The 56,175-nt window shown below is 69.7% G+C and carries 50 protein-coding genes and 1 riboswitch (1 of these 51 only partly in view); of the genes, 26 read left to right on the plus strand and 24 right to left on the minus strand.

The genetic code is table 11. The annotated features are described in order from the left end of the window. From AC1DVI_RS21430 to AC1DVI_RS21445, 4 genes are all read right to left on the minus strand, one after another. The coding region (locus AC1DVI_RS21430; protein WP_476959687.1) for a branched-chain amino acid ABC transporter permease at nt 1–395 on the minus strand (395 nt) is incomplete at its 3' end. Between the two features lie 157 nt (nt 396–552). Next, entirely contained in the window at nt 553–1,755 is a 1,203-nt protein-coding gene (locus AC1DVI_RS21435; RefSeq protein WP_476959688.1) for an ABC transporter substrate-binding protein, read from the minus strand. Nucleotides 1,756–1,816: 61 nt separating this feature from the next. Further along, on the minus strand, nt 1,817–2,539 hold the full coding sequence (locus tag AC1DVI_RS21440; RefSeq protein ID WP_476959689.1) for an ABC transporter ATP-binding protein: 723 nt from the start codon (nt 2,537–2,539) through the stop codon (nt 1,817–1,819). Further along, nucleotides 2,532–3,296: an ABC transporter ATP-binding protein gene (locus tag AC1DVI_RS21445; RefSeq protein WP_040134438.1), complete on the minus strand. Its 765-nt coding sequence runs from the start codon at nt 3,294–3,296 to the stop codon at nt 2,532–2,534. Before AC1DVI_RS21445 ends, AC1DVI_RS21440 begins: the two co-directional genes overlap by 8 nt. Nucleotides 3,297–3,586: 290 nt before the next feature. After that, nucleotides 3,587–3,802: riboswitch (cobalamin riboswitch) on the plus strand. A 39-nt stretch (nt 3,803–3,841) separates the two neighbouring features. Here AC1DVI_RS21445 and cobW point away from each other — a divergent pair. The 6 genes from cobW (at nt 3,842) to cobJ (ending at nt 12,071) form a co-directional block, all read left to right on the plus strand. Continuing rightward, nucleotides 3,842–4,909: a cobalamin biosynthesis protein CobW gene (gene cobW, locus AC1DVI_RS21450; RefSeq protein ID WP_476959690.1), complete on the plus strand. Its 1,068-nt coding sequence runs from the start codon at nt 3,842–3,844 to the stop codon at nt 4,907–4,909. A gap of 240 nt (nt 4,910–5,149) precedes the next feature. After that, nucleotides 5,150–8,536, plus strand: a complete 3,387-nt coding sequence (gene cobN, locus AC1DVI_RS21455) for a cobaltochelatase subunit CobN (RefSeq protein WP_476959691.1) — start codon at nt 5,150–5,152, stop codon at nt 8,534–8,536. After that, on the plus strand, nt 8,533–9,942 hold the full coding sequence (gene cobG / locus AC1DVI_RS21460) for a precorrin-3B synthase (RefSeq protein ID WP_476959692.1): 1,410 nt from the start codon (nt 8,533–8,535) through the stop codon (nt 9,940–9,942). The genes cobN and cobG overlap by 4 nt, the downstream gene beginning before the upstream one ends. Continuing rightward, nucleotides 9,932–10,573: a precorrin-8X methylmutase gene (locus AC1DVI_RS21465; protein ID WP_476959693.1), complete on the plus strand. Its 642-nt coding sequence runs from the start codon at nt 9,932–9,934 to the stop codon at nt 10,571–10,573. The genes cobG and AC1DVI_RS21465 overlap by 11 nt, the downstream gene beginning before the upstream one ends. Next, nucleotides 10,570–11,310, plus strand: coding sequence for a precorrin-2 C(20)-methyltransferase (locus AC1DVI_RS21470; protein ID WP_476959694.1), 741 nt, complete (start codon nt 10,570–10,572; stop codon nt 11,308–11,310). The genes AC1DVI_RS21465 and AC1DVI_RS21470 overlap by 4 nt, the downstream gene beginning before the upstream one ends. Then, nucleotides 11,307–12,071 carry a precorrin-3B C(17)-methyltransferase gene (gene cobJ / locus AC1DVI_RS21475; protein ID WP_476959695.1) on the plus strand — a complete coding sequence of 255 codons (765 nt, stop codon included), beginning with the start codon at nt 11,307–11,309 and terminating at the stop codon, nt 12,069–12,071. The genes AC1DVI_RS21470 and cobJ overlap by 4 nt, the downstream gene beginning before the upstream one ends. 26 nt (nt 12,072–12,097) lie before the next feature. Here cobJ and AC1DVI_RS21480 read toward each other — a convergent pair whose 3' ends face one another. Next, nucleotides 12,098–12,913 (minus strand): cobalt-precorrin-6A reductase, encoded by an 816-nt coding sequence (locus AC1DVI_RS21480; RefSeq protein WP_476959696.1) that lies wholly within the window; start codon nt 12,911–12,913, stop codon nt 12,098–12,100. Nucleotides 12,914–12,935: 22 nt separating this feature from the next. On the opposite strand from AC1DVI_RS21480, the gene cbiE reads away from it, so the two are divergent. From cbiE to cobM, 3 genes are read left to right on the plus strand one after another with little or no spacing between them, the layout of a single operon-like run. After that, nucleotides 12,936–14,162, plus strand: a complete 1,227-nt coding sequence (gene cbiE, locus AC1DVI_RS21485) for a precorrin-6y C5,15-methyltransferase (decarboxylating) subunit CbiE (RefSeq protein WP_476959697.1) — start codon at nt 12,936–12,938, stop codon at nt 14,160–14,162. Next, nucleotides 14,159–14,569, plus strand: coding sequence for a cobalamin biosynthesis protein (locus tag AC1DVI_RS21490; protein WP_476959698.1), 411 nt, complete (start codon nt 14,159–14,161; stop codon nt 14,567–14,569). Before cbiE ends, AC1DVI_RS21490 begins: the two co-directional genes overlap by 4 nt. Continuing rightward, nucleotides 14,566–15,327: a precorrin-4 C(11)-methyltransferase gene (gene cobM, locus AC1DVI_RS21495; RefSeq protein ID WP_476959699.1), complete on the plus strand. Its 762-nt coding sequence runs from the start codon at nt 14,566–14,568 to the stop codon at nt 15,325–15,327. Before AC1DVI_RS21490 ends, cobM begins: the two co-directional genes overlap by 4 nt. Before the next feature lie 5 nt (nt 15,328–15,332). On the opposite strand, the gene AC1DVI_RS21500 is transcribed toward cobM, so the two are convergent. Then, on the minus strand, nt 15,333–16,475 hold the full coding sequence (locus AC1DVI_RS21500) for a cobalt-precorrin-5B (C(1))-methyltransferase (RefSeq protein WP_476959700.1): 1,143 nt from the start codon (nt 16,473–16,475) through the stop codon (nt 15,333–15,335). On the opposite strand from AC1DVI_RS21500, the gene cobA reads away from it, so the two are divergent. Genes cobA through bluB form a run of 3 tightly spaced genes read left to right on the plus strand, consistent with a single transcriptional unit; the run spans nt 16,474 to nt 19,275 of the window. Then, on the plus strand, nt 16,474–17,280 hold the full coding sequence (gene cobA / locus AC1DVI_RS21505) for a uroporphyrinogen-III C-methyltransferase (RefSeq protein ID WP_476959701.1): 807 nt from the start codon (nt 16,474–16,476) through the stop codon (nt 17,278–17,280). The genes AC1DVI_RS21500 and cobA overlap by 2 nt on opposite strands. Beyond that, the gene (locus AC1DVI_RS21510; protein WP_476959702.1) at nt 17,273–18,619 is read left to right on the plus strand and encodes a cobyrinate a,c-diamide synthase; all 1,347 of its coding nucleotides are present in this window, start codon (nt 17,273–17,275) and stop codon (nt 18,617–18,619) included. The genes cobA and AC1DVI_RS21510 overlap by 8 nt, the downstream gene beginning before the upstream one ends. Further along, complete coding sequence (gene bluB / locus AC1DVI_RS21515) at nt 18,616–19,275, plus strand: 5,6-dimethylbenzimidazole synthase (protein WP_476959703.1); 660 nt, start codon at nt 18,616–18,618, stop codon at nt 19,273–19,275. The genes AC1DVI_RS21510 and bluB overlap by 4 nt, the downstream gene beginning before the upstream one ends. Nucleotides 19,276–19,285: 10 nt before the next feature. Here the strand turns inward: bluB and bdcA are convergent, their stop codons facing one another. Then, nucleotides 19,286–19,999: an SDR family oxidoreductase gene (gene bdcA, locus AC1DVI_RS21520; RefSeq protein WP_476959704.1), complete on the minus strand. Its 714-nt coding sequence runs from the start codon at nt 19,997–19,999 to the stop codon at nt 19,286–19,288. Nucleotides 20,000–20,072: 73 nt separating this feature from the next. Here bdcA and AC1DVI_RS21525 point away from each other — a divergent pair, with 73 nt between their 5' ends. After that, complete coding sequence (locus AC1DVI_RS21525; RefSeq protein ID WP_476959705.1) at nt 20,073–20,672, plus strand: TetR/AcrR family transcriptional regulator; 600 nt, start codon at nt 20,073–20,075, stop codon at nt 20,670–20,672. Nucleotides 20,673–20,798: 126 nt separating this feature from the next. Then, nucleotides 20,799–21,248, plus strand: a complete 450-nt coding sequence (locus AC1DVI_RS21530; protein WP_476959706.1) for a carboxymuconolactone decarboxylase family protein — start codon at nt 20,799–20,801, stop codon at nt 21,246–21,248. 29 nt (nt 21,249–21,277) lie between these two features. Here the strand turns inward: AC1DVI_RS21530 and pdxR are convergent, their stop codons facing one another. After that, entirely contained in the window at nt 21,278–22,723 is a 1,446-nt protein-coding gene (pdxR, locus tag AC1DVI_RS21535) for a MocR-like pyridoxine biosynthesis transcription factor PdxR (RefSeq protein WP_476959707.1), read from the minus strand. Between the two features lie 439 nt (nt 22,724–23,162). On the opposite strand from pdxR, the gene AC1DVI_RS21540 reads away from it, so the two are divergent. Together AC1DVI_RS21540 and AC1DVI_RS21545 are read left to right on the plus strand one after the other, a co-directional pair. Further along, nucleotides 23,163–24,683, plus strand: coding sequence for a bifunctional metallophosphatase/5'-nucleotidase (locus AC1DVI_RS21540; protein ID WP_476959708.1), 1,521 nt, complete (start codon nt 23,163–23,165; stop codon nt 24,681–24,683). Between the two features lie 25 nt (nt 24,684–24,708). After that, nucleotides 24,709–27,171, plus strand: coding sequence for an ATP-binding protein (locus AC1DVI_RS21545; RefSeq protein WP_476959709.1), 2,463 nt, complete (start codon nt 24,709–24,711; stop codon nt 27,169–27,171). A gap of 25 nt (nt 27,172–27,196) precedes the next feature. On the opposite strand, the gene AC1DVI_RS21550 is transcribed toward AC1DVI_RS21545, so the two are convergent. Next, nucleotides 27,197–27,529, minus strand: coding sequence for a DUF1491 family protein (locus AC1DVI_RS21550; RefSeq protein ID WP_145627440.1), 333 nt, complete (start codon nt 27,527–27,529; stop codon nt 27,197–27,199). Between the two features lie 66 nt (nt 27,530–27,595). On the opposite strand from AC1DVI_RS21550, the gene AC1DVI_RS21555 reads away from it, so the two are divergent. After that, on the plus strand, nt 27,596–29,050 hold the full coding sequence (locus AC1DVI_RS21555) for a tetratricopeptide repeat protein (protein ID WP_476959710.1): 1,455 nt from the start codon (nt 27,596–27,598) through the stop codon (nt 29,048–29,050). Here AC1DVI_RS21555 and AC1DVI_RS21560 read toward each other — a convergent pair. After that, nucleotides 29,023–29,241, minus strand: coding sequence for a hypothetical protein (locus tag AC1DVI_RS21560; protein WP_476959734.1), 219 nt, complete (start codon nt 29,239–29,241; stop codon nt 29,023–29,025). The genes AC1DVI_RS21555 and AC1DVI_RS21560 overlap by 28 nt on opposite strands. Before the next feature lie 313 nt (nt 29,242–29,554). Between AC1DVI_RS21560 and AC1DVI_RS21565 the strand changes: the two genes are divergently transcribed. The 3 genes from AC1DVI_RS21565 (at nt 29,555) to AC1DVI_RS21575 (ending at nt 36,542) form a co-directional block, all read left to right on the plus strand. Beyond that, the gene (locus tag AC1DVI_RS21565; protein WP_476959711.1) at nt 29,555–32,980 is read left to right on the plus strand and encodes a flagellar hook-basal body complex protein; all 3,426 of its coding nucleotides are present in this window, start codon (nt 29,555–29,557) and stop codon (nt 32,978–32,980) included. 92 nt (nt 32,981–33,072) lie between these two features. Further along, nucleotides 33,073–34,479: a flagellar hook-associated protein FlgK gene (gene flgK, locus AC1DVI_RS21570; RefSeq protein ID WP_476959712.1), complete on the plus strand. Its 1,407-nt coding sequence runs from the start codon at nt 33,073–33,075 to the stop codon at nt 34,477–34,479. Further along, nucleotides 34,476–36,542 (plus strand): flagellin N-terminal helical domain-containing protein, encoded by a 2,067-nt coding sequence (locus AC1DVI_RS21575; RefSeq protein ID WP_476959713.1) that lies wholly within the window; start codon nt 34,476–34,478, stop codon nt 36,540–36,542. The genes flgK and AC1DVI_RS21575 overlap by 4 nt, the downstream gene beginning before the upstream one ends. Nucleotides 36,543–36,645: 103 nt before the next feature. On the opposite strand, the gene AC1DVI_RS21580 is transcribed toward AC1DVI_RS21575, so the two are convergent. The 8 genes from AC1DVI_RS21580 to AC1DVI_RS21615 all read right to left on the minus strand — a co-directional run bounded on the left by AC1DVI_RS21580 (nt 36,646) and on the right by AC1DVI_RS21615 (nt 45,031). Continuing rightward, nucleotides 36,646–37,131, minus strand: coding sequence for a flagellar biosynthesis regulator FlaF (locus AC1DVI_RS21580; RefSeq protein ID WP_476959714.1), 486 nt, complete (start codon nt 37,129–37,131; stop codon nt 36,646–36,648). A gap of 92 nt (nt 37,132–37,223) precedes the next feature. Continuing rightward, on the minus strand, nt 37,224–38,252 hold the full coding sequence (locus tag AC1DVI_RS21585) for a glycosyltransferase family 9 protein (RefSeq protein WP_476959715.1): 1,029 nt from the start codon (nt 38,250–38,252) through the stop codon (nt 37,224–37,226). Nucleotides 38,253–38,268: 16 nt separating this feature from the next. Next, complete coding sequence (gene lptF, locus AC1DVI_RS21590) at nt 38,269–39,390, minus strand: LPS export ABC transporter permease LptF (protein WP_149166999.1); 1,122 nt, start codon at nt 39,388–39,390, stop codon at nt 38,269–38,271. Nucleotides 39,391–39,510: 120 nt separating this feature from the next. Next, nucleotides 39,511–41,223, minus strand: coding sequence for a methyl-accepting chemotaxis protein (locus AC1DVI_RS21595; RefSeq protein WP_476959716.1), 1,713 nt, complete (start codon nt 41,221–41,223; stop codon nt 39,511–39,513). Nucleotides 41,224–41,374: 151 nt separating this feature from the next. Beyond that, entirely contained in the window at nt 41,375–42,100 is a 726-nt protein-coding gene (locus AC1DVI_RS21600; protein WP_476959717.1) for an ABC transporter ATP-binding protein, read from the minus strand. Beyond that, a complete protein-coding gene (locus AC1DVI_RS21605; protein WP_476959718.1) occupies nt 42,100–43,089 on the minus strand; it encodes a branched-chain amino acid ABC transporter permease in 990 nt (329 codons plus the stop codon). Before AC1DVI_RS21605 ends, AC1DVI_RS21600 begins: the two co-directional genes overlap by 1 nt. Next, nucleotides 43,086–43,955, minus strand: coding sequence for a branched-chain amino acid ABC transporter permease (locus AC1DVI_RS21610; protein WP_476959719.1), 870 nt, complete (start codon nt 43,953–43,955; stop codon nt 43,086–43,088). Before AC1DVI_RS21610 ends, AC1DVI_RS21605 begins: the two co-directional genes overlap by 4 nt. 98 nt (nt 43,956–44,053) lie before the next feature. Beyond that, nucleotides 44,054–45,031 carry a L,D-transpeptidase family protein gene (locus AC1DVI_RS21615; RefSeq protein WP_476959720.1) on the minus strand — a complete coding sequence of 326 codons (978 nt, stop codon included), beginning with the start codon at nt 45,029–45,031 and terminating at the stop codon, nt 44,054–44,056. A 74-nt stretch (nt 45,032–45,105) separates the two neighbouring features. Between AC1DVI_RS21615 and AC1DVI_RS21620 the strand changes: the two genes are divergently transcribed. Beyond that, entirely contained in the window at nt 45,106–46,899 is a 1,794-nt protein-coding gene (locus tag AC1DVI_RS21620; RefSeq protein WP_476959721.1) for a tetratricopeptide repeat protein, read from the plus strand. Nucleotides 46,900–46,972: 73 nt separating this feature from the next. Here the strand turns inward: AC1DVI_RS21620 and AC1DVI_RS21625 are convergent, their stop codons facing one another. Together AC1DVI_RS21625 and AC1DVI_RS21630 are read right to left on the minus strand one after the other, a co-directional pair. Further along, nucleotides 46,973–47,770 (minus strand): ankyrin repeat domain-containing protein, encoded by a 798-nt coding sequence (locus AC1DVI_RS21625; protein ID WP_476959722.1) that lies wholly within the window; start codon nt 47,768–47,770, stop codon nt 46,973–46,975. A 229-nt stretch (nt 47,771–47,999) separates the two neighbouring features. Beyond that, nucleotides 48,000–49,241, minus strand: a complete 1,242-nt coding sequence (locus tag AC1DVI_RS21630; RefSeq protein ID WP_476959723.1) for an ABC transporter substrate-binding protein — start codon at nt 49,239–49,241, stop codon at nt 48,000–48,002. A gap of 147 nt (nt 49,242–49,388) precedes the next feature. Between AC1DVI_RS21630 and AC1DVI_RS21635 the strand changes: the two genes are divergently transcribed. Continuing rightward, nucleotides 49,389–50,795, plus strand: a complete 1,407-nt coding sequence (locus AC1DVI_RS21635) for a tetratricopeptide repeat protein (RefSeq protein ID WP_476959724.1) — start codon at nt 49,389–49,391, stop codon at nt 50,793–50,795. A gap of 10 nt (nt 50,796–50,805) precedes the next feature. On the opposite strand, the gene AC1DVI_RS21640 is transcribed toward AC1DVI_RS21635, so the two are convergent. Continuing rightward, complete coding sequence (locus AC1DVI_RS21640; RefSeq protein WP_476959725.1) at nt 50,806–51,159, minus strand: carboxymuconolactone decarboxylase family protein; 354 nt, start codon at nt 51,157–51,159, stop codon at nt 50,806–50,808. Between the two features lie 132 nt (nt 51,160–51,291). On the opposite strand from AC1DVI_RS21640, the gene AC1DVI_RS21645 reads away from it, so the two are divergent. The 3 genes from AC1DVI_RS21645 (at nt 51,292) to AC1DVI_RS21655 (ending at nt 52,937) form a co-directional block, all read left to right on the plus strand. Next, nucleotides 51,292–51,984: an endonuclease III domain-containing protein gene (locus tag AC1DVI_RS21645; RefSeq protein ID WP_476959726.1), complete on the plus strand. Its 693-nt coding sequence runs from the start codon at nt 51,292–51,294 to the stop codon at nt 51,982–51,984. A 169-nt stretch (nt 51,985–52,153) separates the two neighbouring features. Next, nucleotides 52,154–52,582: a cupin domain-containing protein gene (locus AC1DVI_RS21650; protein ID WP_476959727.1), complete on the plus strand. Its 429-nt coding sequence runs from the start codon at nt 52,154–52,156 to the stop codon at nt 52,580–52,582. A gap of 112 nt (nt 52,583–52,694) precedes the next feature. Beyond that, on the plus strand, nt 52,695–52,937 hold the full coding sequence (locus AC1DVI_RS21655; RefSeq protein ID WP_476959728.1) for a DUF1178 family protein: 243 nt from the start codon (nt 52,695–52,697) through the stop codon (nt 52,935–52,937). A gap of 44 nt (nt 52,938–52,981) precedes the next feature. On the opposite strand, the gene AC1DVI_RS21660 is transcribed toward AC1DVI_RS21655, so the two are convergent. Beyond that, complete coding sequence (locus tag AC1DVI_RS21660; protein ID WP_476959729.1) at nt 52,982–53,890, minus strand: peptidoglycan-binding domain-containing protein; 909 nt, start codon at nt 53,888–53,890, stop codon at nt 52,982–52,984. Nucleotides 53,891–54,143: 253 nt separating this feature from the next. On the opposite strand from AC1DVI_RS21660, the gene AC1DVI_RS21665 reads away from it, so the two are divergent. Further along, the gene (locus tag AC1DVI_RS21665) at nt 54,144–54,404 is read left to right on the plus strand and encodes a hypothetical protein (RefSeq protein ID WP_145627474.1); all 261 of its coding nucleotides are present in this window, start codon (nt 54,144–54,146) and stop codon (nt 54,402–54,404) included. Nucleotides 54,405–54,411: 7 nt separating this feature from the next. Here the strand turns inward: AC1DVI_RS21665 and AC1DVI_RS21670 are convergent, their stop codons facing one another. Both AC1DVI_RS21670 and AC1DVI_RS21675 read right to left on the minus strand, forming a co-directional pair. Beyond that, nucleotides 54,412–54,849: a hypothetical protein gene (locus AC1DVI_RS21670; protein ID WP_476959730.1), complete on the minus strand. Its 438-nt coding sequence runs from the start codon at nt 54,847–54,849 to the stop codon at nt 54,412–54,414. 33 nt (nt 54,850–54,882) lie between these two features. Then, nucleotides 54,883–56,175, minus strand: the 3' portion of a protein-coding gene (locus AC1DVI_RS21675) for a GH1 family beta-glucosidase (protein ID WP_476959731.1). Its footprint extends 156 nt past the window's final position; only the last 1,293 of its 1,449 coding nucleotides appear in the window; its start codon lies beyond the right edge, outside the window; the stop codon is at nt 54,883–54,885.

Here is a 56,175-nt window from a genome sequence, read left to right on the forward strand (position 1 = left end):
GGGATCGGATAGGGCTGGCCCGACACGCCGTAGAAATGGCGGAAGGCGCCTTCCATGATCAGGGCGAGGCCGAAGGTCAGCAGCAGGCCGTAGAGATGGTCGAGCTTGTAGAGCCGCGACAGCATGGTCTTTTCCAGAACCACGCCGAGCAGCCCGACGATCAGCGGCGACAGGCCCAGCGCCCACCAGTAGCCGAGGCCGAGCTTGGTCAGCAGCAGCCACGCCACGAAGGCGCCGATCATGTAGAGCGCGCCGTGGGCGAAGTTGATGACGTTCAGCATGCCGAAGATGACCGCCAGCCCAAGGCTGAGCAGCGCGTAGAAGGACCCGTTGATGAGGCCGAGCAGAAGCTGGCCGAACAGGACCTGGGGCGGCACCCCCAGCAAGTCGAACATGACCGTCCCTCCCTGTGTATCGGACTTTTGATTTTTTGATTGATGTCAGAAGAGGCCCCCACCCTAACCCTCCCCCGCTGGGCGGGGGAGGGAATTTGAGCCCTCCCCCACGAAGTGGGGGAGGGTTGGGTGGGGGCCCGTCTCGAAACTCAGACCCTTACTTCACCAGCGAACAACCGCTCTTGGCCGGGTCGAGGAACGCCTGCTCGGCCGGGATCGTCTTCACGATCTTGTAGTAGTCCCAGGGACCCTTGGACTCGGCCGGGGTCTTCACCTGGGCCAGATACATGTCGTGGAACATGCGGCCGTTCGCGGCGATCTTACCGTTCTTGGTGAACATGTCGCTGACCGTGGTCTCGCGCATCTTGGCGGAAACCTTGTCCGGATCGTCGGAGCCGACGGCCTCGACCGCCTTCAGATAGTGGCGGACGGCGGAGTAGACGCCGGCCTGGACCATGGTCGGCTTGCGGCCGGCCTTGGCCTCGAACTTCTTGGTCCACTCGCGGGTCTGCTCGTCGGTGTCCCAATAGAAGCCGGTGGTCAGCAGCAGGCCCTGGGCGGCCTGGAGGCCCAGCGCGTTCACGTCGCTGATGAACAGCAGCAGGCCGGCGAGGCTCTGGCCCGACTGGGTGATGCCGAACTCCGACGCCTGCTTGACGGCGTTGGTGGCGTCGCCGCCGGCGTTGGCGAGGCCGATCACGTCCGCCTTCGAACCCTGGGCCTGGAGCAGGTAGGACGAGAAGTCGGCGGTGCCCAGCGGATGGCGGACGTTGCCCGCGACCTTGCCGTCGAGCTGCTTGACCATCTTCGTGGTCTCATCCTCCAGCGAATGGCCGAAGGCGTAATCCGCGGTGATGAAGAACCAGTTCTTCTTGCCCTGCTCGACCAGCGCGCGGGCGGTGCCGGCGGCCATGGCGTAGTTGTCGTAGGTCCAATGGAAGCCGTAGGGGCTGCAGGACTTGCCGCTGAGGTCGGTCGAACCCGGACCGGACATCAGGAAGATGCGCTTCTTGTCCTTGGTGATGCCCTGGACGGCCAGCGCCGCGGCGGAGTTCGGCACGTCGGCGATGACGTCCACGTTGCCGGCGTCGATCCACTCGCGCGCCGTGTTGGCGGCGATGTCGGCCTTGTTCTGGTGATCGGCGACGACGATTTCGATCGGCGCGCCGGCGATCTTGCCGCCGAACTCCTCGGCCGCCAGACGGGCGGCGATGGCCGAGCCTTCGCCGGCGAGGTCGGCGTAGATTCCGGACCGGTCGTTCATCACGCCGATCTTGATCACGTTGTTGGAGACCTGGGCGTGCGCGGCCCCGGCGGTCAGCGCCAGCAATGCGGTCCCGCAAAGCAACGTCTTGAGCATTTCGAACTCCCTTCGATTGGCTTTGTTTTGAGTGTGTTCAGCAGAGGGGGTGTTGAACTGGTCAGACACCCAGATAGGTGTGCAGCTTGTCCATGTTCTGGGCGAGCTGGTCGTTGGGGATCATGTCCACGACATGGCCTTCCTCCATCACGTAATGGCGGTCGGCGATGGTCGCGGCGAAGCGGAAATTCTGCTCCACCAGCACGATGGTGAAGCCGCGCTGCTTSAGCTTGCGCACCGCCACCCCGATCTGCTCGATGATGACGGGGGCGAGGCCCTCGGTCGGCTCGTCGAGCAGGATCAGGTCGGCGCCGGTGCGCAGGATGCGCGCGATGGCCAGCATCTGCTGCTCGCCGCCCGACAGGCGCGTGCCCTGGGTGGTGCCGCGGCCCTGGAGGTTGGGGAACAGCTCGTAGATCTGCGGGACGGTCATGCCGCCCGACTTCACCACCGGCGGCAGCATCAGGTTCTCGTCCACGCTGAGCGAGGAGAAGATGCCGCGCTCCTCCGGCACATAGCCGATGCCGAGGCGGGGGATCTTGTGCTGCGCCATGCCGATCAGCTCCTTGCCCTGGAAGCGGATCGAGCCGTTGCGCTTGCCGACGATGCCCATGATCGAGCGCATGGTCGTCGTCTTGCCGGCGCCGTTGCGGCCCAGCAAAGTCACCACCTCGCCCTGGCGCACGTCGATGTTGACGCCGTGCAGCACGTGGCTTTCGCCGTAGAAGGCCTGGAGGTCACGGATCTCCAGCATGGTGGTCTTCACGTTGGCACCGTCAGGCATGGCCCACCTCACCCGTACCCATGTAGGCTTCCATGACCTGCGGGTTGCGCGATACGACGTCGTATGCGCCCTCGGCCAGGATCTCGCCGCGGCGGAGCACCGTGATCGTGTCCGACAGGTGGGCGACGACCGACAGATTGTGCTCCACCATCAGGATGGTGCGGTCGGCGGAGACGCGCTTGATGAGCGCGGCGGTGCCCTCGATGTCCTCGTGGCCCATGCCGGCCAGCGGCTCGTCCAGCAGCATCACCTCGGGGTCGAGCGCCAGCGTGGTGGCGATCTCCAGCGCGCGCTTGCGGCCGTAGGGCAGCTCGGCGGCGGTGTGGCCGGCCCAGGGGGTGAGGTTCACCGCCTCGATCAGCTCCTCGGCGCGGTCGTGCAGGTCGTGCAGGCTGGCCTCGGGCTTCCAGAAATGGAAGCTGGTGCCGCGCGGGCGCTGCAGCGCGACGCGGACATTCTCCAGCACGCTGAGGTGCGGGAAGACCGCGGAAATCTGGAAGGAGCGCACCATGCCGAGCAGCGCCACGTCGGCGGGCTTCATGGCGGTGATGTCGCGCCCCTTGTAGAGGATCTGGCCGCGCGTCGGCGTCAGGAATTTGGTCAGCAGGTTGAAGACCGTGCTCTTGCCGGCGCCGTTGGGGCCGATCAGCGCATGGATCGTGCCGCGGCGGACCTGGAGGTTGACCTCCTTTACCGCGATGAAGCCCTTGAACTCCTTCGAGAGTCCGCGCGCTTCCAGAATGATGTCGTCGGCCATGGGTGCCGCTTTTCCCTCCCTGTTCGTCCGCGTCGTCTGCCGGTCCGCGTTTTTGGTTAGGCTGATATAAGCACAGAACATGCCAATTGCGGGAAGATTAATTAATTCATTGAAATTACTGAATTCATCAAAGGCGGCGATGGGTGTCGCACGCGGTCCGGAGTGTCAGCTTTCCAGACAGACTGTACCGATCTTCCGACACACCAACGGCGGGGCGGACGGAGCGTTCCGGGTTCGGCGGCACGGTTTTCGGGCGCCAAATGGCCGCTTGCAAATCGGGGGTCCGCCTGCAATTCTGCGCCTCCGACGGTGCCCCCTCCGCCGTGAAGGCGCGGGGATAATAGGGAATGCGGTGCGGACCCGGATGGGGTCCTACGCCGCGGCTGCCCCCGCAACTGTATGCGGCGAGTCCGCCTCCGGAAATGCCACGGGCCGACAGGCCGGGAAGGCGGGAGGCGCGGCGACGACCCGCGAGCCAGGAAACCTGCCGCCGGACCGACACTCATCCAATCCGCCGGGTGTGGCGGAGACAAGGAAACCAGATCATGACGCATCGCGCCGCCCTCCGTCCGTCCGCCGGGAAGACCCCGGCCACCGTCATCACCGGCTTTCTCGGCGCCGGAAAGACGACGCTGATCCGCAGCCTGCTGGAGCAGGCCGGCGGGCGCCGTCTGGCGCTGATCATCAACGAGTTCGGGGACGTCGGCATCGACGGCGAGATCCTGCGCGCCTGCGGCGATCCCACCTGCACCGAGGACGACGTGATCGAGCTGGCGAACGGCTGCCTGTGCTGCACCGTCGCCGACGATTTCGTCCCGGCCATCGAGAAGCTGCTGTCCCGCCCCCAGCCGCCGGAGCACATCATCATCGAGACGAGCGGCCTCGCCCTGCCAAAGCCGCTCGTCCAGGCCTTCCACTGGCCGGCGATCAAGACGCGGGTGACGGTGGACGGGGTGGTCGCGGTGGTCGACGCCGCCGCCGCCGCGGAGGGCCGCTTCGCCCCCGACCCGGCGGCTCTGGCCGCCCAGGCCGCCGAGGCCGGGCAACTCGACCACGAGACCCCGGTGGAGGAGGTGTTCGAGGACCAGCTCCTCTGCGCCGACCTGATCGTGGTGAACAAGACCGATCTGGTCGGCGCCGCCGATCTGGCGAAGGTCGAGGACCTGATCCGCGCTGCCATGGCTGAGGGCGGCACCGGGCGCGAGGCCAAGATCCTGCGCGCCAGCAACGGCAAGGTCGATCCGGTGGTGCTTCTCGGCGTCGGCGCCGGGGCCGAGGACGACCTCGCCAACCGCCCCAGCCACCATGACGAGGAGGAGGGCCACGATCACGACGACTTCACCAGCTTCGTCGTGGAACTCGGCCCGCAGCCCGATCCGGCGGCGCTGGCGAAGACTCTGGAGCGGGTCGCCGCCGCCCATGGCGTGCTGCGGCTGAAGGGCTTCATCGACGTGCCGGGCAAGCCGATGCGCCTACTGGTGCAGGGTGTGGGGACGCGCATCCAGACCCATTTCGACCGCTTCTGGAAGCCCGACGAGCCGCGCCGCAGCCGTCTGGTGGTGATCGGCGAGACGGGCCTGGACCGCGACGCCGTGACCGCGGCGCTGAGGTGATGCACCATTTGCCCTTCTCCCCTCTGGGGAGAAGGGTTGGGATGAGGGGGCGGCCGAAGGCCGACGACGCCGACTCATTGCAGTGCGTGGACGCCCTTACGGGCGCCCCCTCACCCTAACAGGTCGCTCGCAAGTCTCGCGCCCTCTCTCCGCCTTTGATCGCCTTCGTCGCTCAACCGGCCTTCGGCCGGCGGCTCCGAGCCCCAGGGGGGCGAGGGAATCTTCGCAAAGTCTTTGCATATGCACCTACTCGCCGCCCGCCAGGAAGACCTCGACGCCGGCCCCCAGGCCGTGGATCTGGGGCAAAGCCCGGCGGACCTCGTCGTCCTGTCCTTCTCCGACAGCGACCTGACGGCGCTCGCCGCCTGCTGGAAGCGCCATCGCGATACCCTGCCCACCCTGCGGCTGGCAAATCTCGCGCGGCTGGGGCACCCGCTGTCGGTGGACCTCTACGTCGAGTCCGTGATCCGCAAGGCGAAGCTGGTCGTTCTGCGGCTGCTCGGCGGGGCGGGCTATTGGCGTTATGGGCTGGACCATGTCGCCGCCGCCTGCCGGGAGTCCGGGGTGGCGCTGGCTGTACTGCCCGGCTGCGCCCAGCCGAACCCCGCCCTGGAGGGCTACGGCACCGTTCCGGCCGAGGCCGCGCAACGGCTGTGGCGTTGCTTCACCGAGGGCGGGCCGGACAACATGGCCAACCTGCTGGCCTACGCCGCAACGCTGGCCGGGCAGGAGCGCCCCTGGCGCGAGCCGGCGCCGGTCCCGCGCTTCGGCGTCTACGAGGGCTGGTCCAGTCAAACGACCGGCCCCTGCGCACCGGTCGTCTTCTACCGCTCCCATCTGCTGGCCGGCGACCTGGAGCCGGTGCACGCTCTGTGCGACGCGCTGGCCGCGCGCGGCCTCGCCCCGCTGCCGCTGTTCGTGGCGAGCCTGAAGGAGCCGGACTGCGCCGCCTGGATGCGCGCCACCCTGACCGCCCGAGACGCCGCCGTCGTGATGAACCTGACCAGCTTCTCGGCGGCGCGCGAGGACGGGTCGCCGCTGGAGGCCAACGGCACGCCGGTGCTTCAGGCCGTGCTGTCCACCACGCCGGAGGAGGGCTGGCGCGGCTCCGCCCGCGGCATGGGGCCGTCCGACCTCGCCATGAACGTCGTGCTGCCCGAGATGGACGGGCGCATCCTGACCCGCGCCATCGCCTTCAAGGCCGAGGGGACGCCGGACCCCGACCTGGAGTTCGCCCCGACGCTGATCCGCCCGGTGCCTGACCGGGTGGCCTTCGCCGCCGATCTGGCCGCCGCCTGGGTGCGGCTGGGCGCCACGCCGCGGGCCGAGCGCAAGCTCGCGCTGGTGCTGTCCGACTATCCAGGGCCGGGCGGCGGCATCGGCCACGCGGTGGGCCTCGACACCCCGGCGAGCGTCGTCGGCATCCTGGAACGGCTGCGCGCCGAGGGCTATGCGCTGGACGGGCTTCCCGCCGGCCCCGCCACCCTGATGGAGGCGCTGACCGGCGGCACGACCGCCGCGCTGAGCATTGAGGACTACCGCCGCCTCGCCCCCGCCGAGGCCCGCGCCCGCATCGCGGCATGCTGGGGCGACGAGCAGGCCGACCCGCTTTCCGACGGCACCGCCCTCCGTTTCACCGTTCTGGCCTGCGGCAACGTCGCCGTCGCCGTGCAGCCGAGCCGCGGCCACGGCCCGCTGACCACCACCCAGCACCACGACCCGGAGACGCCGCCCAGCCACGGCTACTATGCCTTCCACCTCTGGCTCCGCCATGCCTTGGGCATACACGCGCTGGTGCAGGTGGGGGCGCACGGGACGCTGGAATGGCTGCCGGGCAAGGCCGTGGCCCTGTCGGCCGACTGCTGGCCGGAGATCGTCGCCGGTCCCCTGCCCTGCCTTTACCCCTTCATCGTCAACAACCCCGGCGAGGGTGTGCAGGCGCGCCGCCGGCTTGGTGCCGTGATGATCGGCCACCTGACCCCGCCGCCGGTCGAGGCCGGACTGCACGGCGACCTCGCCGAGCTTGAAACGGCCATCGACGAATATTCGATGGCGACCGGGCTGGACCCGCGGCGGCTGGGCACGCTGCGCCAGACCATCCTGGATCTCGCCTGGACATCCGGCGTCGCCGCCGACTGCAACCTGCGGCCCGACGACGATCCCGACGCGATTCTCAGCCGCCTCGACGCCCATCTCTGCGACATCAAGGAGATGCAGATCCGCGACGGGCTGCACGTCTTCGGCACGACGCCGGAGCCGGAGCGCCGCGCCCGCCTGCTCGCCGCCGTCGCCCGCTTCGCCACGGCGGAGGACGTCGCCCCGGCGCTGGACGCCTGCGGCGAGGCGGAGATGGCCGCCCTGCTGACCGGGCTGGACGGGCGCTTCGTGAAGCCCGGCCCCGGCGGCTCCCCCGCGCGGGGGCGGGCCGACACGCTGCCCACCGGACGGAACCTCTACGCGCTCGATCCGCGCGGCGTGCCGACTCCGACCGCCTGGACGCTGGGCTGGCAGGCGGCGGACGCGCTGATCACCCGCTACTTGCAGGACCACGGCGACTGGCCGAAGCGGCTGGTGGTGGATTGCTGGGGCACGCCGGCCATGCGCACCGGCGGCGACGAGCTGGCCCAGGCCATGGCCCTGCTCGGCGTGCGCCCGCTGTGGGAGAACGGGTCCGGCCGGGTCACCGGCTTCGAGGTGATGCCGGCCTCCGTCCTGGGCCGCCCGCGGGTGGACGTGACGCTGCGCATCTCCGGCCTGTTCCGCGACGTCTTCCCGCAGCAGATCGCCCTGTTCGACCAGGCCGTCCGCGCCGTGATGGCGGAGGACGAACCCGACGACGTGAACCCCGTCGCCGCCGCGTTGCGCACCGACCGCGCCGAATTGGAAACCGGCGGCACCCCGGCGACGGATGCGGAACGCTGGGCCAGCGCGCGGGTCTTCGGCGCGGCCCCCGGCGCCTACGGCACGGCGCTTCCCGGCATGATCGCGCGCGGCGACTGGAGCGCGCGGGCCGATTTCGGCACCGCCTATCTGGAGGGAAGCTGCCATGCCTACGGCAAGGGGCTGGAGGGCGTTCCGCTGCCCAGCCTGTTCCGCCGCCGCATCGGCGGGGCCGACGCGCTCGTCCACCACCAGGACCAGCGGGAGCATGACCTGCTCTCCACCGACGGCTTCATGCAGTATGAGGGCGGCTTCTCCGCCGCCGCCGCCTTGGTCGACAACGACCCGGCGCTCTATCATCTCGACAGTTCGGAGCCGGAGAGCCTGACCGTCCGCACGTTGGGCGAGGAGATCGCCCGCGTCCTGCGCGGCCGGGCCGCCAACCCGCGCTGGATCGACGGCATGATGCGCCACGGCTACCGCGGCGCCGGGGAACTGGCGGCGAGCGTGGACACGCTGTTCGCCTTCGCCGCGACCACCACGGCGGTGCGGCCCCACCATTTCGACCAGTTGTACGACGCCTATGTGGACGACCAGCGGGTGTGGGACTTCCTGGCGCAGTCCAATCCGGCCGCCGCCCGGCATATCCTGGACCGGTTGACCGAGGCTTTGGAGCGCGGTCTCTGGCACCCACGCCGCAATTCGACGGGCGACGATCTGCGCCGCCGCAAGGAGATGTCCGCATGAGCGCGATCACCCAACGCCGCAACCCGCCCCGCAGGCGCGGCATGTGCCCGGGCGTCCTGGCCCCGATGGAGGTCGGCGACGGTCTGCTGGTCCGCGTGCGCGTTCCGGCGGGTGTGCTTCCCGCCGCCTCGGCGACGCGGATCGCGGAGCTGGGGCGTCGTTACGGCAACGGTCTGGTCGATCTCAGCCACCGCGGCAACCTGCAACTGCGCGGTGTCGCCGCCACCGACATGGCGGCGCTGATCGCGGAGCTTCGCGCGCTCGGCTACGTCTCGGAGGACGCGGAGAGCGAGGCGGTGCGCAACGTGCTGACCTCCCCGACCGCGGGGCTGGACGGGACGGCGGTGCTGGACGTGCGTCCCTACGCCCTGGCGCTCGACGCCCGGCTGGCGGCCGACCGGGACCTCCACCGGCTGCCGCCGAAATTCGGCTGGCTGGTCGACGGCGGCGGGCAGGCCACCCTGTTCGACAGCAGCACCGACGTGCGCTTCGATGCGGTGGCAGGGGCGGTGGACGGGCCGCTGTTCCGCGTCGGGCTGGGCGGGACGTTGGAGGGGGCCACGCTGCTGGGCCACTGCCGACCCGACGATCTGGTCGATCTTGCGGCGGCGCTGGCGCGGACCTTCCTGGAGCTTCGCCAGACCCTGGCCGAGCCGCCGCGGCGTATGGCCGGGCTGGTCAAGGCGCTGGGAGTGGAGGCGTTGCGGGAGCGGGTGGCGGGGCTGCTGACCGGCCCCCACCCTTCCCATGCTGCGCATGGGCCCCTTCCCTCCCCCGCTTCGCAGGGGAGGGAGCTTTCTTCCACGCAAATTTCTTCCCCTCCCCCGCCCAGCGGGGGAGGGTCAGGGTGGGGGCAAACGTCGCCCACCCGACTCGTCCTCGGCCGCCAACCTTCCTGGCTCGGTGTCGCCTTCCCCTTCGGCCGCCTCGACTGCGACAAGCTGGAAGCGCTGGCCGCCCTCACCCATGAAATCCGCATCACCCCCTGGCGCGCCCTGCTGCTGACCACCCCGCAGGAGGGCGCCAAGGAGAAAGCCACCGCCCTCGGCGGCATCCTCGACCACCATGATATCCGCCTGAAGCTCACTGCCTGCAGCGGGGTTACCGGCTGCGACGTCTGCACCACCGACACCCACGCGGACGGCCTCGCCATTGCAGAGCGCGCGGCGGGCTTGCTGGAGGCGGTGCGGATGGTGCATGTCTCCGGCTGTGCGAAGGGTTGCGCCCATCCCGGCGCGGCGGATGTCACGCTCACCGCGCGGGACGGCGTCTATGACGTCGCGCTGAACGCCGCCCCCGGCGGCACGCCCTGGCGGTCCGGCCTGACGCCGTCCGAGGCCATAAATGCCGTTGCCTCTTTGTCTGGGGCCGATCTGTCTGTTGAGGAGTTGTCCCGTGTCCGCTGAGCCGCTTTACGACTACATCCGCGATGGAGCGGCCATCTACCGCCAGTCCTTCGCCACCATCCGGGCGGAGGCCGACCTGTCGGCCATCCCCGACGACCTGAAGGCGGTGGCGGTGCGCGTCATCCACGCCTGCGGCATGGTGGACGCGGCCCAGGACCTGATGTTCTCCCCCGACGTGGGGACGGCGGCGCGGGCGGCTCTGCGTAATGGCGCGGCGATCCTCTGCGACAGCGAGATGGTCGCCCACGGCATCACGCGGGCGCGTCTGCCGGCGGACAACGCCGTCGTCTGCACGCTGCGCGACCCGGCGGTGCCGGAGCTTGCCAAACAGGTCGAGAACACCCGCTCCGCCGCAGCGCTGGAGCTGTGGGTGCCCCGGCTGGCCGGTTCCGTGGTCGCCATCGGCAACGCGCCGACCGCCCTGTTCAAGCTGTTGGAGATGATCCGCGACGGCGCGCCGAAGCCGGCGGCGGTGCTGGGCTTCCCGGTGGGCTTCGTCGGTGCGGCGGAAAGCAAGGACGCGCTGGCCGAGGCGCCCTTCGGCCTGCCCTTCCTGGCGATCAAGGGCCGGCGCGGCGGCAGCGCCATGGCGGCGGCGGCGGTCAACGCCCTGGCGAGCGACGTGGAATGAGCAACGCACCCCAAAGCACCGGCACCCTCTACGGCGTCAGCGTCGGCCCCGGCGACCCGGACCTGATGACCGTGCGCGCCATGCGCACCATCGGCGCCTGCCCGGTGGTCGCCTATTTCTGCAAGCGCGGCACCTCCGGACAGGCCCGGCGCATCGCCGACGGCTGCATCACGGCGGAGCACATCGAGCTGCCGATGGTCTATCCGGTGACGGTCGAGTTGCCGCCCAGCCATCCCGACTACGGGCGCCAGATCGAGGCCTTCTTCGACGAGTCCGCCGAACGGCTGGCCGAGCATCTCGCCGCCGGGCGCTCCATCGCCGCGCTGAACGAGGGCGACGCCTTCTTCTACGGCAGCTTCATGCACCTGTTCCTGCGGCTGGCCTCGCGCTTCCCGACGGAAGTGGTGCCGGGTGTGACCTCGATGATGTGCAGCGCCTCGCTGCTGCCGCGCCCGCTGACCCTGCGCGACGACGTGCTGGCGGTCATCCCCGGCACGCTGGGGGAGGAGGCGCTGCTGCGCGCGCTGCGCAACGCCGACGCCGCGGTCATCATGAAGCTGGGCCAGAACCTGCCGAAGGTCCGCCGCGCCGTCGAGGCCGCCGGGCTGGCCGACCGCGCCTGGTACATCGAGCGGGCGAGCATGACGGACCAGCGCGTGATGCCCTTCCGCGAGGCGCCGGAGACGGCCCCCTACTTCTCGCAGATCGTCATCCCCGGCGAAGGGCTGCGGCGATGACAGGATGGTTGAAGGTCGTCGGGCTCGGCCCCGGCACCGAGGATTGGCTGACGCCGGAGGCCCGGCGCGATCTGGCGGAGGCGACCGACCTTATCGGCTATTTCCCCTATGTGGAGCGCGTGCCGCCTGGGCCGCAGGTGCGCCACGCCTCCGACAACCGGGTGGAGCTGGACCGCGCCCGCCACGCCTTGCAACTGGCGGCGGAGGGCCGCCGGGTGGCGGTGGTGTCGGGCGGTGACCCCGGAATTTTCGCCATGGCCGCCGCGGTGTTCGAGGCGCTGGACGATCCGGCCGCGCCCCCGGAATGGCACCGCGTGCCGCTGTCGGTCGATCCCGGCATTTCCGCGATGCAGGGGGCGGCGGCGCGGGCCGGCGCGCCGCTCGGCCATGATTTCTGCGCCATCTCGCTGTCGGACAATCTGAAGCCGTGGGAGGTGGTGCTGAAGCGCCTGCGTCTGGCGGCGGAAGCGGATTTCGTGATCGCGCTGTACAATCCGATCAGCCGCGCCCGCCCCTGGCAACTCGGCGCCGCCTTCGACGCGCTGCGCGACCTCCGCTCGGCGGAAACGCCGGTGATCCTCGCCCAGGCGGTGGGGCGCCCCGACGAGGCGCTGACGATCACGACGCTGGGCACCGTGGACGCGGCGCAGGCCGACATGCGGACCTGCGTCATCATCGGCGCGTCGCACACCCGGCTGGTGCCGCGCGACGGTGCGCAGCCGTGGGTGTACACGCCGCGCAGCTATGCGGTGCGGGGGTGAGGGCGGTGTCGAGTCGGGCCCCCACCCTAACCCTCCCCCGCTCCGCAGGGGAGGGAATCTGCTCCTCCCCCTGCGAAGCGGGGGGAGGTCGGGAGGGGGGCCCGACTCGACTGCCCCTCCAACCAGTCCAAAGCCGCCCCAGCACTGTGCACCTCGGCCACACCATTGCCGGGCGGTCGCTCCACCATCACCACGGGAATGCCCCGGCGACGCGCCGCCTCCAGCTTCGCTTCCGTGGCGCTCCCGCCGCTGTTCTTGCTGACAAGCACATCCACCCGATGCTCTTCCAGCAGGGCGCATTCCCCCTCCAGCGTGAAGGGGCCGCGGTCGAGAATCAGGCGGTAATCGGGCAGGTTCGGCGCCGGTTCCGGCGGATCGACGGCACGGATCAGATAGCGCTTGTCCGGCACCGCCTCGAAGGCCGCGACCTCCTGCCGGCCGATGGTCAGGAAGACGCTTTCACCGAGCGGGCGCAGCGCCTCGGCGGCGGCCTCCATGTCCGGCACGCCGATCCAGTGGTCGCCCTCGCCCGGTTCCCAGGGCTTGCGGGTCAGCACCAGCAGCGGCACCCCCACCCGCGCGCAGGCCGCCGCGGCGTTGGCGGAGATCTGGTCGGCGAAGGGATGCGTGGCGTCCACCACCGTCCCGAAGCCGCTTTCCACGAGATGCGCGGCCAGCCCGTCCACGCCGCCGAAACCGCCGATGCGGGTCGGCAAGGGCGGCAGGACCGGTTGCTTGGTGCGCCCGGCCAGCGACACCGTCGCGTCGATGCGCGGATGGCCTTTGAGCAGGCGGGCCAGCGCCGTGGCCTCGGTGGTGCCGCCCAGAATCAGCGCCTTCATGCAGTCCTCCCTGGAGAGCGCCATGATTAGCACAGGACCGGGGCGTTGGCTGAGCGTCGTCGGCATCGGCGAGGATGGGTGGGACGGTCTGGCGCCCACCGCCCGCGCGCTGGTGGAAGGCGCGGAACTGTTGGCCGGCGGCGCCCGCCATCTGGCGCTGGTGCCTGAGTTGAGCGGACAGGAGCGGCTGCCCTGGTCCTCCCCCCTGTCGGACGCCTACCCCGCTCTGCTGGCGCGGCGCGGCCGACGGGTCTGCGTGCTGGCGAGCGGCGATCCGTCCTGGTACGGCATCGGCGCCACCCTGTCGAAACTCGTTCCGGTTGAGGAACTGTCGATCGTTCCGGCCCCGTCATCCTTCAGCCTCGCTGCCGCCCGCCTGGGCTGGCCGTTGCAGGACTGCGGCACCCTGACGGTGCACGGACGCCCGCTGGAGCTGGTCATTCCGCATCTGCAACCGGGCGCGCGGCTGCTGATCCTTTCCTGGGACGGAACGACCCCGGCCAAGCTGGCGACGCTGCTGACGGCGCGCGGCTTCGGACCGTCGCGCCTGACCGCTCTGGAGTCCATGGGCGGCCCGCGCGAGTACAGCATCGTTGCGACGGCGGAAGAGTGGTCGGCGGAGCGCGTGGCCGACCTCAACACGCTGGCGGTTGAGTGCGTCGCCGCCCCGGGCGCCCGCACCCTGCCCCGCACGCCGGGTCTGCCCGACGACTGGTTCGAGCATGACGGCCAGATCACCAAGCGCGAAATCCGCGCCGTCACCCTGTCCTGGCTGGCCCCGCGCCGCGGCGAGTTGCTGTGGGACATTGGCGCCGGGTCCGGGTCCATCGGCGTCGAATGGATGCTGAGCGACCCGGCCAACCGCGCCATCGCCGTGGAGCACAAGGCCGACCGCGCCGACCGCATCCCCGCCAACGCCGCCGCCTTCGGCGTGCCGGGGCTGGAACTGGTGCGCGGCAAGGCGCCGGAAGCGCTGGACGGCCTGCCGGCGCCGGACGCCGTGTTCATCGGCGGCGGGTTGACCAACGACGGGGTGCTGGACGCCTGCTGGTCGGCGCTGAAGCCCGGCGGGCGGATCGTCGCCAACGCCGTGACGCTGGAAAGCGAGGCCATGCTGATCGCTACCCACAAGCGGCTGGGCGGGCAACTGTCACAGATCGCCGTCAGCCGCGCCGCGCCCATCGGCGGCTTCACCGGCTGGCGCCCGCTGATGCCGGTCACGCTGTGGCTGGCGGAGAAGCCGCTGTGACGGCGCATCGCATCATCGCGGCGGGCATCGGCTGCCGCATGGGCTGCCCCGGCGAGGAGATCGCCGGGCTGCTCAGTGCCACCTTCGAGGAGGCCGCGCTGGACGAAGGTACGCGCCGCGCCGTGCAACTGGCGGCACCGATGCGCAAGCGCAACGAAGCTGGGGTGGCGGAGGCGGCGCGGCTGCTCGCCCTTCCGCTCCGGTTCGTTGACGATTCAGCGTTGGACGCGGTTCAGGACCGGGTGCAGACCTGTTCCGCCCGCGTCGAGGCCGCCGTGGGCGTCGCCTCGGTCGCCGAGGCCGCCGCACTGGCCACCGCCGGGCCAGGCTCCACCCTTCTGCTGCCGCGCCGTTCCACCCCGCGCGCCACCTGCGCGCTGGCGATTTCTGGGGAAATTTCCGCATGACCGTGCATTTCATCGGCGCCGGACCGGGCGCGCCCGACCTGCTGACCCTGCGCGGGCGCGACCTGATCGCGTCCTGCCCGGTCTGCCTCTACGCCGGGTCGCTGGTGCCGAAAGAGATCATCGCCCACGCTCCGCCGGGCGCCCGGATCGTCGACACAGCCCCGCTGACGCTCGACCAGATCGTCGCCGAGTTCAAAGCCGCCTATGAGGCTGGGCAGGACGTGGCGCGGCTGCATTCCGGCGACCTGTCGGTCTACAGCGCGCTGGGCGAGCAGACGCGGGCGCTGCGCGAGCTGGGCATCCCCTACGACATCACGCCGGGCGTGCCGGCCTTCGCCGCGGCCTCGGCCGCGCTGGGGCGGGAACTGACCCTGCCGGAGGTCAGCCAGACGCTGATTTTGACACGGACGGAGGGCCGCGCCTCGGCCATGCCGGCGAACGAGACGCTGGAGGTGCTGGGGCGGTCGGGCGCCACGCTGGCCATCCACCTGTCGATCCACGTCATCGACCGGGTGGTGGAGCGGCTGACTCCGCTCTACGGCGCGGACTGCCCGGCGGCGGTGGTCTACCGGGCGAGTTGGCCGGAGGAGCGCGTGCTGCGCGGCACACTGGCCGACATCGCTGCCCGGGTGGCGGACTCGCCGATGGAGCGCACCGCCCTGATCCTGGTCGGCCCGGCGCTGGGGGTGGAGGATTTCCGGTGCAGCGCGCTCTACGACGGGTCGCATGTGCGCCGCTACCGGGGGCTGGCCGAGTGAAGGGATTAAGGCCCCGCCCAGCCGGAACCGCCGACGATGTTGCCCTGGCGGTCGGTGACCAGCACCTCGACCGCCACGGGGGCGCCGTCCAGCGTGTCCAGCGCCGTGCGCTGGGCCAGAGCCGCCACACGGTCGGCCAGCGGCAGGCCCGCCTCCCTGGCGATGCTCAGGACCTGCGCGGCGGTGTTGGCGGCGCGGGCCTCGGCCACGGTGTCCGGGGCGGCGCCCAGTTCGGCCATGCGGTCGGCCAGCCAGTCGAGATCGACGCTGCCACGCTTGGAATGCAGGTCGAGCAGACCCCGCGCCAGCTTGCCGAACTTGGCGAAGCCGCCGCACAGGGTCAGGCGCGGGATCGGGTGGCGACGCAGGTACTTCAGCGTGCCCCCGGCGAAGTCGCCCATGTCGAGCAGCGCGTGCTCGGGCAGGCCGTAGCGCGCGACCACCGCCTTTTCCGAGGTGTCGCCGGTGCAGGCCGCAACGTGGCCCAGCCCGGCCGCCCGCGCCACGTCGACGCCGCGCTGGATGGAGGCGATCCAGGCCGCGCAGGAATAGGGCACGACGATCCCCGTCGTCCCCAGGATCGACAGGCCGCCGAGAATGCCCAGCCGCGGGTTCATGGTGCGGCGGGCCAGCGCCTCCCCATTTTCCACCGAGACTTCGACGACGACGTCGGGGGCCTCGCCGGCCAGCGCGGCGGCCTCCGCGACCGCTTGGCGGATCATCGCGCGGGGCACCGGGTTGATGGCCGGTTCGCCGACCGGGACCGGCAGGCCGGGGCGGGTCACCGTGCCCACCCCCTCCCCCGCGCGGAAGACGACGCCCTGGCCGGGCGCGGCGCGGCTGACGCGGGCGCGGATCAGCGCGCCGTGGGTGACGTCCGGATCGTCGCCGGCGTCCTTGACCACCCCCGCCGCCGCCCAGCCGTCGCCGCGCTCCGTCCAGGCGAGCGCGAAGGCTGGCGTCTGGCCGCCGGGCAGGGTTACCGTCACCGGATCGGGAAAGTCGCCGGAGAACAGCGCCCCGCAGGCTGCCCGCGCGGCAGCGGTGGCGCAGGCGCCCGTCGTCCAGCCCCGCCGCAACGCCTTGCCGTCGCCGTTACCGCTTCCATCGCCATCCACACCGTTTTCCGTCGCTGAGTGCTCGTCCATGACCGCAGAGCCGTCGCCCGACTCCCTTTCTCTTCCTCTGGAACTGGCCGACTTCCGGCCCGGCAGCGTGTGGCTGGCGGGGGCCGGTCCCGGCGATCCCGGCCTGCTGACCCTGCTGGCCCTGCAAGGTCTAAGGCAAGCCGACGTGATCGTCCATGACGCGCTGGTCGGCGAACGGATCATGGCGCTGGCGGCGCCCTCGGCAAGGCTTGAGTTCGCCGGGAAACGCGGCGGCAAGCCCTCCGCCCACCAGGACGACATCACCAACCGCCTGATCGAGCTGGCGCGCGAGGGTCACCGCGTGCTGCGGCTGAAGGGCGGCGACCCCTTCGTTTTCGGGCGCGGTGGTGAGGAGGCGCAGGCTCTGGCCGAGCGGGGCATCCCCTTCCGCATCATCCCCGGCATCACCGCGGGCATCGCCGGCCCGGCCTACGCCGGCATCCCGGCGACCCACCGCACGGCCAACCAAGCGGTGATCCTGGCGACCGGCCATAGCTGCGCCGGCGGGCCGGACTGGAAGGCGCTGGCCGCGACGGGCGCGCCGCTGATCCTCTACATGGCCTGGAAGGGTCTGCCCGGCATCGCCGCGGCGCTGATGGAGGGCGGACTGTCCGCCGACACGCCGGTCGGCGTGGTGACCGACGCGACGACCGAGCGGCAGCGCGTGCTGGTGACCTCGCTCGGCACCTGCGTCGCCGATCTGGAGGCGAGCGGGATGGAGCCGCCGGCCATCATCGTCATCGGCGAGGTGGTGCGGCTGCGCCCCGTGCTCGACTGGCTGCCCAAGGAGGTTCCCCATGGCTGAGGCCCCCATGTCTGAGGCGGCACCGCGCGGGCTGATCGTCGGGGCGCCGGCGTCGGGCACCGGCAAGACCACCGTCACGCTGGGGCTGCTGGTCGCCCTGAAGGCGCGCGGCCTGCGCGTCGGCGCGGTGAAGGCGGGACCGGACTACATCGACCCGGCCTTCCATCAGGCGGCGACCGGGCGGCCCAGCGTCAACCTCGACAACTGGGCGATGGGGCCGGACCTGCTGGACTCGCTGGCCCGCCGCGCCGGGGAGGGCACCGACCTGCTGGTCTGCGAGGCGCTGATGGGACTGTTCGACGGGGTGGCCGGCGTCGGGGCGACCGGCACCGGGGCCACGTCGGAGCTGGCCGCGCGCACCGGCTGGCCGGTGATCCTGGTGGTCAACGCCAAGGGCCAGTCGCAATCCGCCGCCGCCCTGGTCAAGGGCTTCGCCACCTACCGCGACGATGTGCGGATCGGCGGGGTCATCCTGAACAACATCGCCAGCCCGCGCCACCTCGCCTTGGCCGGCGGCGCCATCGAGGCGCTGGGCATCCCCGTTCTCGGCTCGCTGCCCCGCACCCCCGACGTGATCCTGCCCGAACGCCATCTCGGCCTGATCCAGGCGGAGGAGACGGCGGACCTTCAGGAGCGTCTCGCCGCTCTGGGCCGCTTCATCGCGCAGCATGTCGATCTCGACCGGGTGGCGGCGCTGGCCGCCCCCTCCCGCGCGCCGGAAGGACGATATGCGCCTGCTCTGCCGCCGCTGGGCCAGCGCATCGCCATCGCGCGGGACGCCGCCTTCACCTTCGTCTATCCGCATCTGCTGGAGGGCTGGCGCGTGGCGGGCGCCGAGGTGACCCACTTCTCGCCCCTGGCCGACGAGGCGCCGCCCGACGATGCGGACGCCGTCTATCTGCCCGGCGGCTATCCGGAACTGCACGCCGAACGGCTCGCCGCCGCCGGACGTTTCCGCGCCGGCATGCACCGCGCCGCGCAGGCCGGGCGGCCGGTCTATGGGGAGTGCGGCGGCTACATGGTGCTGGGTGAGTCGCTGGAGGACGCGGCGGGCAATACCCACCCGATGCTCGGGCTGCTTGGGGTGCGGACCTCCTTCGCCAAGCGCAAGCTGCATCTCGGCTACCGCCGCGCCGTCCTGCTGGGCGACACGCCGCTTGGCCGGGCGGGCACCGCCCTGCGCGGGCACGAGTTCCATTACGCCTCGATCCTCGACCGCGGAACGGACGAGCCACTGGTCACCGCCACGGCGGCGGACGGGTCGGACCTCGGACCGCTCGGCGGACGGCGGGGCAGCGTCTTCGCCTCCTTCTTCCACGTCATCGCGGCGGACTCATGAGCGACCACGCCTTCGCGCCGGAGGAGCGGGACGCGCTCTACAAGGCGATCTTCTCGCGCCGCGACGTGCGCGGGCAGTTCGCCCCCGCCCCGGTGCCGGACGAGGTGCTGACCCGCGTGCTGACCGCCGCACACCATGCGCCGTCGGTCGGCTTCATGCAGCCGTGGAACTTCATCGTCGTCCAGGACCCGGCGGTGAAGGCCCGCGTGCACGCCGACTTCTCCCAGGCCAACGAGGAGGCCGCCGCCCTCTTCACCGGGGAACGCAAGGCGCTCTACAGCCGCCTGAAACTGGAAGGCATCCGCGAGGCGCCGGTGAACCTGTGCATCACCTGCGACCGCGAGCGCTCCGGCCCGGTGGTGCTGGGGCGGACGCACATCCCGACCATGGACCTCTACTCCTGCGTCTGCGCGGTGCAGAATCTCTGGCTGGCCGCGCGGGCGGAAGGGCTGGGCGTCGGCTGGGTCAGCATCCTGCACGAGGACAAGCTGCGCGCGGCGCTGGGCATCCCGGAGCGGATCGTGCCCGTCGCCTATCTCTGCCTCGGCTACGTCTCCCACTTCCACGAGACGCCGGAACTGGAGAAAGCCGGCTGGCGCAGCCGGCTTCCCCTGGAGGACCTCGTCTTCCGCGACCGCTGGGGCGGGGAAGAGTAGAAACGCGGCGTTAGGCTCCGAAGCCGCCGTCGATGGTCTGGAACGAGCCGGTGATCATCGCGCCGTGCGGACCGGCCACAAAGGCGGTCAGTTCCGCGACCTCGCTGGCGTGGGCGTGACGTTTGATCGCCATGAAGCCGTGCATGGCCTCGGCCATCGGGCCGTCGGCGGGGTTCATGTCGCTGTCGGTCGGCCCCGGCTGGATGGCGTTGACGGTGATCCCGCGGTCCCCGAAGTCGCGCGCCAGGCCGCGCACCATGCCCTGGACCGCCGATTTGGTGAGCGCGTAGGCCGCACCGCCCGCGAAGGGCATGCGGTCGCCATTGACCGACCCGATGACGATGATGCGCCCCGGCCCGGTCATGTGGCGCGCCGCCTCGACCGCGGCGTGGTAGGGCCCGCGCACGTTGATGTCGATCATGCGGTCCACCGCGTCGGGGTCGAAGGTCAGCGGATCGCCGATCATCGCCACCCCGGCGTTGACGACCAGCACGTCCAGCGCGCCCCGCCCGGCCACCGTGGCGATCACCGCGTCGCGGTCGGCGCTGTCGGTGCGGATCGCCTCGGCCCCGGTCTCGGCGGCCAGAGCCGCGGCGGCCTCCGCCGAACCGGCGTAGGTGAAGGCGACGCGCCCGCCGCCCGCCGCGAAGCGCTGAACGATGGCCTTGCCGATGCCCCGGCTGCCGCCCAGCACCAGGATGTTCTTGCCCGCGAAGTCGCTCATGATCGGTTCCTTGATTTAATGTAGTGACCGCTATATAAAATCAGCGGACGGCATCGCGCAAGGATTTTTTATAGTGATCGCTACAAAAAAATCGGAGCCGCGTGGACGGCGGCGTTCCTTCGACGTGGACGAGGCGGTGGAGACGGCGATGCGGCTGTTCCACGCCCGCGGCTACGACGCGGTCGGCGTGGCCGAGCTGGGCGCCGAGCTGGGCATCAAGCCGCCGAGCTTCTACGCTGCCTTCGGCAGCAAGGCCGGGCTGTTCGAGCGGGCGCTGCGGCGCTACGCGGCGGGCGAGGCGAACATCTTCGCCAGGGCTCGGGCGGAGGGCGGAAACGTGGCGACGGTGATCGGGCGGACGCTGGCGCTCGCCGCGGCGCTCTATCCAGGCCAGGGCGGGACGGCGGGGTGCCTCGTGCTCGACGGGGCGCGCAACAGCGCCGACCCGGAGGCTCAGGCCCTGGCCGACGCGGCCAAGCGGGAAGGCCGCGCCGCGGTCCGCGACTTCATCGCCACCGAGGCGCCGGACCGCGCCGACGCGCTGGCCGATCTGGTGGTGGTGGCGATGATGGGGATGTCGGCGGCGGCCCGCGACGGCGCGGACCGGGAAAGGCTGGAACGGGTGGCCGCCATGATGGACCGCGCCTTCCGCCGTGAGTTGGCGGGCGCCTGATACGGGTGCCCCTGCGCGGGATGGTGCAGGATTTCCGTCACGTCTTGGTCCTTACGACTGACCGGCGGGCGGTGCAGGATCAGCGGCAACCGAGAACTTCCCGCATCCCCAATGAGGACCGCCGCCATGTCCCCGCGTCTCGACTACCACGCCACCGCCCCTGCCGGCATGAAGGCCCTCGCCGGCGCGCATGGCTACATCGGCCAGTGCGGCCTTCCGGTCACGCTGATCGATCTCGTGTATTTGCGTGTTTCGCAGATCAACGGTTGCGCCTATTGCATCGACCTGCACAGCCGCGATCTGCTGAAGAACGGCATCACCATCGACAAGCTGGTGCTGGTTCCGGTCTGGCACGAGGCCGAAACGCTGTTCACCGACCGCGAGCGCGCTGCGCTGCGCTGGGCGGAGACGGTGACGCGGGTGGCCGAAACCGCCGTCCCGGATTCGGAGTTCCAGGCGGTGTCGGCGCAGTTCTCCGAGAAGGAGGTGGCCGATCTGACGATCGCCATCGGCCTGATGAACCTCTACAACCGCCTCGCCATCAGCTTCCGCACGGTTCCGGCCGCGGCCCGCTGAGCGCGGTCCCCCGGGTCAGCCATGCCGGGTCAGCCGTGCCGCTTCGCCAAGTCGATCAACCGGCGGCAGTCGTCGGACAGGCGCCGTTCCTGCAGGTTGGTGATGCCGAGAAGCAGACCACGGGGACGAGCGGCCTCCGGGCCATCGGCGTACCAGGGCGACAATGGCACCGGAGCGAGGCCGTCCGCCTGCGCCGCCGCGGCGATGTCGATGTCGCGACTGCCCGGTGGCAGGACCAGGCGAACCGACAGGCTCCCCGACTCCTCCACCGCCATCGGCGGCTCGGCACCCGCAGCGTCGCGCATTCCCGCCAGAAGCGCCTGCTGACGGACGGCGTAGAGCCGCTTCATCCGGCGCAGGTGCCGGAAATAATGCCCGCCCGCCATGAAGTCCGCCACCGCCCGCTGCATTCCTGCGGCCGGAGCCGGGGACAGGCAGGCGGCGGCCTCGCCGAACAGGCCGGCCAGCCCCGGCGGCACCATCAGGAAGCCGAGCCGCAGCGCCGGGCTGATCGTCTTGCTGAAGGTGCCGGCGTGCAGCACCCGCCCATCCCGGTCGAGGGAGGCCAGCGCCGGAGCGGCCCGGCCCTTCAGTTGCAGTTCGCTGAGATAGTCGTCCTCGACGATCCACGCCCCGGTCCGCGCCGCCCATTCCATTAGCGCAAGACGGCGCGGCAAGGTCATGGTCGCGCCGAGCGGCGCCTGCTGGCCGGGCGTCACCACGGCCAGACCCGCCGCCGGGGCGCGGGCGATTCCCGCATCCACGTCCATCCCGCCGCCGTCCGCCGGCACGGGGACCACGGTCATGCCGGCGAGGTGAAGGGCGCGGCGGGTCAGGGGAAAGCCGGGCTCCTCCATCCAGGCGGTGGTGCCGTCCAGCCGCAAGGCCCGAATCACCAGACCGAGCGCGCCGGAATAGCCCGCCGTGATGAAGATCTGCTCCGGCGTGCAGCGGATGCCGCGGGCGATGGCCAGCACGGCGGCGATCTCGCACCGCAATTCCGGATGGCCGCGAGGATCGGGATAGCCGACCGGAGCCGCCGCCGCGGCCCGCGCCGCCCGCCCGACGATCCGGGACCACAGCGTGAAGGGAAAGGCGTCCTGCGCCGGCACGCCCATCTGGAAGGGCAACGGCGTCCGCTCGACATTGGAGAACAACTCCAGGAAGGATGGAGGCTGGACTGGCCCGCCGGGGAGTGGCCCCGCCATGGCCCCCTCGGCCACCCGCGTCCCCGCGGCGCCCAAGCCGACCGCAAGCTGTTCGTCGATCAGCCGCTCGTAGGCATCGCGCACCGTCCCACGGGACACCCCGAGTTGCACGGCCAGATCCCGCCAGGACGGCAATCGCGCCCCGCCGGCCAGCCGCCCTTCGCGGATGGCATCGCGCAAAGCGGCATGGATTTGTGCGGACAGCGGAACCTTCGCGGTCCGGCTGAGGGCGATATCCAGGGTTTCCGGCGGCGACAGGACAGGCATGGGCCGCAGGATAGCGCAACCTTGCCCGTCCGCAATCCACCGCGAGCTCTCCGATTTCACGCCGGCTGGCCTCGGTATCCGGCGCGCCGCGGACGAAAAAAAGGCCGGAGCAACCGCTCCGGCCTTGAGTCTTGGGAGGAAACGCCCCGAGAATGGGCTGGCGGAGAATAGGGGCACCCCTTTCGAACTGGTATTACCAATGCGGAATGGGTGCGGTGCAACATCCGCATAGGCCGATAATTCCATGTAAAAAGTATGGCTTTTTGGTATTTCCGGTTTCCCCATCACGGCCGGCCGCGGTCCCTTCGCGGAACGGGGCGATTTGTCATCCTCGGTACAGCTTCACCACCGACGCGCGAACGCGCATAATCCGCCGCGGAACCGGGGGTGCGGCCCACGGCTGTGATGACCGCGCGGGCGCTGGATGGGGAACGACGGCATGGGATTCGGCAGGGGCGTCTGGCTGCGCCCGGTGTTCGCGCTGGTTCTCGGAATTTGGATTTGCGGACCCGCGTGGGCGGACTCCACCCGCTTCACCATCCTCTACGCCCACAGCACGACCGAGCTGGAGGATGTGCAGGGACGCGGCGGCATCGCCCGGCTCGCCACGCTGGTCCGGCAGGAACGGGCGGCGGGCGGCACCGTGCTGGTCCTGCACGGCGGGCAGGCGCTCGCCCCCTCCGTCCTGTCCTTCTACGACCAGGGGGCCCACGTCATCGACCTGCTGAACGGGGTCGGCATCGATGCCATGGCGGCACTGAACCGGGAATTCCATCACGGCGACGACGTGCTGATGACCCGCGCCTTCGAAGCGAACTTCCCCGTCGTCGTTTCCAACGCAGTGGACCGCCAGACCGGCAAGCCGCTGGACGGGCTGGAGGACCGGGCGATGCTCAACGCCGGGCCGCTGCGCGTCGGGGTGCTGGCCGCGGCGCCGGCGCGGACGGGGGAGATCACCCGCTCCCCGCGCACCGATTTCCAGCCGCCGGGGCCGGTCCTGGCGCGGAAGGGGAAGGAGCTGCGCAACGCCGGGGCCGATCTGGTGGTGGCGCTGACCGGCGATTCCGGCGGCACCCACCGCGAGGTGATCGCCTCCGGCGCCGCCGACATCGTGCTCTACCAGGACCGCGGGCGGGTGGTCGCCGTGGATTACGACGGCAAGACCCTGAGCGCAACGATCGAGCCCCAGGCCGCCTGGGTCCTGGCCCTGGACGTCACCGCGGAGAAGGTCACCAAGGACGGCGTCACGCGCACGGTGTGGAGCAGCGGCGTGCGCGCCATCGACACCGCCACCGTGACGCCGGAGCCGGCGCTGGACACACAGGCCAAGGCCTACCGCGCGCGGCTGGACAGCATGCTGGGCATGCAGGTGGGCCGTCTGGACACCCCCATCGACACGCGGCGCGAAGCGGTGCGCGCCAGCGAGAACGCTTTCGCCAACACCGTCGCCGATTCGCTGCGCGAGGCGATGGAGGCCGATGTGGCGCTGATCAACGGCGGCTCCTTCCGCGGCGACCGCGCTTATGCGGCGGGCACGGTGTGGACGCGCCGGGACATCCAGACCGAGTTCCCCTTCCACGACACCGCCGTGCTGATCGAGGTCACCGGGCAGCAGTTCCGCGACGCGCTGGAGTTCGGCTTCTCCGGCATCGAGCAGTTGCAGGGCCGTTTCCCGCACCTGTCCAACGCCCGCGTCACCGTGGATGCGTCGCGCCCGCCCGGCCAGCGGGTGGTGGCTCTGGCGGTGGGCGGCAAGCCGGTTGAGCCGGTGGCCCGCTTCCGGCTGGCCACCGGCAGCTACCTCGCCAACGGTGGGGACGGTTATGCGATGCTGTCCACCGCCCCCCGGCTGGTGGACGACCGCGACGCCGATTTCGTCTCGACCATCCTGGCCAGCCGGATCGCCCGCACGGGCAGCTTCGCACCGCGGCTCGACGGCCGCCTGACGGTCCAGCGGTAACCGCGGGATGGAGCCGACGGCCACGATGCCCCCACCCGCCGACCGCACCGACGCTGCCGAGTCCCTGCACCGGCGGCGGCGCGCGCGCGCCGGCATCGTGCTGCGCATCTCCATCGGTCTGACCATCATGACGATGCTGGTCCTGCTGGTCGGCGTCGTGTCGCTGTCCTCCTTCCAACTGTTCCGTGGGGAGGTGTCGGTCCTTTCCACCACCACCCTGCCGAAGGTCATCACCAGCGCGGAGCTGCGCGGCTCGCTCCAGAAGCTGGTCGCCCGCCTGCCCGTTCTTGCCGGGGCCGCCACCACCCCGCAGCGCCGGGCCATCTACGACGAGCTGATCAGCGAGCTGGAATTCCTGAGGAAGCTGGTCGAGCGCATGCGGGACCTCCACCAGCAAGGCGAGCCGGGCGGCGACGGCGAAAGCGACGAGTTGCGGCTTCTGGAGCAGGCCCAATCGACCCTGCTGATCCTGGCGGCGACGGTGGCCGACCTGAACGCCGAGGTCGACCGGCAGATCGAGGCCGGCGCCCGTCAGGCGGAGGCGATCCGCGCGCTGGCCCAACTCGCCGACGCGCTGGAACGGCTGCCGGGGGCGGAGCCCGGGACCGGACCGGCCACGGCGGCGCCCGGCGGGGGCGGGATGCTGGGCGCCTGGGCGGTGCGGGCGGGCGCGCTGATGGCGCGAGCCGCCGGGGCGATGCAGACGGATCATCTGAACCGGCTGCGGGTGGAGCGCCGCAACGCCGAGCACACGCTGGCCGAGTTGGGCCGTCTGGCCGCCGCCACGCCCGAGCCGGAGGGCTCCGCCATGGAACGCATCCGGGCCGACCTCGCGGCGATCCTGGTGGCGCCGGAGGGACTGTTCGACAGCTCCGCCGAACGGTTGCAGGCGCGCAACCGCGCCCAGGCGCTGTCCGGCCAGTCGCGCGTCCTGGTCGAGACGGTGGACCGCTTCACGCTGGCGCTGTTCGACGCCATCCACGACCAGTCCACCGACCGCACTGGCGATCTGGCGGCGCTGATCCAGGACCGCTCGCGCATGGTGATGGTGATGGGCGGCGCCTCCATCCTGCTGGCCATCCTCGTCCATCTGTTCTTCCGGCGCTTCCTGACGTCGCGGCTGGTCGCGCTGAACGGCGCGGTGCTGGCCCGCCTGTCGGGCAGCGACGCGACGGTCCCGGTGGAAGGCAACGACGAGATCACCGACATCGCCGCCTCCATCCGCTACTTCATCGACGAGATCGACCGGCGCCAGATGGACTTGGCCGACAACGAGCGGCGCTTCCGCGACCTCGTCGAAGGCTCCATCCAGGGCATCATCATCCACCGCGATTTCCGCCCGCTCTACGCCAACGACGCCTTCCTGCAGATGCTGGGCAGCAGCCTGGACCGGGCGCTGAAGGTGCGGTCGGTGCTCGACTTCATCGCCGAGGACAGCCGGCCGCTGGTCGAGGACAACTACCGGCACATCGTCGCCACCGGCCTGGCCAGCGAGCGGCGACGGCTGCGCGCCCGCCGGCTGGACGGGTCGGAGCGCTGGATCGAGCTGACCAGCCGCCGCATCGACTGGAAAGGAGAGACCGCCGTCCAGTCCATCGTCGTGGACGTGACCCGCGAGGTCGAGGCGGAGGCGGCGCTGCGCCGGTCCCGCGACGCGGCGGAGCAGGCGCTGCGCGAGCTGAAGGAGACCCAGGCCAGCCTGATCCAGGCGGAGAAGATGGCCTCGCTCGGCCAGCTCGTCGCCGGGGTCGCGCACGAGGTGAACACGCCCATCGGCATCACCATCACCGGCGCCTCGCAGCTTGCCGTGCAGTTCGAGGAGCTGACCCGCCAGCTCGCCGCCGGGGCGATCAAGAAGTCGGAGTTCCAGCGCTTCATGGCAGACGGCGGGGAAATGGCCCGGCTGATCCTGTCCAACAGCATGCGCGCCGCCGATCTGGTGCAGAGCTTCAAGATGGTCGCGGTGGACCAGTCGAGCGACGAGCGCCGCCGGTTCGAGCTGAAGACCTACATCGGCGAGCTGCTGCGCAGCCTGCGCCCGGCCTACAAGGACGTGGCCGGCCTGGACATCGGCCTGGACAGCCCCGACGATCTGGAGCTGGACGGCTATCCGGGCGCCCTGTCGCAGATCCTGACCAACCTCGTCCTCAACGCGCTGACCCACGCCTTCACGCCGCACCATCCGGGCCGGCTGACCATCGCCGCCCGCCTGCTGCCGCAGGATCAGGTGGAGCTGACGGTGGCCGACGACGGGCTGGGCATTCCCTCGGACATCCTGCCGAAGATCTTCGACCCCTTCTTCACCACCCGCCGGGGCAGCGGGGGCAGCGGGCTGGGGCTGCACATCGTCTACAACCTCGTCACCGGCACGCTGCGCGGCACCATCACGGTGCAGAGCATCCCCGGCGAAGGCACCCGCTTCACCCTGCGCTTCCCGCGCGTCACGCCGACGGCGGGGGCAAATGTGGGAAAGGCGGAGCTGGTGTGATCCGGCGTCGCTCCGGAGAGGGCCGTCAGCGCACCTCCCCTTCGAACCAGTGACGGCCCTTGCGGTCCTCGACCTCGATCACCCAGACATCGGGGTCGTAGCGGGTCTGGCGGGCGATGTAGGCGTCCGCCGTCGCCTCGTCCACCGGATCGGCGCCGGTGCCGCGCGACCAGCGCAGCCGCTCCTCGTCGCGCACCTGGACCAGCACGCTGAAGGTCCGGTCCAGCCGGTTCAGTTTCAGGATGACCGTGCCGCGGCTGGGGTCCCCCTTGCGAAGAACCATCATCGTGACGCCCTCGGCATCGGCGGCGCGGATGTGCGCCATCACCCAGAGGTGCGTCGGCAGACGGTCGTCCATGGAAATCCTCGTTCCGGGAAGGTCCGGGGGCTCGCCTTCGGCAAGGCCCCGGTGTAGACAACGGGCATGGCGACACTCCTGGACGTTCTCGACGCCGCCGTCAACCACCACATGGCCGGGCGCCTCGCCGAGGCGGCGCAGGATTACCGCGTCGTGCTGGCGGTGGAGCCAGCGCAGCCCGACGCCCTGCATCTGCTCGGCGTGGCGGAAGCCCAGCGCGGCGCCCATGCCGCGGCGGCGGCGCTGATCGCCCACGCGCTGCGCCTCCGCCCCGACGCGGCGTCGCCCTGGGCCAACCTCGGCGGCGCCCTGCGTGTGCTGGGCGACGCGGAGCGGGCCGACGCCGCGCTGACCCGCGCCCTGGCGCTCGACCCGTCCCTGGCCGACGCCCTGACCAACCTGGGTTCGGTGCGCCACGCGCTGGCCGACTACTCCGCCGCGCTGGCGTGGCTGGAGCGCGCGGAGCGGCTGCGCCCCGGCCATCCGGACACCGCGCTCAACCGCGGCGTCGTGCTGCGCGACGCGCGCCGCTTCGCGGAGTCCGACGCCTGCCTGGACGCCCTGCTGGCAGCAACGCCCGACCACGCCGACGCGCATCTGGCGCGCGCCGTCGGCCGGCTGGTCCGGGGCGACCTGCGCGCCGGATGGGAGGCGTTCGAGTGGCGCCCGCGCCGCCTGCCCGCACCGCCCTGGGCCGGCGAGCCGCTGGACGGCCGGCGCATCCTCCTGCACGCCGAGCAGGGCTTCGGCGACACCATCCAATTCGCTCGTTACGCCCCGCTGGTGGCCCGCGCCGGGGGCCGGGTGATCCTGGACGTGCACCCGCTGCAATTCCGTCTGCTGCGCTCGCTGGGGCCGGAGATCCAGGTGCTGGTGCGCGGCCCCGCCCCGGCGCCGCACGATCTCCACTGCCCGTTGATGAGCCTGCCGCGCGCCTTCGGCACCGATCTGGCGAGCATCCCCGCGCCTCCCGCCTATCTCTCCGCCGAAGCGGACGAGGTGGCGCGCTGGGGCCGCCGGATCGCCGAGGTTGATACGGGGACGGGGTCCGGACCCCGTATCGGCCTCGTCTGGGCGGGGAACCCGAATCACCGCAACGACCGCAACCGCTCCATCACCGTCGAGCGGCTTGCCCCGCTGCTCGACGCGCCGGGCCTCCGCCTGTTCAGCCTGCAGACCGGCGATGCCAAAGCGACCCGGCCCGCCGCCCTGCCCGACCTGACCGCGGGTGTCCGCGACTTCGCCGACAGCGCGGCCATCCTGGCGAATCTCGACCTCGTCATCGCGGTCGACACGGCGACGATCCATCTGGCGGGGGCGCTCGGCGTGCCGGCGTGGCTGCTGCTGCCCTACGCGCCGGACTGGCGCTGGCTGCTCGACCGTGCGGACAGCCCCTGGTACCCGTCGCTGCGCCTGTTCCGCCAGCCCCGCCCCGGCGATTGGGACAGCGTCCTGCGCGCTGTCGCCACGGAGCTGGAGCGGTTCGCCTCCGCTCAGTTGGCGCCGCAGAAGCAGTCGTAGGGATCGTCCCGGCTCCAGGCCGGGCGAGAATTCGCGGCCGGCAGCGCCGGCATCTCCGCCGCCAGCAGGGTGGCGTTGAAGGCGGCCACGTCGAAGAGCTGCGGGTCCGGCGGATCGAAGCGGAGTGGCACGCCGCTCAGCGCGTGTCCCAGAAGGGCAGCACCCAGCAACGGTATCAGAAGTTGCTCCACACGGTCCAAGCCGGCCTCCCCCAGCGGCCACACCGCCGGCGTGCATCCCGTTTCGCCTCCCCCGTTCTAGCGCAGCCCCCGTCCGCCCACGCCCTGTCCTTTGGTCATACCGGCTGGACGGGAGCTTTCTTCCCTCTCCCGCACAGGCTGCTAGGCCAATTTTTCCCAGCGCGCGGCAAAAACGGGACCGGCACGTCCTCCCGCCAAAATTCCCATTACAAAACAATGATCTAACAACGGTCGCACAGTTGGCACCGTCCTTGCTTACCCAGATGGCAACGATTTTTGCCCTTCCGTTTGGAGATCCCTGGCCATGAGCATCTTCGGTTCGATGACCACCGCCGTCCTCGGCCTGAGCGCGCAGTCGAAGGCCCTCGGTCACATCTCTGACAACATCGCCAACGCCTCGACGGTCGGCTACAAGCGGGTCAACACGGCCTTCGAGACGCTGGTGCTCCAGTCCAACGAGCGGTTGCACGCGCCGGGCGGCGTGACGGCGGCGCCCGTCTTCATGAACAACATCCAGGGCAACCTGACCCAGGTGCAGAGCCCGACCAACGCCGCCATCCAGGGCCAGGGCTTCTTCAGCGTGTCCAAGCTCAGCCGCGGCCTGACCGGCCCCGGCCAGCAGGGCGAGACGGTGCAGACCCAGACCGGCACGCTGAACGCCGACAACGTCTATTACACCCGCGTCGGCGACTTCGAGCTGGACAAGAACCGCTATCTGGTGAACAGCGCCGGCTTCGCGCTGAACGGCTGGATCGTCGACGACGTGACCGGCCAGCTGAAGAAGGACGTGGTGCAGCCGCTCCAGGTCAACACCCTGACCGACAAGCCGCAGTCGACCAACAGCATCACACTGGGCGCCAACCTGCCGGCCACCCCGACGCCGGGCGTGCCGATCCCGTCCTCCAGCATCCAGGTCTACGACACCCAGGGCAACGCCCGGACCATCCAGTTCAACTGGCGCCAGGACGCCGCCAACGCGTGGCGCCTGGGCATCGACGCGCCGGGCAGCTCGACGCAGCCGGTGGCCGGCTCCTTCGCCGGCGGTGCCGCCTCCATGGCGGCGGGCAGCCAGGTGTCCGGCGTGACGCCGGTGGCCCAGGTCAGCCAGGTGCTGGTCAACGGCACGACCTCCTTCCCGTCCTCGTCGGTCACCATCGGTGGCCGTACCAACTATTACCCGGATGGCACGTCGCAGGACAACATCCGGGTCGGCGACACCTACACCCTGAACATCAATGGCGGCCCCGCTATCACGGTCGCGGTGACCGCCGGGAACATCGGGAGCTATTCAAACTACCAAGATGTCGCAGCCGCCTTGATGGACCAGATCAATGCGCTGTCTCCTGCCCTCTACCAAGCCAGGCTGGACGACAAAGACAACCGTAGAATAATCGTCGAAACGACGGGAACCAACCCCACGCCGGTTGAGATTTCGGGGACCTTCAACAACACCACGCCACAAACCAGCACGATTAGCGGTCCCTCAACCAACTCGACCGGTTCGGTCAGCGGCGACCAGCGCAGCACCTTCACCTTCTCCACCGCCGCCATTGACGTTGGCGACGAGTTCCGCATCACGGTGGCTGGCACCGAGTTCAAGACGCGCGTCACCTCGGCCAACATCGGCACGCTGCTCAACGTCAACGGTGTGGTCGCCGATCTGGCCAGCCAGATCAACGCCGCCGTGCCGCCGCTGGGCATCAATGCCCTGATTGGCACGGCCACGGTTCCCCCCGGCACGGCCAACCAGCTCGTGCTGGACGGCACGGCAATAACGCAGACCTTCACGGCCACTTATGGCGTGACCAACGCCGACAGCCGCAAGAACAGCATCACCGCCTCCACGCCCGTGGACTACTCGACAATGACGGCGACCACCACCCAGCTCCCCGCCCCCGGCGTGGTCGAGATCACCCAGGTCGATTTCCCGACAGCAGCAAGCTTGAAGGTGCCGGACCAGTATGTCGTCAACGTGCTGGGGACCGAGTTCAAGACCAGCATTTCCTACTCGAACATCAACACACTGAAGGATATGGAAGGGGTCGTGGACGATCTGGTGACGCAGATCAACGGCGCCGGATTGGCAGTATCCGCTGCGCGCAACGCCGCGGGCGATCTGGTGCTGACGGCCATCAATCCTAATGATCCCCTGAACGTCAGCGCCAACAACCTGGACATCACCGCCACCGACAACGTGCGGGTCGGCGACAGCTACACCGTGCGGGTGGACGGCGTGCCCTACGCGGTCTCGGTGACCGCGGACAACATCCTGACCATGGGGACCTATGGCGGCATCGCCAACGCACTGGCGGCCCAGATCAACTCGGCCCGCCCGCAGGCGCCGGTCATCGCGTCGGTCGTGAACTCACAGTTGCAGGTCACCGCCCGCAACCCCGGCACGCCCTTCAAGATCGACCAGGAATACACATCGGGCGCGGCCTCCAACAATCAGGTGACCGGCCCGACGATCAGCGCGCCGACGGACGCGCGCGGCCAGCGCCAGGAGTTCTCCTATCCGCAGACGCAGATCGACATCGGCGACGTCTATTCGGTGTCGATCGACGGCACGCCGGTCTCGGTGAAGGTGGACAAGTCCAACTTCGGCAACTTCCAGGACATCAACGGCGTCCTGCAGGAGTTGGCCAACCGCGTCAACGCCGCCAACCTGAACGTCGTCGCCACCTCAACCGGCGGCCGGCTGACCCTCACCCACAACACCTCGACCACCGGCAAGTTCGAGGCGAAGGCCAGCATCCAGAACGCCACCGGCAGCTCCGGCACGCTGACCGCCTCCACCACCACCTCCAACGTGGCCGGGGTGCGGCAGTCGGAATCGGTGACGCTGACCGGCACGCCGGGCGACAAGGACGCCGAATACACGGTCATCGTCAACGGCTCACCGATCACCTACCGGACGACGGGTGAGGAAACCTCGATGGAGACCATCGCGGCCAGCCTCGCCAATCTGGTGAACAAGAACACCTCCCTGCCGGTGACGGCCAGCGCCGAGGGCAGCGTGCTGAAGCTCGTCGCCAAGTCGGCGAGCGGCGCCACCGCCGACCAGTTCACGCTGGAGACCGCCGCCCAGGCGGGCACCACGCCGGCGCACGTCCTGCTGAATTTCGGCACCGATCCCGACAATGTCGGCACCATCACCAGCGTCAGCACGGCCAAGGTCGGCACCGGCACGGCGGTGACCTCCGCCAACCAGGCGCTGGGGGCGGACGCCAACGTCACCTTCACGGTGGATTACGGCTTCGGTCCGCAGCAGATCACCCTGAACCTCGGCCAGATCGGCAAGTCGGGCGGCGTCACCCAGTTCGCCGGCAGCGAGATCAACGTGCGCGAGCTGGTGCAGGACGGCGCCTCGCGCGGCCAGTACAAGGAGGTGGTCTACGGCGACAACGGCGACGTGATCGTGAACTACGACAACGGCCGCAGCCGCACCATCGGGCGCATCCCGGTGGTCACCTTCAACAGCCCCAACGCGCTGCAGCGCGAAGCGGGCGGCGTCTACATCGAGACGGACGAAGGCGGCCGGCCGAACTTCAACGACCCCGACACCAACGGGGCCGGCGCGGTGGTCGCGAACAGCGTGGAATCCTCCAACGTGGACATCGCGGACGAGTTCACCAAGCTGATCGTCACCCAGCGCACCTACTCCGCCAACACCAAGATCGTCACGACCTCCGACGAGATGCTTCAGGAAGTCCTCGGGCTGAAGCGCTAAGCGCGGTCCTGAACCAACGGGCGGCCGCATGACCCGCGGCCCGCCCGGTCAACAGCAGACCGCTTTCCCCGTAGACGAAAGGTCCAACGGCCATGTCCCTCTTCGGCGCCCTCGGCAGCGCGACGGCCGGCCTCCGTGCGGTCCAGGCCCAGGTGAAGCTGGTCTCGGACAACGTCGCCCGCGCCGACGATCCCACCCGCACCCGGCACACCGTGTCGAACGTGCTGGATTCCAACGGGTTCGTCCTCACCTCCCAATACCGCCGCGAGGTCGATTCCGCCCTGCTCAGCCAGGTGCAGGACCTGACCGCGCGCGAGGGCTCCTCGGCCACCAAATCCTCCTACATGCAGCAGTTGGGCGACCTGCTGCGCACGACCAGCGGCAAGCCGCAGCTCAACGAATACGCCGAAGCCTTCCAGACCGCCTGGAAGGCGGTGGAAACCTCGCCGGAAAGCGAGGTGGCGCAGTACCAGCTCATCCAGGCCGCCGACACCTTCGCGCGCGAGATCAATCGCGTGTCCCAGGGCGTGGAGGACATGGACCGCGAGATCCAGGACGACCTCGGCCAGTCGGTCGGCGAGGTGAACCGGCTGCTGAAGGAAATCGAGAGCATCAACAACAACATCGTCTCGCTGCAGGGCTACGGCTCCGCCGGCAACGAGGTGGCCGACAAGCGCGACGGGCTGATCCGCGAGTTGAGCACCTATGTCGGCGTGCGCACGGTTCCCCGCCCGGACGGCCGCGTCGCCGTCTTCACCCCCACGGGGCTGGCGCTGGTCGACAGCCAGGCGGCAAATCTTTCCTACGAGGGCGGCAATATCAACCTGACGGTGGGCAATCAAGTCACCAACGTCAATCAGCACCTGAAGGAAGGCAAGGTCGCCGCGCTGATGAACCTGCGCGCCGACGGCTCCACCGCCAACCCGCCGCAGCCGGCCAGCGCCGACCCGACCAACGAGGTGATCCGCAAGCTGCGCTCGCAGCTCGACGCCTACGCGCAGATGTTCACCGGTTCGACCAAGCCGGGCGAGCCCACCAGCTTCCGCGACGCCTACGACCAGGCGAAGACGGTGCCGGGCGAGGAAGGCACGCAGTTCTTTATGGGCAACGACCGCTTCACCATCCACGTGAACGAGAACCTGCTGAACAACACGAAGAAACTGAAGAGCGCGGCCGTCAAGGACGTGGTCACCGCGCTCAGCGCCACCGGCCGGACCTTCCAGGCCGACGGGCTGAAGCTGGAGGGCGCGTCCTTCAGCTCCATCACCAGCAACATCACCGGCGGCTGGATGTCCGCGGCCAAGACCGCGATGGACAAAGGCTCGCTGGACAAGGACTCCCGCCAGATCCTGGAGGAGCGCTACCACGCGACGACCGGCGTCAACATCGACGAGGAAATCGCGAATCTGCAGCAGCTTCAGACCTCCTACGCCGCGTCGGCACGGGTCATGCAAGTGGCCAACACGATGTTTGACGCGCTGGAGGCGATCGTCCGATGAGCTCCATCACTCAAGTCAGCAGCTACGCCAAGTATCTTGGCCTGGTTCGCAACCTGACCAACGGCCAGAACAAGGTGGACACGCTCTCGGAGCAGTTGACCACCGGCAAGAAGTCCACCGACCTGAACGCCTACGGGGCGGAGACGCAGAAGCTGCTGGCCCTGCGCGCCGAGCTGACCCAGCGCGACGCCTATGTCCAGAACATCAACACCGCGTCGCCGCGCGTCAAGGCGACCGACACGGTGCTGAACAGCCTGGAAAAGCTGGCCACGGATTGGCAGAGCAGCAACCTGATGCCGTTCCAGCCGGGTCCGGCCAGCGTCACTTCGACCTTCAACAGCAATCCCGACGCGCTGAAGCTCACGGTCAACGGCGACAAGTCCACCTTCACCCAGAACGCCCGCTACACCGTGACCTCCATCCCCTCGAAGGATGGCGTCAACGGCTCGTTCGACGTGACGGTGACCGACGGGCTGGGCGGCAAGACCACCCGCACCATCAATCTGAAAACGGTCCCCCCCAGCGACGGCGGCGGCTACAACTTCAAGATCGATGGCGGCCCCGGCGAAGGTGCGGTGCTGAACCTGAGCTTCGACCAGCTCACCGCGGCGTCGAGCAGCAATTTCACGGTGAGCTGGCCGCAGGCCAACGACATGCGCGACCGGGTCGAAGGCGCGCTGCGCGACATCCAGCAGCTTCTGAACGAGCAGTTCGGCGACCGCTATTTGTTCGCCGGTTCGCGCTACGGCACGGAGCCGGTGGGCGACCTGCTGGCCCAGCCGCAGTCCAGCCGCGTGACGCTGAACGGGTCGATGGTCAACGCCGACGACTACTTCGAGGTGTCGATCGACGGCAAGCCCTTCGGCTATCAGGTCCAGCCGGGGGATCCGAAGACCGTCACCTTCGTCGCCAGCACGCTCAACAGCCTGATCCAGTCGGCCAACCCGAAGCTGCCGATCATCGCCTCCGCGGCCAACGGCGTCATTTCGCTGATCAGCGAGGACCCGAGCCAGAAGTTCGACGTGAAGGCCCGCGTCCAGAACTCGATGAGCATCGACAACTCGATGACGGCGCCCACGACCACCCAGCAGGCCACCCTGCCGGCGCCCGCCGGCACCGGGCTGAAGCAGATCGACAGCTTCGCGCTGACCGGCGACGGGGTCGACATCGGCGACACCTACGAAATCAACGTCACCGTCGGCGACCCGGACGACCCCTTCAACCGGAAATACTATTCGGAGCATCCGGACGAGCCGGAGGACCTGCCGCCCTACCAAAAATACACGGTCCGCTACACGGTCACGGAGAAGGACTACAACAACGGCGTCACCGACGTGTCGAAGGTGGCCGACATGCTGCGCGGCGAGTTCGCGAAGACCAGCCCGGTCCCGCCGGTGACCATCGACGCCGCCGGCAACGGATCGACCATCCAGTTGACCAGCGACACCACGATGGACCCGAACCATCCGTCGCGCGTGCAGCAGTTCACCACCTCGGTGCGGGCGGTCAACGGCCAGATCGACAACACGATCTCGGTCGCCACACTGCCCTCGCAGGCCGACGCCCTGACCGATGTGCCCTATGTGGACCCGCCGGACCTGCCCTTCTACGATTCGGAGTACATGTCGAACCGGAAGAACAGCAAGGCGTGGGACAAGGCCGCCGTCACCATCGACGACGGCCAGACGCTCACCTACGGCGTCACCAGCGACGACCGCGCCTTTCAGAAGCTGATCTCTGCCTTCCGCATGGCCCACGTCGCGGCGTCCAATCCCGGCAAGTACGAGGAGTACATCACCAAGTCGCGGGAACTGATGGCCCAGGCCAAGGACGAGGTGCGGTCGGTCCATTCCAAAGTGGCGTCCGACCTCGCGACGCTGGAGGAGAAGAAGACCGCCCACACCACCGCCTCGGCCACGGTGGTCGAGCGCATCGCCGGCATCGAAGGCATCGACGAAACCGAGGTGGCGGCCCGCCTGCGCACCTCCATGAACGCGCTGGAGGCCGCCTACACGGTCGCCGGCCAGCGCCAGAAGCTGTCGCTGCTGAACTACATCGCCTGAAGCGGCGATGGCTCCCTTCCCTTTGACGAGGGGAGGGAACGACCGCCAAACAAAAAACCGGCGCCCCGAAGGGCGCCGGTTTTTCTTTTGAAGCGCTCGGGCCTCAGATCGAGATTCGCAGCGATTGGCGCGGCGGCTGTCCGTCCGGAGCGGAAACCGGCGGGGCCATCTGCGGTGCCATCGCGGGACGCGCCGCCTGCGGAGCCGGCTCCGGTTGTCCCTGGACGGGCACGTCGGGGCGGGCGGTCAGGCCGCTGGCCACCGAACGGTTGATGCTGATCAGCGTCTCCAGCTTCGACACGTCCAGGTCGACCAGCCGGGCAACCGTCTCGCGGTCGACCAGCAGCGACAGGGCGGCGATGTTGGTCCGCACCTCCGGCGGGTGGCCGCAATCCTCTTCGGTCATCGCGGCCTGGAAGATCGTCCACAGGCGCTGGTTCAATTGCAGGGCGGCGCAGAGCGCCTCCTCGTTCACGGGGCTGCGCCCGGCATCGATCAGGCGTCGCGACGCCTCCGCCAAAGCCCAGGCCTCGACATCACGGGGATTGTCGGAAGTCGGCTTGTTCGCGTATGTCGGTGTCGGCTTCATTCCAAACCCTCGGGACAGGCCGCCGGACAGAGCAATGCTGAATCAGGTCCGGACCAAAAGGATTGTCAGCGATCCTTCAATCCTTGTCAACTTTAGGGACCTGTCTCCGGTGATTTGCAAGGATTTGTCACGACTTCGCGGCAGTCCGGCATTAGAGGAGCCGGCATTGTGGAGCCCGGCGTCGCTGGCCCGAGCAATTCACCCGCCGCCTGTTCGACCGCCTCCACGGAAATACCGTCCATCAGGCCGGTGGCCTGCGGATCGGCCTTCTGACGGGCCAGCAACTCGGACCGCGGAATCCGGCTGATGACGGTGCGCGCCGCCACACCCCAGGGGCCGTATGTCTCCGGGAAGCCCGGCCCGAACAGCCCGACGGTCGGCGTGCCGGCGGCGGCGGCGATGTGCATCAGCCCCGAATCGTTGCCGATGTAGAGCGCCGCCCGGCGCACGCAGGCTGCCGCGGCCATCGGATCGGTGCGCCCGGTCAGGTCGATGGCCCGCTCCCCCAGCGCCTCCAGGACCGGCCGGGCGCGCTCGCGCTCCGGCCCGGCGGCCAGCACGGCGACGCGATGGCCGGACAGCCGGCCACCGGGACCGGTCAGCCGCGTTGCAAGCTCGGCGAAGCGGTCCGCCGGCCATTCCTTGCCGGTCCAGTTCGCGGTCGGGCCGATCGCCAGAAACGGCTCCGCGCCGCCGGGCAGCAACCGGTCGGCCTCGGCTTCGGCCGCCGCGTCGATCCACAGGCGGGGGGATGGCGGCGGGGACAGGCCCAACACCCGCCCGATCTCCTCCACCTTGTGGAGATGCGGGGCGCGGGCGTGGAAGAAACGGCGCTTCGCCAGGACGAGACGGCCGACCGCGGAGTTGCGCAAGTCCACCACCAGATCCCAACGCGTGCCGGCGCAGGCCCGCCACAGGTCGAACCAATGCCGCGCCCAGGCCCGCTTCGGCATGGGAATCAGCCGCTCCAACCTCGGCACGGAGCGGAACAGCGGGGCCGGAAGCGGGCCGCAGGCGATGGTCAGCGCGGCGTCCGGGTGCAATGCCGTCAGATGGGCCAGCAGGCCGGTTGAGAGGACCGCGTCGCCGAGACGATTGGAGGTGATGTACAGGATGCGCAAATGCCGGCCCGCCCCCTCAGCCCGTCGCCGCTTTGCCGCCGGGCGGCACGCGCGGCCGGAGGTTGCGCGACAGAATCCAGGCCGCCGGCGCCAGCGCCGCCACCGGCAGCACATACATCAACGGCACCAGCATGCTCACCTTGGCGGCGAAGCTGGACAGGCCGAGGACGGCCGACTGGATGGCCATCACCACCAGCACCGCGGTGGTCACCCGCACCGACTGGCCGCGCCGGTTGAACTCGCCCGACAGCAGGCAGGCCAGCGCCACCATGGTGTAGGCCAGCGCCAGCAGCGGCGAGGACAGGCGGTGATGCAACTCCGCCAGCAGATCCCGCATCATCTTCGGGTCCCCCGCCATCTGAGGCGGCGGGTGCAGCAGCTCGTCGGTGGAGCGTTCGCGCGCGTCCGGATAGCGTTCGCCGCTGGCGCTGCTCAGCACCTTCAGATCCACCGCATAACGCTCGAAGAAGAGTTGGGACAGCCGGCTGGTCTTGCGGTCCAGTTCCTGCCGATTGCCGTTGTAAACCACGAAGCGCGCGCCCTCCGCACCGGTCAGCATCACCGCCCGCTCGCCGATGATGGTGACCGGCTTCTCCGGGATGCGCCCGTCATGGATGATCACGTTGTGCAGGTTGGCCTCGCTGTCGCGTTCGCCCACGAAGACGCTGAAGCGGTCGCCCACCTCGTTGAACACGCCCTCGCGCAGGAACAGCTGCGAATAGTCGCTGCGCACGGCGTATTCCATGCGCACCAGCTCCTGATGGGCGGCGGGCGTCAGCCACAGGTTCAGCACATAGACGACCACCGTCACGCCGAAGGCCAGCAGCATCGCCGGAGCGGCCAACGCGAAGGGGCCGACGCCGGCGGCGCGCATGACCACCAGCTCGCTGTCGGCCGCCAACCGATTGTAGGTGAACAGCACCGCCCCGACCAGCGCCAGCGGCAGCACGATGCCGAGGAAGGTCGGCACCGTGAGGACGAGCAGCCACAGGAACACCCGCATCGGCGCCCCGGCCTCCACCACCATCTCGATCAGCCGCAAGGACTGGCTCAGCCAGATCGTCAAGGTCAGGCCGGCCGTGGAATAGAGAAGGGCGATCAGAAGATTGCGGAAGAGATAGCGTTGCAGTCGGTTCATGTGCTTGCGTCACGGGGAAGCCCGGCGAGAAGCTGACGGGCTCGGGCGTCCGGGTCAAGTGCTGATCTGGAAACCGACCCGGCGCGTCGAACTTTTGCTCGGCGAGCCGCCCCCGCGCCGTCAGGCCGTGCGCACCGCCGACAGGAACACCTCCACCTTGCTGCGCAGCCCGTCCGCCTGATCGGACAGCGATCCGGCGGCCTCCAGCACGTTGCGGGCGGCGCTGCCGGTCTCGCTGGCCGCCCGGTTCACGTCGGCGATGTTGGACGTCACGTCGTGCGTGCCGACCGCCGCCTGCTGAATGTTGCGGGCGATCTCCCGCGTCGCCGCCTGCTGCTGCTCCACCGCCGCGGCGATGGTCGAGGCGACCTCGCTGATTCGCCCGATGGTGCCCATCACGTCGCCGATCGACGCCACCGCCCCCTCGGTCTCGCTGCGGACGGAAACGATCTTCGCGGCGATCTCGTCGGTGGCGCGGGTGGTCTGGTCGGCCAGCGCCTTCACCTCCGCCGCCACGACGGCGAAGCCCTTGCCCATCTCGCCGGCCCGCGCCGCCTCGATGGTGGCGTTCAGCGCCAGCAGCCGCGTCTGGGAGGCCACCTGGGTGATCAGGTCGATCACCGCGACGATCTCCGCCGAGGCGGTGGCGAGGCTGCGCATCGCCTGGTCGGCGCGTTCGGCCTTGTGCACCGCCTCGTCGGCGATGGCCGTGCTGCTGGCAACCTGCCGCCCGATCTCCTGCACCGAGGCGGCCAGTTCCTCCGTCGCGGTGGCGACGGTCTGCACGTTGGCGCTGGCCTGCTCCGACGCGCCGGCCACGGTCACCGACTGGCGGGAGGTCTGCTCCGCCGTTGCGGCGAGCTGGCTGGCCGTCGCCTTCATCTGCACCGCGGCGGCGGAGACGGAGCCCAGCACGGCCGCCGCCTCGCGGTCGAATCGGCCGGTCAGCTCCTCGATGGCGCGGGCGCGGCGGCTGCGGACGTTCTGCTCCGCGTGCTCGCGCTCCGCGGCCTGCCGCGCGGCGATCATGTTGTCCTTGAAGACCAGCACGGCCTTGGCCATCTGCCCGATTTCGTCGCCCCGCCCGGTGGCCGGCACATCGGTCGCGGAGTCGCCGTCGGCCAGCCGGCGCATCGCCTCCGTCATGGCGCCCAGCGGCCGCACGATGGAGCGCGAGGTCAGCAGGACCGCCGCCGCCGCGATCAGCAAGCCCAGGGTCAGCAGAACCGCCTGCACCATCACCAGACGGTCGGCGCCCTGGATCATCCCCGCCGTGTCGGCTTGCAGCAGAGCGCGCTGGCGCGGGATCAGGCCGCTGGCATCGTTCGACCGGGCGTCGCCGACCAGCAGGCTCATCACTTGGTTGGCGCGTGGGATCGCGTCGTCGTTCAGGGAGTTCAGCGCGCCCATCTGGTCGCCGATGGTGCCCAGCGATTCGGCCATATCCTGATCGCGGCGCAGATGGTCGAGCAGCGGTTTCACCGCATCCCAGATGGCCCGCACCTGCGGGTCGGTCCAGCGCGGCGACAGCCCGTCCAACTCCTGGCGCAGGGCGTCGATGCGGTCCCAGGCGACGTTGCGCTCCTGCTTCAGGTCTTCGCGGTTGGTCAGCAGGTAGCCCTGCATGGCCGCGTTGGTGGCGGTGACCGCCGCGACGATGCCCTGCCCGGCCAGCGCCGTCGGCATGCGGACATCGGCCACCAAGCGGCTGAGCGTCTTCCCACTGTCGGTCAGGAGCAGGCCGGTGCCGACCGTCACCACCAGCACCGCGATCACCGCCGCGAAGCCGATGGTCAGCCGCTGGCCGATCCGCAGATTCCCGAGTGCCTTCATTCGTTCCTCCCGTGCAGCACCCTTTTCGGACACTTCTTTTTCGACCGGGCGTTGCGGTTCCGGCCGCTACCCCGAGGGCGGAACGAATGATGGACCAACAAACATTAATGGAGTGTTTCCGGTGTCGATGCCGCCCGTTGCGAACGGTTGGTCAAAGATCCTCGGCGCCGAGGTACGATTCGATCACCTTGGGGTTGGCCACAACCTCCGCGGGCAGGCCGTCGGCGATCTTCTCCCCGTGGTCCAGCACGACCACCCGGTCGGACAGGGCCATGACGGCGCGCATCACATGCTCGATCATCAGGATCGTCATGCCCTCCTGCCGGTTCAGGTCGCGCAGCACCTCGACCATGCGGTCGACCTCGGTCGGGCGCAGGCCGGCCAGCACCTCGTCCAGCAGCAGCAGGATCGGACGGGTGGCAAGCGCGCGTGCGACCTCCAGCCGCTTGCGGTCCGGCAGGGTCAGGCTGCGCGCCGGACGGGCGGCCTGATCGGCCAGGCCCAGCCGGTCCAGCAACGTCCGGGCGTGGTCACGCGCCGCCGCCACCGACCGTTCGCGGGCCAGCGCGCCGACCACCACGTTCTCCTCGACCGACAGCTGCCCGAACGGCTTGACGATCTGGAAGGTCCGGCCGATTCCCGCCGTGCAGATGCGGTTGGGTTTCAGCCCGGTGATCGGCGCGCCCTTCAGATGCACCCGCCCCTCGTCGGGTGGGAAGACCCCGGCGATCAGGTTGAAGGTGGTCGTCTTGCCGGCGCCGTTCGGCCCGATCAGCGCGACGATCCGGCCCTCCGACACGGAGAAGCCGACGTTGGAGACGGCCTTCAGCCCGCGGAACCGCTTGGACAGGCCCTCGACCTCCAGAAGCTCCGCCATCACGCGTCCTCCCCGGGGCGGCGGACGAGGCCCAACCGGTCGGCCAGCCACGGCCACACCCCGTCCGGGCGGTAGACGACGATCACCACCAGCGCCACCCCGTAGAACAGCTGCTTCAGGCCCGGCAGGTCGAAGCCGGTCGCCTCGATCAGGAAGGTCAGCAGCTCGCCCAGCGGAGTCAGGATGAAGGCCCCCAGGATCGGCCCGATCAGCGTGCCGATGCCGCCGACGATGGCCGGCAGGATGATCTCGATGGAGCGGCCCATGGAGAAGACCTGCTCCGGGAACAGGTTGTTGAAGTAGAAGGCCTGGAACACCCCGCCCAGCGCCGTCAGGGCGGAGGACACGGCCACCGCGGCGATGCGGGCGCGGAACAGGTCGACGCCCACCGCCTCCGCCGCCTCCGGCTCCTCGCGCACGGCCAGCCACTGGTAGCCGAGGCGGCTGTGCAGCAGCACCCGCGAGAGGGCCAGCGCCACCAGCACCAGCGCCAGGATCACGTAGTAGAACAGCTCCGGCGAGCCGCGCAGGTTCAGCAGGTCGTTGCCGGCGTCGCCTGCCACCGGGATGAAGAAGCCGCCCGAGCCGCCGAACCATTGCAGATGGTCGAAGCCGATGCGCGCGACCTCGGCGAAGGCGATGGTCAGCAGCGCGAAATGCACCCCGCGCACGCCGAAGCGGAAGCCCAGGAAGCCGATGAAGCACCCGGCCGCCGTCGCCGCCAGCATGGCCACCCACATCCCCGCCCAGGGGCCGATCCCGAAATGCACGAACAGCGCCGCGCTGGCATAGGCCCCCAGCCCGACATAGAGCGCGTGGCCCAGCGACAGCAGGCCCGAGAAGCCCATCATCACGTTCCACGCCTGCCCGACATAGGCGAACCACAGCACCGTGGTCAGCACCGACAGGACGTAGCGGTCGGCGATCATCGGCGCGGCCAGCAGCAGCGCGCCGCACAGCGCCAGAAGAGCGATCCCGCGCCCCGTCACGACCGTTTCCCGAGCAGGCCCTGCGGGCGCAGCAGCAACACCACGATCAGCACACCATAGCTGAAGAGGGATTTGAGCGAGGGGTCGAGCAGGAAGCCGGCCATCGCCTCCGAAAAGCCGATCAGCATGCCGCCCAGCAGGGCGCCCGGCAGGCTGCCCAGCCCGCCGACGATGACGATGATGAAGCTCAGCAGCGTGTATTCCGGCGCCAGCTGCGGGCGGGAATCGACCAGCAGCGTCATCAGCGCGCCGGCGATGCCGACCACCCCGGCGCCGATGCCGAAGGTCAGCGCGTAGAGCCCGTCGATGTTCAGCCCGACGACGCGGGCGCCCAGCGGGTTGTCGGCGCAGGCGCGGATGGCCTTGCCGGTGCGGCTGAAGCGGAAGAAGGCGAACAGAACCGCCGCCACCACGATCGCCCCGGCCCCGGCGCGCAACCGCACCGCGTCGAGCAGCAGCGGCCCGATCTCCACCGTGTCGAAGCTGTAGGGCACCATGACGTTGCGCGAATCCGGTCCGAACAGCATCAGCATGGCGTTCAGGATGATCGTCGCGATGCCCAGCAGCAGGATGAACTGCATGTGCTCCGGCCGCTCCACGAAGCGGTTGACCAGCCCGCGCTGCAGCACCCAGCCGAAGGCGAACAGCACCGCCGCCACGACGGGCGCCGCCAGGATCGGGTCCAGCCCGAGCAGGCTGGCCAGCAGCACGGCGCCGTACATGCCGGCGACCATCATCTCGCCATGCGCGAAGTTGACCACGCGCACGACGCCGAAGATGACCGACAGGCCGAGCGCCGCCAGCCCGTAGACCAGTCCGGTCAGCAGGCCCGATGCGGCGATGTTCAGGTAATAGTCAAACGGCATGCACGATTCGCCCTTGGGAGAGCCCCGGATGGCCAAGCCTGAGCGGCGTAGCAGTCCTTCGTAGTCGTGACAAGTTTCCTGTGCGGATCCGACGGCGATCAGCGGCGCTTTGCCTCCTCCAGCCGCACGGTCAGAGCGTCGCTCAGGCAGGCCCGCGCGGCGGCGGCGACGGCCGGATCCTCCTCCATGCCGCGGCGGACCCAGCAGCGGGCGGTGATGCGGTCGTCAAAGCGCCGCTCCTCCTGAAGCAGCGCGTAGGCCGCGGCGTCGCGGCGCTCCGCCGGCAGAGTGGCGAGGTGGCGCTGGTGCAACCCGCGCGCCCGCCCGTCCAGTGCGGCGAGGTCCGGCACCGTGCAGATCATCCGGCGCAAGGGCGCGCCGGCCGTGGCGCAACGCGGATCGGCCACGATGGGGAGCGGCGGAGGCGCAACCTTCGGAAGCGGGGACGGTGGCGGGGCGGGAGTTGGAAGCCCCGCCGGAACGGCGACCGCAATGGAGGGTTGCAGTTCCGGGACGACGGCCGGCCCGGAGACGACGCGGACGGGGGTTCCGACCGTCACCATCTCGAACAGGGTGGCGATGTCGGCGGGCAGCATGCGGAAGCAGCCGCCGCTGGCCCGGCGGCCCACCGAATCCGGCTCGTTGGTGCCGTGGATGGCGATGGCCGTCCAGCCGAGGTCGAGCGCGAATTTGCCCAGCGGGTTGGACGGTCCCGGCGGCACCGACGCCGGCAGTGCCGGGTTTTCCCGGCGCTGGTTGGCGGTGGGGCGCCAAGTCGGGTTGCGCCGCTTGCGCAGGACTTGGCTGTCCCCCAGCGGAATCGCCACGCCGGACCGCCCGATGGCGACGGGGAAGGAGCGCGGCGGACGCCCCTCCTCCAGCAGATGGAGCCGGCGCTCCGTCAGGCTGATGACGATTCGCCGTGCCAGAGGGGTTTCGGTGGTGGTTTCGGTGGTGGTTTCGGTGGTGGCGGCGCGGTCCTGGGCGCGTGGAGTTTCGGGCGAAACAAGCGCGAGGGCAATCGCCAGGGTTGCCGTCGGGACAAGATGCCACAAGAATGTCGCGGTGCGCTGCATGGGAAAAGTTCAGCGCATCCGCCCTAAAAGCGCGTAAACATGCCGTCAGGGACCAAGCAGCAGGAACGCCGACCATGGACACCATCGAACAGACGCTGGCCGTTGCGACCGAACACCACCGCGCCGGCCGCACCACGGAAGCGGAACGCCTGTACCGCGAGGTGCTGGCGGCGTCGCCCGGCCATCCGGACGCGTTGCACCTGCTTGGCGTCATCGGGCTGCAGGGCGGGCGTCCGGCGGAGGCGGTGGACCTGATCGGACAGGCGGTGGCCGGCGACCCGACCTCACCCCTGCTGCACGCCAATCTCGGCCACGCCCTGCACGCCACCGGCCAGCCCCGCGACGCGGCGGTGAGCTTCGCCCGCGCCCTGACCCTGCTGACCAACGAGGGCGAAGGCTGGGGCAACGTGAGCGCGCTGGCCGGGCTGATCCGCCGCTACGATGACGAGACCCGCCGTGCCGCCGCCCAGGAGGTCGATGCGGGCTACGCCATGGGCGACGTGATGCGGCGCCATTCGCTGCTGTTCTGGCTCGATGGCGACGTCGCCCATTACGAGGCTCTGACGGACGCCGTCCTGGAAGACCCGATGCGCTTCACCGTGCCGTCGATCCATTACGCCTTCTGGGGCATGGCGATGCAGCTCTTCCAGGGCGCGGCGCGGCGCGGCGATGCCGGCGCCTTCCACACCGGGAACCTTACCGATTACTACCGTCTGATGGTGGACGAGACGGCGCTGCGCTACCACCTGCGCCGCCGCATGAAGCGCGCCACGCCGCGCGACGAGGTCAAGCGGATCGCCCTGATCACCAACCAGATGCTCGGCGCCGGGCACCAGCCCACCGCGGACGCCTTCGACTTCGCCCGCCGTCTGCAGGACGAGTTCGGGCGCGAGGTGGTCATCATCAACCCCAACGCCATGGCGATCACCGGCGAGAACGGTTTCGTCCCCGAGTATTCCTACAACATCACCGAGGAGTACGACGGGGAGCAGGTCATCGCCGCCTTCGGCGCGCGGGTCCGCATGATGTCCTTCCCGCAGAAGCGCTTCGACGAGGAGAAGGTGAACGCCATCGTCGATTACGTGGACGGCTTCGACCCCGACGTCATCGTCGCCTTCGGCGGGTCCAACGTGGTGGCCGACCTGTTCTCCGGCGCGCGCCCGGTGATCTGCCTGCCGACCTCCTCCGGCCTGCCGCTGTCGATGGCCCGGCTGGTGCTGGGCTATGGCGAGGCCGACACCACCCAGGGCTGGCCGGCGGACATGGCGGAGCGTTTCCGCCCCTTCTCCTTCGGCTGGACCCTGCCGCCCGCCGGGCCGGAGCGCAGCCGCACCGATTTCGGCGTTCCCGAAGCCGGGCCGCTCTTCCTCGTGGTCGGCAACCGCCTGGACCAGGAGGCCGGTCCGGACTTCCTGACGCTGGTCGACTCGCTGCTCGACCGCCTGCCGGAGGCCCGCATCGCCGTCGCCGGCGGCGTGGAATCGCTGCCGCAGCGGATCGCCGCCCTGCGCAACGCCGACCGCGTCCACACGCTGGGCGACGTGGACGATGTGCGGACGCTGCACCGCCTCGCCACCGCCTACCTGAACCCGCGCCGCCAGGGCGGCGGCGGCAGCGCGGCCTTCGCGCTGGCCGACGGTGTCCCGGTGGTGACGCTCGCGGCCGGCGACGTGGCGACCGTCGCCGGGCCGGCCTTCACCGTGGCCGACGACGCGGCCTATCTGGAGCGCGCCGCCGCCCTGGCCGGCGACGCCGCCTTCCGCGACCGGCAGTCCGCCGCGGCCCGCGCCCGCTTCGCCGCGGCCGGCGATCGCCGGGCGTCGGTGGAACGGCTGCTGGCCTACGGGCTGGAAGCCCAGACGGCGTAAGGGGAGCAAGGCGGGATCGTCGGCACATCGCCGGCATTCCCGCCTTGCGGACTCCCCCTCGCCCCCAAGGTGATTAGGGCCAGCGTCCCGTCTTCTCGCACTCCTGGGCGTCGTTTGCCGCTCTGATGCGACAGTAACTTCCAGCACCACCCGTGTCGCACAGGCGCGTCGCCTCGTGATACATACGCGTGCAATAGTTATCTTGTGCTGGTTTGGGACCGGCTTTCTTCGCACCGCCTAGAAACGCTCGCACATTGGCGTCGGAAGTAAGCTGAGCGGCTGTTTCTCCATTGTTGTTTCGTGCTCGTTGATCAGCGCCGCGTCCGACCAGATATTGCACGCTCTTCAGATTGCCTTTCCAAGCGGCAACCATCAGCAGCGTCCATCCATCGCTATTCCGGGCGTTTATATCCAGCCCCGAGTCAAGAAGCCGCGCCAACTCATCCTGCTGGTTGTACTCGATCGCCCAGCGTGCTTCCGTCCAGGCTTTCGCCGGATCGAATGCCGGCAATCCGCCGCCTCCGCCAACAGCCATCGTTTCGGTCAGCATCCGCTTGATCTGAGCGGAACTGGTAACGTCGAATGCTGTCTTGCCGTAGTTGGTCTTGATCGTAGGGTCAGCCCCACGGTTAAGCAACAGGCGCACAAAGGCGGGCTTGCCTTGCTCGGCTGCGATGTGCAGCAGAGTCCAGCCGTCACTGTTTTGGGTGTTGATATCGACTCCTTGCTCAAGGAGAGCGATCAGGCTCCGGTCGTCCTTCTGCCACATTGCAGAGTTGAGAGCACCGTACAGGTCATCCCAGTCATCGGCATACACAGGTGCACTGTTGAGGATAATCGCCGACAGCACGGCTGCTACCAGGAATTTCATCGCGTCCCCTTGGAGATGTTGTAAATTTGTTAATTATAAGAACAGAACTTACTCAGACCGCGCATTGTCTAACGCAGTCAAAGTGATCAGAAGTTCAGAGTTCTGACAATCGCCCCAACCCTCTCCCCAGGGGAAGAGGGGAACACAATACCAGCGGTCATTGATGATGGCCGCCGAGGCTCTTGATCCTGACAGGTCAGGATCAAGAGCCGCTGGTATAAGGGCTTGCTCAGGTGCGCTTGCCCCAGCCCGGCATCGGGAACACCGGATCCATCTCCGCGGAGCCCTTGGGCAGGACCACGGTCGGGCGCAGATTGCGGTTCTGCAGGCAGGCGGAGACGAGCTGGGTGTTCTGCCCCTTCTCGTCGAAGGTGATGGCCGGGCCGACCATCATCTTGTCCTTCAGGTTGGTCTGGCGCAGCGCCTCCAGCAAGGTGGCCGGCTCCGCGGTCCCGGCGCGCTTGAAGGCGTCGGCGGCGACCAGGATCGCTTCCAGGGTGAAGGCGACGTTGAAGGCGTAGCCCTCGAAGCGGTCGTTCGGATACTGCTTCTTGAAGGCCGCCTCGACGCGCTTGGTCAGCTCAGCCTTGGGGTCGTACCAGGGCAGGTTGGTGATGGCGTAGTCGGCGTACTTGCCCAGCACCTTGTAGAACTGCTCGTCATACAGACCAGGCGAGCCGGGGGAGACGATGCCCTTTGGCTCCCAGCGCTGCTTGACCATCTCGCGCACCAGCATGATGGCGTCGTTGGCGCGGGTGGTGACGATGGCGAGTTCGGCGCCCGTCGCCTTGGCCTTGGCCACCTCGACCGCGAGGTCCTGGGCCTTCGGGTCGTAGGAGATGCTGTCGACGATGCCGAAGGGCATGTCCAGCTTCGGGAACAGGGCGTCCATCGCCTGCTTGTTCGCCATGCCGAAGGTGTCGTTGGCGTGCAGGAACACCGCCGTCTTCGGGGTGACGCCGCTGACCGCGAACAGATCCTTCATCAGCGCCAGACCGTTGGTGACCAGCATGGTCGAGGTCGGGAAGTTGCGGAAGACGGTCTTGTAGCCCTGCTCGGTCAGACGGTCGGCGGCGGCGATGTTCATCACCAGCGGGATGCCGCGCTGTTCGCAGACCTGGGCGGCGGCGGCGGTCTGGCCGCTGTCGAAGGCGCCGACGATGACGTTGGCGCCGTCGTTGATCAGCTTCTCGGCGCGCGAGCGGGCGACATCGACGTTCGATTCGGTGTCGGCGGACAGGATCTCGACCTTGTAGCCGAGGTCGCCAAGGATTGCCGGCGCGATTTCGGCGCCGCGCTGGCAGGCCTGACCCGCCTGGGCGAGCAGGCCGGAGCGGGGCAGCAGCACGCCCACCTTCAGCGCGGCGCCCTGCGCGAAGGCCGGCGCCCGGCCGAAGGCGGCCAGCGCGCCGGCCGAGAGGGCGACCGAGGCCGCGGCGGTGCCGAACTGACGGCGGGTGAGTCCTCCCATGGACCCATTCTTGCTGATGCGATGATCGTTCATTATCGGGTGTTTCCCTGAGGCATGGTCCCGGAGCGGATGATTTCCCCGCAATTGCCTTTGTGTCAAAGTGGAATCCACCGGAAGGCGACACACGGACGAAACGGACCCCACCGAATGGCGACCATCGAGGAGGCGCTCGGCATCGCGCTCGACCATCTGAAGGCCGGGCGGCGGGCCGAGGCGGTGGAGTTGTACGGGCGAATCCTGGACGCCGATCCCGACAATCCAGAGGCTCTGCACCGTCTGGGCCTGCTCGCCGCGCTGGGCGGTGACCGGGAGCGCGGGCTGGCGATGATCGCGCGTTCGGTGGAGCGGGACGGCGGGGATGCCGACGCGCACTTCAACCTGGGCGCCCTGCTCCATGTCTCCCTGCGGACGGAGGAGGCGATCGCCGCCTATCGCCGGGCTCTGACGCTGCGCCCCGATTTTCCCGACGCCGAGTATCACCTGAGCGAGGCCCTGCAGGCCATCGGCCGCATCGGGGAGGCGCTGGAGGTTCTGGACCCGCTGCTGGCCCGCCACCCGCACTTCGTCCCCGGCTGGCGTCAGAAGGGCGACATCGAGGCCGATCTTGGCCGCCCCGGCGCCGCCGTGTCCTTCTACGAGATGGCCCTTGCCATCGACCCGCGCGACCAAGGGTCGCGGGAGCGGCTGGCGGCGCAGGCCGCGGCCTACCGCGCCCGCCGGGCGATCCTCGACGGCGCCGGACCGAACGGGCGGCTGGACCTGCGCGACGTCACCATCCTGGTCCCCTTCCGCGCCGACAGCGAGGACCGCAAGCGCAACCTGCGCTGGATCGTCTCCTTCCTCCTCAAGCACGCCGACACCACGGTCCTGATCGGTGAGGACAAGGCGGGGCCGAGCAACGTCGCCGAGGCGCTGGGGCCGGAACTGGCCGCCCGCTGCCGGCACCTTCAGTTGACCGGCAACGACACGCCCTTCACCCACAAGGCCCACCTGCTCAACCGCATGGTCGAGGCGGCGGACACTCCCATCGTCGCCCTGCACGACACCGACGTCGTGGTCGATCCCGTGCAGTACGTTCTGGCCCGCGACGCGGTGCGCGGCGGGGCGGCCATGGCCTTTCCCTACAACGGGCTGTTCTTCTGGATTCTCGGGCGGGAGGTCCATCGCTTCGGCCACACGCTGTCGGCGGCGCCGCTGAACGCGGTGTGCCAGCGTTTCCCGCTGATGCACCGGAACTCGCCGGGCGGTGGCGCCTTCTTCGACCGGGCGGCACTGCTGGCGGCCGGGGGCTACAACGAGCGCTTCGTTTCCTGGGGCTATGAGGACGACGAGATCGTGGTGCGGTTGCGCCGGTTGGGCCTGCGGGTCGAGCGGGTGCCCGGGCCGCTCTATCATCTGGAGCACGCGCGGCCCGAGAACTCCACCGACCGGAACCCCTTCATCGACGCCAACAAGGCGGAGCTGGAGCGCATCCAGGCCATGGACGCCGACGCGCTGCGCGCCGAAATCGCCGCCGGCCGCCTGCGCCGCCCGCTGTTCTCCAGCGCCGGATAGCGGCAGCCGGTCAGCCGGCTTTGTCCGCGGTGAACTGGTCGAACGCCTCCGTTGCCATGGCGGCGTACATCACCGAAGGGCCGGCGCCCATGTAGATCGCCATGCCCAGCGTCTCCATCACCTCCTCCCGGCTGGCGCCCTGCTGGACGGCGGCCTGGGCGTGAAAGGCGACGCAAGCGTCGCAGCGCGTCGCCACGCCGATGGCCAGCGCGATCAGCTCCTTCGTCTTGGTGTCCAGCGCCTTGGCCTCCAGCGCCGCCCGGGCGACGGCGGAGAATCCCTTCATCACCTCCGGGGCGCCGCCGCGCAGGTCCCGCACCGCGCCGGACATGTCCTTCGCCATCTGCGGCCAATCCTTCACCATGGCTTGCGCCTCCTTTTATTTTAGCTATTACTAATATACAGAAATCGCGTTGTGTTGCAAAGGGGAATGGGGAGCAACCCTGCCCTGCCCGCTGTTTCGGTGTGGCTCCCTTCATCACGCCAGCGACCGATCATGCCTCTGCGCTCCGCGCCCCCACTCGCCGACAAGGACCCCTTCGACATCGACGAGGCGTTCCGGCGCCTGCGCCAGGCCGTGGCCGGACGCCCGAAGGCCGCCATGTTCGCGCTGCGCGACCGCGGCTACGGCAGTCCCTTCGAGCAACTGGTCGGCAGCCTGATCTCCGCGCGGACGCGCGACGAGACGACCATCGTGGTGTGCGAGCGGTTGTTCGCGGTGGCGCGCACGCCGCAACAGATGATCGCCCTGACGCCGGAGGAGTTGACCCGCCTGCTCGACGGCGCGACCTTTCCCGAGCCGAAGGCCCGCGACATCCGGGCGCTGTCCCGCCGCATCATCACGGAGCACGACGGCGAGGTTCCCGACACGCCGGACGCCCTGATGGCCTTCCATGGAGTCGGCCCGAAGATCGCGGCGCTGACCCTGGCGGTCGGGTTCGGCATTCCGGCCGTGGCGGTGGACGTGCATGTGCACCGCATCGTCAACCGCTGGGGCTTCGTCGCCGCCCCGACGCCGGAGCGCACCATGGTCGCGCTGATGGAGCTGTTGCCCCGCCATTACTGGGTGGAAATCAACGAGCGGCTGGTGCCCTTCGGCAAATGGATCTGCACCGGCGACCGCCCGCGCTGCTCCACCTGCGCCATGCTGTCCATGTGCCGGCAGGTGGGCGTAACGACCCACCGCTGAGGCGGCGCAGCCCCTGGCTGCCACACTTCGCCGCAGGCCGCGACAATCGGTTGCGATTCATCGCGGTTTTTCTCCATTTTCGACACACCGCCACAGATATGCAGCCAAAGTCTTTTCAAGACCACGGCATGGAGCGCACGCGATGATCGTGAGAAACTGTTTGCCAACGGTGGCCATCCTTCGCACCGCCCTGGCCGCCGCCGCGCTCCTCGCCCTGGCCGGCGGTGCCGCGGCGCAGGACAAGCCCGCGGCACCGGGGCCGATCGTCAAGACCCTGCTTCAGGCCACCACCACAGCGGACGGCAAGGCCTTCGCCTACCCGGGCGGAACACCGCTGGTCACGGCGCGCCTGGTCGAGCTGCCGCCCGGCGGTGAGATCATCCGCCACCGCCACGCCGTTTCGCCGTTCATCTACATTCTGGAGGGCGAACTGACCATCGCCAGCGACAACATGCCGACGCAGGTCTACAAGACCGGCGATTCCTACATCGAACAGGCGGCGTGGCACAGCGGCCGCAACCTGAGCGACAGGCCGGTACGTCTGCTGTCGGTCTATCCCAGCGCGGAGGGCGTCGCCCTGTCGGAGCGCCCGCAGTAACCCCGTTCGCCGGAGCGGAGCGCGGCGGTTTGATTCACGTCATCGCGGGCGGCGGCGAAGCTCGGCCATGGTCGCCGCCCGTCCGTAGCCCATTCCATCCAGGGACCCCGCGATGATCCTCTATGCCCTGCGCTGCGCCTGCGGCCATGAATTCGAGCAATGGTTCAAGAACATGGCCGATTACGACACCTGCAAGGCCGATGGCCTGTCCTGTCCGTCCTGCGGCGGGACCGAGGTGTCGAAGGCGATCATGGCGCCGCGCGTCGGCGCGTCCAAGCCGGCGCCGGCGCCGATGCCCGCCTGCAACCCGTCCGGCTGCGGCAACGCCATGTGCCCGATGTCGCAGATGGCCTGAAACAGGGATGGCCTGAAACAGGGATGGCTTGAAAAGGCCGCAGCCTACCGCCGGCCGCGTCCGCCGCTGCTGAGCGGCGGCAGCGCGCCGGTCGTCAATTCCTCCCTTCGGCGGCCGCTGCCGAAGCTCGGTTCGCGGCGCTGATCGCGCGGGCCGTCGTTGCGCGGCGCCGGCCGCGCGGCGCTGGCCCGGCCGCTGCGCCACCACGCGAAGCCGATGCCGAGCACCGTCGCCCCGATCAAGCCCATCACGCCGTAGCGGGCACCGTTGGCGGCCCAGGCCGGCAGCATCGATCCGCTGTCCGCCGCCTCGACCACCGGCACCGGCTGACCGGACGGCGTGGTCGCGGTGACGCTGGCCCGCGGCGCGGCTTGCGGAACCGGCCCCTGTCCATGCCCCTGCGAAAACACCGTGGCGGAGGTTGCGGGGGCCGACGACGCGGGGGCGCCGGACGGGCCGCCCGACGAGGAACTGCTGCTGGTCACGGGCGGGCCGGCGCTGAACTGCGCGCCGCCGCCGACGCTGCCCGTTCCGCTGTCGATCCGCTGGGTGGGGGCGGCGCGGGGCACCACCTCCCGCTGCGGCTCGCGCGGCGCCTGACCGGGACCGCCGCCGCCGACCTTCTGCTGGGCGAGGTTCCCGACCGTCGCGGGAGCCTTGCCCTCCCGCTCGCCCATCATCTTGGCGATGGTCGCCTTGTCGAGCTGGTTGGTCACCGGCAGTCCATGGGCGGCCTGATACTTGCCGAGCGCAGCCTTCGTCTCGGCGTGCATCTGGCCGTTGGCCCGCCCACCGATGTTGTAGCCCTTGTCCTTCAGGATGGTCTGGGCCCATTGGATGTCCGCCGTCGATTGCGCCCGAACCGGAGCGCCCGTCAGCAGACCCACCGCCAGAACCGGCACCACCACAGCCAACGCGACCGCGCGGCGCGCGCGGTGCGAACCACCCGTCATGACCATCCTCCGTCCGAGACACCAACCGACCATCGCCCGCCCACTATCGTGGATGCGCGATCGTGTTACCAGATTGCGGCGGATTTCCGGGCGCGATTTTTGTGCGCCTGCGTTGCGGCGGCATCAGGTCCCCCTCCCCCTTGGCGCCTCCGGAAGGACCGGCTCATTCCCCATCCGTTAACCGATGCGCGCGCAAAAACGTGGTATAGATCCATCATGGCGCCTTATGGGGCGCTTTGCGGGAGGCCATGGCATGGCGACTCTGAGACACGCGATCCTGGCGGGCGGAACGCTGCTGCTGGCGGCCTGCGGCAGCACCCCGGCCTACCGGGAGTGGACGGCCACGGAGACCACGGCGACCGCCGCCTACGACGAGTGCATTGAGCAGGTGGACAACACCATGCGCCTGCGTGGCTATCCCTACCGCCCGTTGCCGGAGACGCCGCAGTTCCGCTACCGCAAGGAAATCTTCGCCCTGTGCATGCGGCGCAAGGGCTACACGGCGGACGATTGAGCCGTCTTCACGGCCCCGGCAGGCCGTAGCGCAGATACAGCACCCCGCCGATCAGCACCCCGGCCAGCACCACCGCGGCGTAGAATTTCAGGGGCAGCGGGACCTTCTCCCGCCGTCGCGGCCCCTTGGCCGCGGTCCTGGCCTTGGCGGAACGGGGCGCCGCCCTCGCCGGAGCGGCTTGCCGGCCCGCCCCGGCCGCCCCCCCCTGGTTCGGGTCGTGCAACTCGATGAGCTTCCAGTTGAACTCCATCCCGTCGCCGCCGGCCCCGGCGTTGTGGTCGAGCTGGATCAGGCGGAAATAGGCGCGCGGGTTCACCCGCACCATCAGGTTGAAGCGGGCGCGGGCGTGGTCGAGGTCCTCCCCGACCTCCAGCGTCTTCCAGCCCTTGCCGCGCGCCTTCTGGATGGCGAAGCGCGTCGGCTGGCCGGCGGCAACAGGCGCCATGATCGCAGCCCCACCCTCTTACGACCGAACCCCTTACACCGAGGTCGGAACGCCCTTCCTCCGGATCACATCGGCGTACCAATGGTAACTGGCCTTGGGACGGCGCTCCAGGGTCTGACGGTCCACCTCGATCAGGCCGAAGCGGCGCTGGTAGCCCTCGGCCCACTCGAAATTGTCCAGCAGGCTCCATACGAACCAGCCGCGCAGGTCGACCCCCTCCTCCAGCGCCTGATGACCGGCCAGCATGTGGCGGCGCAGGTAGCTGATGCGGTCGTTGTCCTGGACGAAGCCCTTCGGCCCGGTCTGCTCGGGATAGGCGGCGCCATTCTCCATCACATAGACCGGCGGGTTGCCGTATTCCTGCTTCAGCTCGATCAGGATTTCGGCGATGCCGTCGGGCTCCACCGGCCAGCCCATCCCGGTCGTCGGCGTGCCTTCCGGCGGGGAGCCGTAGCCGGTGCCGAACAGGCCCGCCGGGTCCGGCTGCTGGTGCATCCGGCTGTAGTAGTTGATGCCCAGGAAGTCGATGGGCTGGCGGATCGCCTCCAGGTCGCCGGCCTTGACCAGCGGGGCGAAGCCGTCGCGCAGCAGTTCCGGATACTCCCCGCGCAGCAGCGGGTCGAGGCAGGCGCGGTTCCACACCGCGTCCCACATCAGCGAGGCCGCGTAATTGGCGTCCAGCCCGCCGACCGGCCAGACCGGCTGGAGCGACAACACGGTGCCGAGTTGCCAGCCCCTGGCCCCGCCCGCCGCCCGCAGCGCCTTCAGCGCCATGCCCTGGGCGAGATTCTGGTGGTGGATCGCCTTGAAGTAATTGCCCTTGCCGATCAATCCCGGCGCGTGCCCGCCCAACCCGTGGCCGAAGATGGCGTGGACGGACGGCTCGTTCAGCATGGTCCAGTGCTTGACGCGGTCACCGATCCGCGCGGCGACGAGCTGGGCGTAGTCGGTGAACCAGCCGGCGATGTCCCGGTTGGTCCAGCCGCCGCGGTCCTGAAGCGCCTGGGGCAGGTCCCAATGGTAAAGGCAGGGCCAGGGCGCGATGCCCTTGGCCAGCAGCGCGTCGGTCAGCCGGTCGTAGAAGTCCAACCCTTCGGCATTGGCCGGGCCGGTGCCGGTCGGCTGGACGCGCGGCCAGGCGACGGAGAAGCGATAGGCGTTCATCCCCGCCTTCGCCATCAGGTCCACGTCTTCGGCGTAGCGGTTGTAATGATCGCAGGCGACGTCGCCGGTGTCGCCGTTCGCCACCTTGCCGAAGGAATGGCTGAAGCTGTCCCAGACGCTGGGGCCGCGCCCCCCCGCGGTCACCGCCCCCTCGATCTGGTA

Source organism: Azospirillum sp. P4_B5 (assembly GCF_056402275.1).

What these genes read in the sequence shown, in the direction of transcription:
- bdcA (WP_476959704.1), bottom strand. Translation starts at nt 19,999, where the DNA reads ATGAGCGACTTCGCGGGCAAGAACATCCTGGTGCTGGGCGGCAGCCGG.
- AC1DVI_RS21555 (WP_476959710.1), top strand. Translation starts at nt 27,596, where the DNA reads ATGGCGACACTCCTGGACGTTCTCGACGCCGCCGTCAACCACCACATG.
- AC1DVI_RS21540 (WP_476959708.1), top strand. Translation starts at nt 23,163, where the DNA reads ATGGGATTCGGCAGGGGCGTCTGGCTGCGCCCGGTGTTCGCGCTGGTT.
- AC1DVI_RS21660 (WP_476959729.1), bottom strand. Translation starts at nt 53,890, where the DNA reads ATGACGGGTGGTTCGCACCGCGCGCGCCGCGCGGTCGCGTTGGCTGTG.
- AC1DVI_RS21545 (WP_476959709.1), top strand. Translation starts at nt 24,709, where the DNA reads ATGCCCCCACCCGCCGACCGCACCGACGCTGCCGAGTCCCTGCACCGG.
- AC1DVI_RS21565 (WP_476959711.1), top strand. Translation starts at nt 29,555, where the DNA reads ATGAGCATCTTCGGTTCGATGACCACCGCCGTCCTCGGCCTGAGCGCG.
- AC1DVI_RS21445 (WP_040134438.1), bottom strand. Translation starts at nt 3,296, where the DNA reads ATGGCCGACGACATCATTCTGGAAGCGCGCGGACTCTCGAAGGAGTTC.
- AC1DVI_RS21635 (WP_476959724.1), top strand. Translation starts at nt 49,389, where the DNA reads ATGGCGACCATCGAGGAGGCGCTCGGCATCGCGCTCGACCATCTGAAG.
- AC1DVI_RS21575 (WP_476959713.1), top strand. Translation starts at nt 34,476, where the DNA reads ATGAGCTCCATCACTCAAGTCAGCAGCTACGCCAAGTATCTTGGCCTG.
- AC1DVI_RS21655 (WP_476959728.1), top strand. Translation starts at nt 52,695, where the DNA reads ATGATCCTCTATGCCCTGCGCTGCGCCTGCGGCCATGAATTCGAGCAA.
- AC1DVI_RS21610 (WP_476959719.1), bottom strand. Translation starts at nt 43,955, where the DNA reads ATGCCGTTTGACTATTACCTGAACATCGCCGCATCGGGCCTGCTGACC.
- AC1DVI_RS21630 (WP_476959723.1), bottom strand. Translation starts at nt 49,241, where the DNA reads ATGGGAGGACTCACCCGCCGTCAGTTCGGCACCGCCGCGGCCTCGGTC.
- cobG (WP_476959692.1), top strand. Translation starts at nt 8,533, where the DNA reads ATGAGCGCGATCACCCAACGCCGCAACCCGCCCCGCAGGCGCGGCATG.
- AC1DVI_RS21670 (WP_476959730.1), bottom strand. Translation starts at nt 54,849, where the DNA reads ATGGCGCCTGTTGCCGCCGGCCAGCCGACGCGCTTCGCCATCCAGAAG.
- AC1DVI_RS21620 (WP_476959721.1), top strand. Translation starts at nt 45,106, where the DNA reads ATGGACACCATCGAACAGACGCTGGCCGTTGCGACCGAACACCACCGC.
- AC1DVI_RS21580 (WP_476959714.1), bottom strand. Translation starts at nt 37,131, where the DNA reads ATGAAGCCGACACCGACATACGCGAACAAGCCGACTTCCGACAATCCC.
- cobJ (WP_476959695.1), top strand. Translation starts at nt 11,307, where the DNA reads ATGACAGGATGGTTGAAGGTCGTCGGGCTCGGCCCCGGCACCGAGGAT.
- AC1DVI_RS21595 (WP_476959716.1), bottom strand. Translation starts at nt 41,223, where the DNA reads ATGAAGGCACTCGGGAATCTGCGGATCGGCCAGCGGCTGACCATCGGC.
- lptF (WP_149166999.1), bottom strand. Translation starts at nt 39,390, where the DNA reads ATGAACCGACTGCAACGCTATCTCTTCCGCAATCTTCTGATCGCCCTT.
- cbiE (WP_476959697.1), top strand. Translation starts at nt 12,936, where the DNA reads ATGATTAGCACAGGACCGGGGCGTTGGCTGAGCGTCGTCGGCATCGGC.
- bluB (WP_476959703.1), top strand. Translation starts at nt 18,616, where the DNA reads ATGAGCGACCACGCCTTCGCGCCGGAGGAGCGGGACGCGCTCTACAAG.
- AC1DVI_RS21600 (WP_476959717.1), bottom strand. Translation starts at nt 42,100, where the DNA reads ATGGCGGAGCTTCTGGAGGTCGAGGGCCTGTCCAAGCGGTTCCGCGGG.
- AC1DVI_RS21510 (WP_476959702.1), top strand. Translation starts at nt 17,273, where the DNA reads ATGGCTGAGGCCCCCATGTCTGAGGCGGCACCGCGCGGGCTGATCGTC.
- cobA (WP_476959701.1), top strand. Translation starts at nt 16,474, where the DNA reads ATGACCGCAGAGCCGTCGCCCGACTCCCTTTCTCTTCCTCTGGAACTG.
- AC1DVI_RS21550 (WP_145627440.1), bottom strand. Translation starts at nt 27,529, where the DNA reads ATGGACGACCGTCTGCCGACGCACCTCTGGGTGATGGCGCACATCCGC.
- flgK (WP_476959712.1), top strand. Translation starts at nt 33,073, where the DNA reads ATGTCCCTCTTCGGCGCCCTCGGCAGCGCGACGGCCGGCCTCCGTGCG.
- pdxR (WP_476959707.1), bottom strand. Translation starts at nt 22,723, where the DNA reads ATGCCTGTCCTGTCGCCGCCGGAAACCCTGGATATCGCCCTCAGCCGG.
- AC1DVI_RS21435 (WP_476959688.1), bottom strand. Translation starts at nt 1,755, where the DNA reads ATGCTCAAGACGTTGCTTTGCGGGACCGCATTGCTGGCGCTGACCGCC.
- AC1DVI_RS21645 (WP_476959726.1), top strand. Translation starts at nt 51,292, where the DNA reads ATGCCTCTGCGCTCCGCGCCCCCACTCGCCGACAAGGACCCCTTCGAC.
- AC1DVI_RS21625 (WP_476959722.1), bottom strand. Translation starts at nt 47,770, where the DNA reads ATGAAATTCCTGGTAGCAGCCGTGCTGTCGGCGATTATCCTCAACAGT.
- cobW (WP_476959690.1), top strand. Translation starts at nt 3,842, where the DNA reads ATGACGCATCGCGCCGCCCTCCGTCCGTCCGCCGGGAAGACCCCGGCC.
- AC1DVI_RS21470 (WP_476959694.1), top strand. Translation starts at nt 10,570, where the DNA reads ATGAGCAACGCACCCCAAAGCACCGGCACCCTCTACGGCGTCAGCGTC.
- AC1DVI_RS21665 (WP_145627474.1), top strand. Translation starts at nt 54,144, where the DNA reads ATGGCGACTCTGAGACACGCGATCCTGGCGGGCGGAACGCTGCTGCTG.
- cobN (WP_476959691.1), top strand. Translation starts at nt 5,150, where the DNA reads ATGCACCTACTCGCCGCCCGCCAGGAAGACCTCGACGCCGGCCCCCAG.
- AC1DVI_RS21615 (WP_476959720.1), bottom strand. Translation starts at nt 45,031, where the DNA reads ATGCAGCGCACCGCGACATTCTTGTGGCATCTTGTCCCGACGGCAACC.
- AC1DVI_RS21500 (WP_476959700.1), bottom strand. Translation starts at nt 16,475, where the DNA reads ATGGACGAGCACTCAGCGACGGAAAACGGTGTGGATGGCGATGGAAGC.
- cobM (WP_476959699.1), top strand. Translation starts at nt 14,566, where the DNA reads ATGACCGTGCATTTCATCGGCGCCGGACCGGGCGCGCCCGACCTGCTG.
- AC1DVI_RS21480 (WP_476959696.1), bottom strand. Translation starts at nt 12,913, where the DNA reads ATGAAGGCGCTGATTCTGGGCGGCACCACCGAGGCCACGGCGCTGGCC.
- AC1DVI_RS21530 (WP_476959706.1), top strand. Translation starts at nt 20,799, where the DNA reads ATGTCCCCGCGTCTCGACTACCACGCCACCGCCCCTGCCGGCATGAAG.
- AC1DVI_RS21640 (WP_476959725.1), bottom strand. Translation starts at nt 51,159, where the DNA reads ATGGTGAAGGATTGGCCGCAGATGGCGAAGGACATGTCCGGCGCGGTG.